We start from the raw sequence: 57,671 nt of genomic DNA, 5'->3' as shown, positions 1-57,671 counted from the left end.
ACCGGATGCCATCGCGGTGCGGCCATCCACACTGCTCGCTAATTTAAGCCGTACAAAAGGGCGTTTTGATTGCATACGTTTTATAAATCCTTGATTTAGTCTTGCCGCTTGCTCGGCTTCAATACCGACCTCCACCGCAACACCTGCGGCTTGCAGGCGTGCTAACCCTTGCCCCGCCACTAAGGGATTAGGGTCTTGCATCGCCACCACCACTTGCTTAACGCCGGCCGCCACTAACGCATCGGCACAAGGTGGTGTTTTACCAAAATGTGAACAGGGTTCTAAGGTGACATAAACCGTTGAACCCTGGGCTTGATTACCCGCAGAAGCTAATGCCACCACTTCTGCGTGCGGCTGGCCAGCTTTAACATGCCAACCCTCGGCAATCAGCTGGTCGTCTTTTACAATCACGCACCCTACGGCCGGATTAGGTCGAGTACTAACTAAGCCCTGCTTGGCCAATTCAATTGCTCGTGTCATCCAGGCCTGGTGGTTCGTTGTCATACGCTCAGCCTATTTATCCGTGCGGCCATATCAAGCAACCTCTAACCACGTTCAGCTTTTGCGGCCGTTGCCTGAACCAACTTTTCGATTTCTTCGCGGAATGCATTCACATCTTGAAAAGAACGATACACTGACGCAAATCGAACGTAAGCCACCTGATCTAATTCACGCAACGCTTGCATCACCCATTCACCAATTTGAGAAGACGGAATCTCACGTGAGCCTTCTGCCATCATCAACTTAGTAATATGATTAACCATTTCATCTATCCGCTCACTGGCGACCGGACGTTTTTCGAGCGCTTTGATTAACCCACGACGGATTTTTTCTTCATCAAAGCGCTCTCGATTGCCGTCTGATTTAACCACTCGAGGCAAAGATAACTCGGCACTCTCAAAGGTGGTGAAACGCTCGCCACACTCCAAACATTCACGACGACGGCGTACTTGTACACCTTCAGTAGCCAAGCGTGAATCGACGACTTTAGTATCTGGGGCGTTACAGAAAGGACAATGCATAGAAGCTCCAACTAACAAGCACCAGGCCTGGTGCTTGTTGTTTCAGGAAAATGAAGTTACTTATAAACCGGATGAGCCGCGCACAAGGTTTTTACCTTCTCACGTACTCCAGCAATCACCGCTTCATCCCACGTTTCATTTGCTTGGTCACAAGCATCAATTACATCACACATCCATCCGGCCAGATCACGACAGTCATGCTCATCAAACCCACGTGTTGTGGCGGCGGCTGTGCCCACACGAATACCGCTGGTCACAAACGGTGACATTGGATCATTCGGTACAGAGTTTTTGTTAATGGTAATGTGAGCCTCGCCTAAAGCCGCATCCGCCAACTTACCGGTTAGTTTCTTATCAATTAAGCTCACTAAAAATAAATGGTTTTTGGTGCCACCAGAAACAACGTCTAAACCACGTTGCATAAATACTTCAGCCATTGCTTGAGCATTTTTAATCACGTTTTGCGCGTAGGTTTTAAACTCTGGTTCCATAGCTTCTTTAAACGCCACCGCTTTAGCCGCGATCACATGCATTAATGGACCACCCTGAGTACCAGGGAAAACAAGTGAGTTCAATTTCTTTTCGATTTCAGGGTTGGCTTTAGCCAAAATCAAACCACCACGAGGGCCACGCAACGTTTTGTGAGTAGTAGTGGTCGTTACGTCTGCGATTTGCACTGGGTTCGGATACACACCTGCCGCGACTAAACCAGCCACGTGCGCCATATCTACTAATAAATAGGCGCCTACACTGTCTGCAATGTCACGGAAACGCTGCCAATCGACGACTTGTGAATAAGCCGAAAAGCCGGCTACGATTAATTTTGGCTTATGCTCTTTCGCTAAAGCTTCAACTTCTGCATAGTCAATTTCACCCGTTTCTGGGTTCAAACCATATTGCACAGCGTTGTAGATTTTGCCAGAGAAATTCACTTTTGAACCGTGGGTTAAATGGCCACCGTGTGCCAAACTCATACCCAGAACGGTATCGCCCGGCTCTAATAACGCCATGTAAACGGGCGCATTCGCTTGTGAACCCGAGTGAGGTTGCACGTTGGCATAGTCCGCACCAAACAATTTCTTAGCCCGCTCAATCGCCAAAGCCTCAATCACATCAACGTGTTCACAACCACCGTAATAACGTTTGTATGGATAGCCCTCTGCATATTTGTTTGTTAAAACAGAACCTTGAGCCTCTAAAATGCGTGGACTGGTGTAGTTTTCAGATGCAATCAATTCAATGTGATCTTCTTGACGCTTCGCTTCTGCCGCGATCGCATTAGCAACATCATCGTCATAGCCAGCAATGGTCATGGTTTTATTAAACATGCAAGGACTCCAAATCGGTAAAAAATAGGGATAGTTTTAGGTAAGGGATGATTTTAACAGCTGTCAAAAAAAATCACCATGCTAAATACGGTGAAGATCTTTATAAAAGCTGCAAATTTCGGTAAAGTGTTGAGCAACTTTATTGATATTGAATGGACACAGAAACCCCTATGGCACAATTTGTTTACACCATGAACCGCGTTGGAAAAGTGGTTCCACCGTCAAAACACATTTTAAAAGACATCTCACTGTCGTTTTTCCCGGGCGCAAAAATTGGCGTTTTGGGTTTAAACGGTTCGGGTAAATCTACTTTATTGAAAATCATGGCTGGATTGGACACGGATATTATCGGCGAAGCACGCCCCCAGCCAGGCATTAAAATCGGTTATCTATCTCAAGAGCCACAACTTGATCCAGCTAAAGATGTGCGTGGCAATGTTGAAGAAGCCGTTGCTGAAGTCAAAGAGGCGATGGCTAAATTAGACGAAATTTATGCCGCTTATGCCGAACCTGATGCCGACTTTGACAAGCTCGCTCAAAAACAAGCTGAAATTGAAGACATTATCCAGGCAATGGATGGTCACAACTTAGATCGAACGCTGGAAATTGCGGCGGATGCATTGCGTTTACCGGCTTGGGATGCGGATGTTACGAAACTATCCGGCGGTGAACGTCGTCGTGTAGCCTTGTGCCGTTTATTACTATCCAAGCCTGACATGCTGCTTTTGGACGAACCGACCAACCATTTGGATGCCGAATCCATTGCTTGGTTAGAACGTTTTCTACTCGAATTCCCCGGCACCGTCGTGGCCATCACGCACGATCGTTATTTCCTCGACAATGCCGCTCAATGGATTCTGGAGCTGGATCGAGGCCAAGGCATTCCTTATGAAGGCAACTATTCTTCTTGGCTAGAGCAAAAAGAAAAACGCTTGGAACAAGAATCCAAACAAGAAGCCGCTCGCTTACGCACCATCAAGCACGAACTTGAATGGGTTCGCTCCAATCCGAAAGGCCGCCACGCCAAGTCAAAAGCGCGTATGGCTCGATTTGATGAGCTTAGTAGCATCGAAACTCAAAAACGTAACGAAACCAATGAAATCTTTATTCCGGTGGCCGAACGTTTAGGTGACAAAGTTATTGAAGTAAACCACATTTCCAAAGGCTTTGGTGACCGCTTACTGATTGACGATTTAAACTTCAAGCTTCCACAAGGTGGCATTGTGGGCATCATCGGGCCAAACGGCGCGGGTAAGTCAACCCTGTTTAAAATGCTCACCGGACAAGAAAAAGCCGACTCAGGCGATATCGTGTTTGGCGAAACCGTTCAACTCTCTTATGTTGATCAAAGCCGCGATGCGCTGGATGACAACAAAACCATCTGGGAAGAAATTTCTGGTGGCGACGAAGTCTTTATGGTGGGTAATTTTGAAGTTAACTCACGCGCTTATTGTTCACGCTTTAACTTTAAAGGTGGCGATCAACAAAAACGCATCGGTGAACTGTCTGGTGGCGAACGCAACCGCGTTCATCTAGCCAAAACCCTGCGTAAAGGTGGCAACGTATTGCTACTTGACGAACCAACTAACGATTTGGATGTTGAAACCTTACGTGCACTTGAAGATGCCCTGCTCGAATTTGCCGGCTGCGCGGTCGTTATCTCGCATGACCGTTGGTTCCTTGATCGTATTGCAACCCACATGCTCGCGTTTGAAGGTGACTCACACGTGGAATGGTTTGAAGGTAACTTCTCAGACTACGAAGCCGACTACAAACGCCGTAAAGGCGCGGACGCCGCACAACCGCACCGTATCAAATATAAGCCGATTACCAAGAATTAATGAATTGGAGCATCCAGTAATGCCGCAAACTGATCAAACATTACACTCACATATTGAAGCGATTGCTAATGCCATGCCTGACCCGATTTTCATTATGGGTGAAGATGGTACTTATTTAGACATTATCGGTGGACAGGAACGCTCGCTCTACGCAGACGGCCATACGTTAATCGGCAAAACCTACGCTGAAGTCTTGCCTGAAAAAATGGCCATGCGCTTTTTAAATGTGGTACAAAAAGCTATTAAAACGCAACGTTTGCAAGAAATCGAGTACCAATTAGCAAACGACGAAGTCCAAGGCATTGATCCAAATGGACCGCAAGGTGGACAATGGTATGAAGCACGCGTTTACCCATTACAAACGGATGTGTACGGACAACCAGCGGTCATTTGGCTGGCGATCAACATCAGTGCACGTAAACACATGGAAGAGCAAATTGAGCATTTGTCTAAAAACGACGCTCTAACCAACTTTTATAACCGTGACTTCTTTTTGGATCTAGCAGACGAATTGATTAACACCGCCCAACTCAACCGCCAGCCGTTATCTTTGATAAAAATTGACTTGGACTGTTTTAAGAATATTACCGATGGTTATGGCCATGAACTGGGTGATAAAGCGATTTTAAATGCCGCCCATGCAATCAAACAAACCGCCGGAAAGCTTGGGCATATTGGTCGTTTAAGCTGCGACCAATTTATGATTGTGCTGCCGGAGGTGAAAGCCGTAGATGCGTTTCGCATCGCCAAACTGGCCCAAGAAAAAATTTCAGGCTACAAAATCCGTTTGGATGAAAATACCGTTACCTGCTTAACCAGCCAAGCCGGTGTGACCGAGCTTCGTCAACCTGACGAGGATAGTCGCACTTTATTTAACCGAGTAAACGATGCGATTCGCGAACTGCGTAGCAGTCGTGAAATTACAAAAATCATCTAAAATTAGATCTTAAGATCAAAGGATACAACATGAAAAAACTTAATATTTTCAGCCTAGTTGCTTTAATGTTTGCCCTATTTGCACTGCCTGTTCAAGCCGCGGATGATGGCGCAAAAGTGGTCTATCATGTCGATTTTAATGATGTCACACGTTATTCAGCCACGCTTACTTCAATTAATAACATTATGACGGCTTATGAAAACCAGTTGATGAATGCGGATGTGCATTTGGTATTTGTTGGTCACGGCCTTCGTTTCACAACCGACGATGCATTAAAAGGCACGGCCTATGAGCACGATAAAGATTTATTAGAACGTCGTGATGAGCTTAAGGGCCGCTTGGATGCTTTGATGAACTCACGTGGCGTTAAAGTTAAGTTATGTGACACGACTCGCGCCGAAGTGGGTTTATCAGAAGACAAACTATATGAAGGCATAGAGTTGGTAGAATCAGGTGTATATGACATCGCGATTTTACAAAGCGAAGGTTATGCCTACCTAAAAATCCAATAAGTTAGCTCTATTGAGATTAGATACAAAAAAGCCGCGAATAAATATCGCGGCTTTTTTATTGAAGCTTGGTGAAACCAAGCATAATTTAATTACTCAATCTCAAGCAATTTAACCTTGGTTAAACCAGTATCGTTAGCATAATGCGTAATTTCAGCCGGTGACGTTGCACCTAACTTTGTCATTAAGTTTTCACGATGCTTAGATACAGTACGATCACTGATTTCTAACATTTCCGCGATATCTTTAGTCTTGTAACCTTCCGCAATCAGCTTAGTAACCTGTTTCTCGCGAACTGAAAGCTTACGCATGCCGCGTTTTTTCTTCATCGACATATCATCGTCTAAGAAATTCGCTACACTTGGTTGAATTTTAGTATGAACAAAACGTTCACCATCCATTACCTTACGTAAACCATCCAACAGTTCTTTTTTACTAACTGATTTAGTGGCAATACCATGAATACCTAATTCCAAAGCTTCTTGCCAAACACTTGGCGTTTCAGCCGCGGTTAGTACCACTATTTTAGTGTCTTGATGGCGACGCTTCAGCTGCGAAATGGTGTTTAAGCCATTCAGTTTTGGCATTGCCAAATCTAACACTACGATATCCGGTGACTTTGCACGCACCTGCTCTAAACAGGTAATACCATCTTCTGCTTCAGCCACGACTTTAAAACCGTCATCGGATTCAATCAGTGACTTTAAGGCCGCACGAACTAAATCGTGATCTTCCGCTAGTAATAAATTGATTTTTTTAGCCATGATAAAACACCCCTAATAATATACTTAATGTTCGCAAGTAGCCTGTAACTCAAGGACGTGCGAACGAATTTTTTGTAACCTTTCTAAAGCGTCTTGTGCCGATTTTAATTGAATCGCCGTTTCCAACACCTCTATATCAGCCAGCCAAGCATTTTGTTGAAACAGCATAAAACTGCCTTTCAACCGATGTATCAAGTCCTGGCAAGGTTCATACTTAGATGCTTGTATGCACTGCTCTACTTCACCCAGTAGGTAATCAACTTCCTTAATAAATTTCGGAAGCATTTCGGTTAAATCGCTAGGTATTTTATCATGTATAAAATTTTTACAACTATCTTTTTTTGGATTATTTGGTTTAGAAAAGTTAGATAATCCGAATAGTTTCATTAATTGCAAAGAATCAACTGGCTTAATTAAACAACAATCAAAACAAGGATTTAGCTGGTCCGCCAAGGCGGGTTCAGCGCTAATTAACAACACACCCTTTAAATTGACTTGCTGTCCGGTCATTTGTAACTGCCTAATCTTTTGACACAATTGTTCGCCATCTAACTTAGGCATAAATCTATCTAAAATCACATAATCAAATGACTGAGTTTGCAAACACTCTAACGCTTGTTCACCATCTTCCGCTTCCACCCATTCGATATCAGGTTGGTTTAATTGATTTATTAATAGGCTTCGACTCAGTTCTGAATCATCGGCCAATAGCACGCGAAGTGGGAAAGAGTTTTTTTCATCGTTTTGTGAAGCGATGCGGGCCGGACTAGGGTTATCTGACAAATCAGTAGCAACCGATAAAAAAGGCAAACGAACCATAAATCGCGCACCCTGTCCAACCTCCGATTCAACTCGAATTTGCCCCTTCATCGCCGTGACCAACGACTGGACAATAAACAATCCCAAACCTGAACCGACCGCTTCACCCGTTTGGACTTGCACCAACTGACTAAAGGGTTGAAACAAGGTATTGATTTCCGATACTGACAAACCTGGACCGGTATCTTCTACTCGAAACTCAGCCCCCTCATCGTCAAGTTGCCAGTTCAAAGAAACACGACCTTGCTGGGTATACTTAATTGCATTGGCAAGCAAGTTAAGCAAAACTTGCTTCAAACGAAACGCGTCCCCCTTTAACCAAACCGAAGAAACGGGGATGTTAAACACCAATTGAATTGGTTTATCCCCTATCAATTTCCCAGACATGGCTTCTAGTTCGCGCAGAATCGTTTGTAAATCAAAAGGCTGAGTTTGAACTGTTAAACGCTGATGCGACACTTGTGCCAACCCTAATAGATCATTCACCGACATCGACATGTGCTGAACAGCCGCGTCTAACAACCACCAGGCCTGGTTGTCGATGACATCTTTGTTCTGTGCTTTTAATTGAGCCAGCGTAGATTCAACCACACTTAAAGGTGAACGCAGTTCATGTGTCCAAATCGCGTAAAACTGATTTAAGGCTTGTGAGTCGGCAAGCTGCTTGGCTAACACTTGGTTTTGTTTGGTTTGTTTCGCCCGTTTTTTTAACAGTTTTTTGCGCTTCACGATTCAACCTATGGGTTTTTGAATGAAAGATGCGTAAAATGATACCAATAATTTAAATCCCCTAGGACGGGATCAACTAAAGTTTGATCCCGCTTTAACTTTATTAATTTAAAAGACCGTCTTTAACCATGTCAAAAACTCGTATAGAACAAGATAGCATGGGAACCCTTGAGGTTCCGGCCAACGCGCTTTATGGCGCACAAACCCAGCGCGCAATCAATAACTTTCCGATTAGCGGGCGCGGACTCACGCCAGCTTTTATTCACGCCCTCGCCTACGTTAAACTGGCCTGTGCGCAAGCCAATTTGGATTTAAACCAAATTGATAAAACCAAGGTTGATGCGATTGATCAAGCCGTCAAACAGATCCTAAACGGCCAGCATGACCATCAGTTCCCAGTCGATGTATTTCAGACTGGGTCGGGCACCAGCACCAATATGAATATGAACGAAGTGATTGCGAATTTAGCCAGTCAGCTTACTCAGGTTCAGATTCACCCGAACGATGATGTCAATATGAGTCAAAGCTCAAACGATGTGATTCCAAGTAGTATCCACGTAAGCGCGGCTTTGGTATTAGAAAAACAATTGATTCCAAGCTTAAAACATTTAGCGGATACCATTAAAGCGCGTGAAACTGAACTTGATGACGTGGTAAAAACGGGACGCACCCATTTAATGGATGCGATGCCAATCCGTTTCAGCCAGGAGTTATCGGCTTGGCGTGCGCAAATATCCGATAATATTGCTCGCCTTGAAAGCACAAAAGCACGTTTATTAATGCTACCTCAAGGTGGCACGGCGGTAGGAACCGGCATTAATGCCCATCCTGAGTTTTCAGCACGCTTTTGCGACAAGCTATCACTTCTAACCCAGCAAAAATTTACACCCATGCCGAACCTGTTCATCGGTCTTAGCTCACAAGACACCGCGCTTGAGCTAAGTGGTCAACTCAATGTACTAGCGGCCAGCTTAATGAAAATCGCCAACGATTTACGCTGGATGAACTCTGGTCCGTTAGCCGGTTTAGGCGAAATTCGACTACCCGCTTTACAGCCGGGCAGTTCGATTATGCCGGGCAAAGTGAATCCCGTTATTCCTGAAGCGGTGGCGATGGTAGCCGCTCAAATCACTGGCAATCATATGGCAATCACAGTGGGAGCACAGTCTGGCAACTTTCAACTCAACGTGATGTTGCCCATGATTGCAGACAACCTGCTAAACAGTCTAAATCTGGCCAGCAATGCGGCCAGACAATTAGCTGATCAAGCCATCGCTGGGTTTGAGGTTAATCAAACTCAGCTTAAAAAAGCCCTAGACGTTAATCCAATCCTGGTCACCGCTTTAAATACTGTGGTAGGCTATGAAAAAGGGGCCGCTATTGCTAAAGAAGCTTACCGCAGCGCTCGCCCTGTGCTTGAGGTCGCTTTGGAAATGACCGATTTGGACGAAACCACCTTATTAGGTTATCTCGATCCGGCTAAGCTTACGCACGGTGGCACACCTTCGGTATAAAACCGAACTCTATTTATAAAACGAAAGAAAGGAAACCTCATGGCCGTAATCAATCTAACCTTAGCTCAATTTGACGAAACCATTAATAATAACGACATGGTTATTTTAGACTTTTGGGCAGAATGGTGTGGTCCGTGCAAACAATTTGGTCCGGTTTTTGAAGAAATATCTGAAAAACACCCGGACATTGTGTTTGCCAAAGTCAATGTGGAAGAAGAGCAAGAGTTAGCCGGTATGTTTCAGGTTCGCTCCATTCCCACCATTGCTTTAATGCGCGAAAAAGTCGTGGTGTATGCCAACCCAGGTGCCATTCCGGGTAGCAACTTGGAAGAAGCGATTGCACAATTGCGCGGTCTAGATATGCAGAAGGTTCATGAAGACGTGGCCAAATCGCAACAAGCTGATAGCGCTGAATAATTAAGCCTGCGCTTGCTTAAGCATAGATTTCAAGCGGCGGAAGTTTAGCCAGCCGCTTGATTAAATCCGAACGCGTAATCATACCAATTATCTGGTGTCCAGTTTCCGACATGACGGGCAAAGACCCAATCCGATATTGACTCATTATAAACGCCACGCGACGTACGTCGACATTCGCCAAAGTGGTCACCACTTCTGGATTGGCTATATCCATAATTGCACGATCAGCTGGTGTTTGAATTTGATTAGATTGATTCACGATCACATGGCGCAACAATTCTTGCGAAGAACAAATTCCAACTAACTTTTGCCCATCCAATACCGGAATATGTTGAATCCGACGCTCTTGCATGATATCCCAAGCCTCGGTTAAGGTAGCCGTTGGCGGTAAACTGATAACAGGGCTCGACATAATCTCGGACACAGTCACTACAACATGTCGGTCAGTCATGGTTTCAAGCTGTTTTTGGTATTGACCTAATGCATAATTGGCACGCTTATGACGCTGATTGTGTTGACCACGTTGAGCTTCGGTAAGGTAATCCTTATCTAATTCCATCATGGTCTCATCAAACTCAACTGGCGTAACCGCATTAATCTTAGTGGCCTTATTGGTTGGCTCTGCGCCAATAAAATTGCGCCCTTCTGGACTGTAAACCACAAACATAATGCCCGCCTTTATTAATCAGTTTTAATAAGTCTTTGCTAGAATAACGGCCAATCAGCGTAAAACCCAAGGAAACAATCATGTTACCCATTATTATTCAATCGAACCCCGCTCAAACTGAGCTTGATAAACTAGGCGTTCGTCACTGGCCAACTTGGCAAAAAGAACCTTCAGAGTTTGATTGGTATTATGACAGCTCTGAAGTTTGCTATCTGCTTCAAGGTGAGGTTTTGGTCACACCTGAACAAGGTGAGCCTGTATTGATTAAAGCGGGTGATTTGGTAACTTTCCCGGCTGGCTTAAGTTGTCAATGGCGGGTCAAACAAGCGGTGCTGAAACATTATCAGTTTTATTAAATCTTGTGACTAATGCACCACGCCAGGAGCTCTGACTTATTCAGCCGCATTAAACAACAAATCATATGGGCGCTCAATTTCATCCAACAAGGCCTGCAGGCTAAAACTGCGCGCCTTTTCAATAAAACGCTGACGATCAAAATACACCTGCACCACCGGTAAACTAAAGACTGACTTTTGCGCGCACAGGGTTTGGCTTTGCTGACAATCAATATAAACGATTTGTAAGCGTGGATAACGCTCCGCCAACATGGTTTCCAGTTTAGGTTTAATGACCTGACAAACCCCACAATGCTCGCCACCAAACAACACCACCAGGCCTGGTTGTTCCGCAATCATTTGGTCTAATTCATTCAAATCAGTCAAGGTTTTCATATTTATTCTCGTCCTTTTCCCCATAACCAAGCGGCACCAATTACGCCACTTGAATCGCCAAACATGGGCGGTTTTAATTCAGTCACGACCTGATCACTAAATACCCACTGCGTCCAACGCTTAGGTACTTCAGTATAAAGCTCGTCAATTTGGCTTAAGCCACCGCCCAACACAACCACCTCCGGATCATACACATTAATCACCGAAGCCAAGCCTTTTGCCATCCAATTATAATATCGATCCATCATCTTCTGTGCAGGTAGATGACCTTGTCGCATTAAGCTCACAATTTTCTGTGCCGAGCCGTCATCGCCAGTTTCAAACCTATAACGCTGAGCTAGGCCACTTCCCGATAAAAAAGTTTCAATGCAGTTTTTTTGGCCACAATAGCAAGCCAGGCTCGCGTCTTCCTCAACAGGCCAAGGCAGTGGATTATGCCCCCACTCTCCTGCGATAGCATTGGCGCCAGCTATAATTTTTCCATCTAATACCAAGCCACCGCCGCAACCTGTTCCAACAATTACACCAAACACACTTCGAGCATGTCGGGCGGCACCTTGGGATGCCTCGGAAAGAGCAAAACAATTCGCGTCGTTGGCAATTCGCACTTCGCGTTTTAGGCGAGCTTGCAAATCGCCTTGGAGGTCTTCGCCAATCAACCAGGTCGAATTCGCATTTTTAACCCGGCCCGTCTTTGCCGAAATCGCACCCGGAATGCCAAGTCCGACGCTTCCGGTTTGACCAATCTTGTGTTCAGCTTGGCGCACTAAGTCCACAATCGCATCCAAGGTTTCCGTGTAAAAACCTATCGGTGATGCCACGCGCTCACGTAACCGAATCGTGTTATCCGCATCTAACGCCACGATTTCAATTTTTGTACCACCTAAATCGATCCCTAAACGCATGCTTTAACATCCCGTTTTTTTAAAAACACACTAAAATCGTTAGGCAGGTAATCCGAGCGCCAATCGACTTTATAGGCAAATCGCTCACAAAAAGCGGCAATAGAGGCGGGATAAAAGCTTTGTAAATCCGGTCTCGATTGAATCCAAGGGTTACGTTTATTTAACAAGTTAAACCCAACGCCCAAACGAGCGATCCGATACAGATCACGAATAACTGATTTGGCATAAGCACCGGTTTCATCCACCACCTCGTTTAAAGCACCCGATAAGAATACAAAATCGAATGATTCATTATCAAATTGCTGATCCACCAGCTCGCCTTCAAACAACTGTATTTCTGGGTGCAAACAACGGGCGCTATAAATCATGTCGGGGGATATATCCACCCCGCTGTAATTTATGTGATAACCGGCTAGCCGTAAATAAGCGTAAAAATCCGCGAATCCACAGCCAACATCCAAGATAGACCAGGCCTGGTGGTTGGGTTTTTCGATATGAGGGATCAACTTCGTTAGTACTTCAAACCGCTGTTTTTGCACGTCTCTATCCGTCCAAAACAAGGCTTGTGGTTGATAACCAAAGCGCTCAATTGAGGCTTTATGGCGAAGTTGAATACGCATGCGCTGCGTTTCCGACAGACGAGTCAACTCTTTGTCAGTCATTGGTTTTCTCAAAGGTTTGCGCTTCCATGGATTTTAACCAAGCTATCTCTTGTTCTGAAAAGCCGGCCTTTTGGCGTGCATCATAGTTAAAAGGCCCGCGAATATCCCCATGGAAGTAAGTCGTTAAAATAGACTGAAACTCATCAAACGGGTTTAAGTCGCGCTCATCACAGACATACCGATACCATCGCGTACCAACCGCAACATGACCGATTTCATCTCGCAATAAAATCTTTAAAATTTCAACGCCACGATGGTCTCCAATCGCGCGCAAACGTTTGATCATATCCGGCGTTACATCCAACCCACGTGCCTCTAATGTGCGCGGCACCATCGCCATCCGTACCAACACATCATGATCGGTTTCGTAAGTGGTTAACCATAGGCCATTATGGGCTGCTAGATCACCATATTCATAGCCCAAAGTAAACAGATGTTCTCGGATCATTTGAAAATGGTAAGCCTCCTCCCCCGCTACGCCAAGCCAATCCGCATAATAATCGCGTGGCATATGTTGGAATCGGTAAACCGCATCTAAAGCTAAGTTAATCGCATTAAATTCGATATGTGCAATCGCATGCATTAAAGCAGCATGACCTTCTGGCGAACCAATACGACGACGCAAGAGTTTTTTGGGTGCGACCAGCTCAGGTTTCGCTGGCCGCCCAGGATCAGCGATTCGCTCAACCTTATCTAAGGGCTCAAAATTAAAGTTCTGCTGCGTCCAGTCAACTAACAGGCCATCCAACAATCGTACTTTTCGATCTAGATCGGCACAGGTCAAACACTCATAAACTTGTACGAATAGGTTTTTAGTCGTCACATAAAATCCAAATTTTAGATTTATTTTTGGCATAAAAAAAGCCGGTTATTAAACCGGCTTTTCGAGATAGCATCACCTATTGTCAATAGAAGGGATTTTATTGACGATAGTAAACAGCCATCAGGTAACGAACGCCCATGAAATTTTTGGTGTCGATCGCGTTGAAAAGGGTTGCCCACATTTCACGATCTTCAGCCGTCATGACTGAATAAGGGGCACGTACGTACTCCTTACCGTCTTTTTCAAATTTAAACTGGCCTTCATACTTAGCTTCGATCTCAGTTAATGCCGCTTTACACTGATCAATAGTAGTAGACTGCTGCACTTCACGTGCCGCTGTGTTACCACCCTCGATACCTGCTGCAATTAGCTTTTGTGCATCGTCAACACACTGATCATAGACAGAAGAAGCATGAACATTCATTGAGAATGCCGCAACACCTGACAGAAACAAAGCTTTAAGAGTTAATTGTTTCATTGAATACTCCAAATAGGTTTTGCCTCTCTAGCGTTGGTAATTCTGACGTGTTTCCAGATAAATTGCAAGCCGATTTTAATAGAATATAACCAAACACTTATAAGAAGATTTTATCTTAAACCCAGCTTATCGTTTTAGGGTGCAAACAGATGTCGTCAATCTCATTAAACGTGCCTAGTTTGTTATTAAGGACTCGTTCGGATTTTGCTTTCAGGTTCAACTGGCCAATCATTTAAATCGTACAACACCCCAATTCTGGCACGTCCCCACTTGCCATTGGCCGTTAAAGTAATCGTTTGATTACCAATACGATGCACTTGAATGCCCTGTTTCAATTCGGATTCTTTATAAATTACACCATTTATCTGGACTCGCTTATCGCCATTATGATTTAAAATCGCACTCACTAATAACGTCTTGTCTTCAATCACCAGGCCTCGTGCTTCTGTTTTGACCGATGCTTTTTCAACAGGTTGAGTTAAATAAGTCTGGCGCGCTCTATCAATTGTTTGGCGCTGTTCAGGCGTCATTAATAGAGCAGGGATTTCCGCCTGAACAAAGGATGCGCCAAGCAGGCTCGCCAGCATAACCAACTGACACATAAAGACTTTAAATATTCGGCTTTTAAAACTCACGGCTGACAGGGTTTGACTCATCATACTTAACGCCACTTCAGTGGATCAAAAGCTGCAGGTTCTGCGCGTAGCAGCTGCAAACCGCAGCGCATCATAATATTCCCCTGCTCTGGTTTGAATGTTAGCTCTACATCAACCCCAGTACGCTGAAGCTGGAGATCACAATGTTCAATCAAAAAAAATGGACTGACGTTCTGACGCAGCCAATCGATTAACTTTAAATAATCCATATCGGATTGCAACCTTAAGTTAAGCATCAATTTATTTCGATAAAAAATAGACTGCGATACCTGAAGCTGTTTAACATCGGAGGCGTTAACTCGCTTTTCAGCTTCAAATTGCACACTCAGACCGCTTAATAACCAGGCCTGGCTGACTTGGTTTAAACGATCGGTCCAGCCTACTCTGTCAACAGGTTGCACAAAGCCTTGCTGATCGAGCATTACAAAATCTTGTTGGTAAGATTCTGTAACAACTTGCTCTTGCTTTAATTGATCAACTTGTTGTACCAATCGATTAACTAATTGCTCTTGACTATAGACCTGCTGAATTTGCTGGCTGACCGGCTTAAGAAATTGATCATAAACAATCCAAGCCAAAACCAAGGCCAAGATTAATCCCATTAACGGCCAAAATATTAAGCGCTGAAAATAACGCGTACTAAAAATTAAGTCTAACTTATTCATGGCTTACCCTTTTGAAAAGAGTTCGAGTTCATGACCCACTCTAAACTAAATGGTAAGGCTCGAATATCTCGTCCAGCCTGGACGCGTTGCCCTTGTGATTGATCCTCACTAAATGGTTTTTGTAAAAATTCAACTTTATCAATACCTGGATGTTGAGTTAAATCGTCCGCAAACGCATTTAAGGCTTGAGTAATCGGTTTATATTGTCCGTCAAACGGATACACCTGGCCTCGAATTGTTACTTTTTGCTGACTATCATCAAACTGATTAAGTGGTTGCCAGCGAAGCTGTTCGACCTTAATTTTGGTATGACGGCTAAATAGTTCGGCTAACGAATCTAAATCTAAACCATAAGGCCGTGTTGTAGATATGTGTTTTAGTTGGTCAGCAAATTGGACCACAGCTTGCATATCCTGGGATATTACTTGTCCATCAAGCTCCTTGATTAAGTGATTTTTTTGAATCTGTAAAGACTGCGCTACTTGATGAAACAAATCTTGTTGATGATCTAAAAAATGATTCTCTAAGCTGGACTTAATAATCACAAACCCCATTGCGATCACGATTAAGCTCGTTAATACTTTAAGTGCCAGTCCTGCATAACGAAACTGGTTAACCTTCTCAATGGCGGGGTTTGAAAAGAAAGACGTTACCCAACCGATTTGCAATGACTGAGCCAGCACGGCATTGCCATAACATAAATCATCCGATGGCATACTAACGCGGTTTACCAAATTGACCACATCAAAGAATTGGCGCTCTTTATCCCAGCTTGGTGATACAACTCCCGCTCGTTCAAATATAGACCAATATTGATCACTCAAAGTCTCATCCACATGATCCACAATTATGTAGTTAAAGGCCGTGCCTTGAGGCAGGATTTTTTGACTGTATATAAAACGGGTTGCTAATTTAGATTCTTGGGCTAAAAAATTAATTTTATCAGAGTCGGTATCTTGATCTTTTTTAAGTTCAACTACCCGTGTCAAACGCAAGTGACCCTTTAGAAAAAAACATTGTCGATAATGACGATCCGACATCCTCACCACTAACAAAATCGGGGCTTTTGTTTGCTTAGTGGTTAACTTCAGTTGATCTTTCATATAGGAACGTAACAAACGTTTTAGCAAAAACGCGGACGAGTGTAAACCCGTCCAAATAAAATGCGATTCGCGTAATTGATCCATCAGCTTTGACACGGCGTTTGAAGGATAAAGTGCGACCGTTAACAACATTTCTTCTTTGCGGTTATCGTCACTTGTTCGGGTATGACCTGTCCAAATAAAGCGTTGTGCAGCAGCGCCCTTTTGACGCATTTTACTAACCAAGCGGGTTTCCAATGCCCATTTTTCCCAAGGCAAAAGCTTGGGCATGAACTCAACTTGCAAATCTTCATCAATCACATCCAGAACAACGCTAACTTCAGCACTTAGCGGTATGCTAGTGACAAAATCTGTCACCTGTGGCCAGTCTAAATAATGGTGAGCAACAATATGTTTTCCACGAAACTGAAACGCTTCTAAGTGATGATCCATCGCATAAAGTACATAATGCATAAACTGACCTTAAAATTGAACCTGTGTAATAGTGTCGTAAACAGGCCCAAGCACAGCCATCATAACCCAACCCACTATCACAGCCATGATGATGGTTAGTAAAGGCTCTATTGCAGGCTCAATTTTTTCGATACTTTCTTTGGCTTCACGGTCATAAAAATAACTCACATTTTTTAAAGACTCGTCCATTTGACCACTACGCTCACCCACCTTTACCATGCGAACCCCAAGAGGTGGAAACACATTGGCCGATGCAAAGGCTTGATGAATTGGCTCACCTTCTTTAATCAGTCGAATCGCCATGATGACATTATTTTCCATATAGGTGTTATCCACTACTTTTGACGCTAGCATCATGCTTTCGGTAAAACTCATACCCGCACTGTACATAACCGCCAGTGAATTGGCTAAACGCGCAACTTTTAATTTATAAAGCACCGACCCAATAATATTAATTTTAAACTTGGCCTTATCAAACTGTATCCGAAATGCTCTAGAACGTTTTAACCAAGCTTTAAAAATTAAAACCACACCAAATGGGGCGGCCAACAAAAACACAATGTTATTTTGAATAAAACTCGACGTCGCTATTAAAGCACGAGTGGAGGCGCCTAATTCACCGCCCATTTGACCAATAAAGCCCAACAATTCAGGAACCACAAATACCATCATCAATAACACCACACCCAGCACCACTAAACTCACAATCGCTGGATAAATCATGACCTTTTTTGCTTTCGCCAACAATTCATCTTCCCATTTCAACATATTGGCCAAGTCAGCCAATATAACTTCCAACTGTCCGGTCTGCTCACCAACCGATACTAATGAAATATACACATCACCAAACACATCACGGTAACTTTGCAACGAGTCTGAAAAGGTTTCGCCACCTTCCATGGACTGATAAATAAAATCGAGCATTTCTTTAACCGCATGGTTTTCGAAAGAGTCTCTTAAGTCCGCCAAAATCTCCATTAATGGCACACCCGCACGCAAAAGCTGTTCAAACTGAAAGGTAATCGCAATGATTTCTTTACGCGTAATTTTTGCGCGTTTGAATAACTTTATGCCGCGACCTTTCGGCTTAAGACTCAAAATATCGATTTTAGAGGCTTGCAGCTTTTGTTCAATTTCGGCTTGGTTCTTACCTTCAATTTGGCCACGAACCCGTTCACCATAGCGATTAATACCGGAAAATTGATAAATCTGCATACAGGCCCTTATACCAACTCGGTTAAGTTAACTACACGACTGATTTCATCGAGCGTGGTGTCTCCACGACGCACCCAGCTAACGGCACTTTCCGACAGAGTACGAAACCCTTGTTTTTTAGCCTGTTTCAGTAAAACATGCGTTGGTGCTTCATCTAACAATAAGTCATCAATTTCATTGGTAAAACGTAAGGTTTCTAATATTGCAAGTCTCCCCTTGTAACCAATGCTGTTGCAGGCCTCGCAGCCAACCGCTTTATATAACACGGCATTATTATTTTCTTCTAGCCCGACCAACTGAGCTTCGAACGCATCTGGGCGATAGGGTTTTTTACAGTGAGGACAAAGTTTTCGCGCCAAGCGCTGAGCTACAATTCCGATAATATTGCCGGCTAATACCGTAGAAGGCACGCCGATATCCAGCAAACGTGGAATTGTGCCCAGCGCGGAGTTTGTATGTAGCGTGGCAAAAACCTGGTGACCAGTCATCGCGGCACGAAAAGCCATTTCAGCCGTCTCGGTATCACGGATTTCACCGATCAGAATAATGTCTGGATCTTGACGCAATAAGGCGCGAATGCCACGCGCAAAGGTTAAACCTATATCGTCATTTACGGCGGTTTGTCGAATTAACGACATCGGATATTCGACAGGATCTTCGAGGGTCATAATATTAACACCCATATCATTCACTTCATTTAAGATCGAATATAAGGTCGTGGTTTTCCCTGAGCCGGTCGGGCCGGTGACTAGAAAAATCCCATTCGGTCGACTCATCATGAGTTTTACTTCTTGATAGGCATCTGGATCCAAACCCAAAGTATCTAACGGCACAATGCCTTTTTCACGATCGAGAATACGCAAAACAAAGTTTTCGCCGTGCGTGCCGGGTAAAGATGACACTCTAAAATCAATTCGACGTCCCATCACAACCAAGTCCATATGACCGTCTTGTGGTAAGCGCTGATCTGTAAGGTCCAAGCTTGATATAACCTTTAAACGCACCACCAGGCCTGACCAAAGCGACTTATGCAATAACCGAACCTCCTGCAGTACTCCATCAATTCGGTAGCGAACACGCACATAGTATTCTTCAGGTTCAAAGTGAATATCTGAGGCTTCACGCTTAACCGCATCAGTGAGCAAGCTATCCACTAAACGCACCATCGGTTGTGAGTATTCATCTGTTTCAGATAGCGCGTGAATGTCTACTTGGCCGGTTTCCAGTTCATTTAGAATGCCATCAATAGAGAGCTCATAGCCATAGTAGTGATCAATCGCGAACTGAATTTCTGACTCCGCTACCAACACCGGTTGCAACCGTAGATCGGAGCGTTTTAAATTGCGCCGAACTTTGTCCAGTAACAAAATATCTTCTGGATTACTCATCGCTAATTTAAGCAGATCATCGCGCAAACTAATCGGCAAAATCTGGTTGGCACGTGCAAAGGTTTCGGTAAGCATTTCTAAAGCCGACAAATCCGGCACAATACCTTTAATGCTCATTGAGTCATAACCGGTTGACTCACCCACCGCTTCACGCGACTGTTCTTCAGTCATAAAGCCAAGATAAACAAAAATCTCACCCAGTTTTTTTCCAGTACGACGCTGTTCCGTTAAGGCGATTCTTAGCTGATCGGCATTGATATAGCCTTCATGAATAAGTTTGTCGCCTAAGCGCATTGGTTGAGCCATGTTTAATTTTGCTCCATGAAAGTCTGTAGCAGGTTAATTCGCTGGTATACAGCGGCTCTGTTAAATTGAGCCGACGGGTGTTTTTCTGCAAACGCCAAGCTAAGCTTGTATTGTTCCAAAGCCTGCTTGAACTGGCCAAGATGATCTAAGCTAACAGCCAAATTTAAACGATAATCTGGGTTACTTTGCTCTAAACGCACACTATCAAAATAATGTTGTTGCGCCTTAAACCAGTCTTGGCGCAATGCATATTGATTGCCCAACGCAAACTGTAAGCCTGCCGAGTCAGGATAACGTCTTGCCAACCGGACCAAATCCTCCATCATGGCTTCCTGATTACCTAATTCAGAAGCAATGGAGGCGATGCCTTGCAACGCATCTTGATCACTCGAGTTTTCTTGAAGGACTCGCTGGTAATAAGACATGGCCTGCTCATAATCTCGACGTTGAGCGGCTACGGCCGCCAATCCAATTTGACTATTTTTGCTGTTGGGATTTTCAGCTAAACCTCTTCGATAATGGTATTCAGCTTTATCAAAGTCTGACTCTAAATAGGCTTGATAAGCCAATTCATTTTCATCAACTCTTGCTACTCGTTTCAACTGTACGATAGAAGCAGGCCTGGTTGTTTGCTGTGGCTCAGAATCTTCTTTAGTCTTAACTGTAGACGCTGTTTTATTGGCTTGAAGGTTTCTTGATTCATCAACCTGATTTTCACGCGGATTTATTGAGCTCTCACTTGATTGATTGACAGACACCTTCTCGGCTTTTTGAGGCTCTATGGTCGCATCAAGTGACTTTTCGCCTTCCAGTTTAACTGGCTCGACAGGTTTCTCAATGCTCGAGGAAAACTGTTGCACTTGCCGATCATATTGTTGTTCAAGATTGTGAAAAATAAAAAGTGCGAAATAAATGAGCACCGCGGTAACAACACCCAACCCCAAAAAACCTAAATAAACTTTACGCCAAATTGATGTCTTAATTGGTTTAAAAGTTGTAGTTAAAGCTGGCGAAAAAAGTTTTTTTACCTGCTTCGATTGCAAGGTCCGTTGTTGTGATGACAAGACATCACCAGGCTTAAATAAAGCTTCCAATTCCGACTTCTTATCAGTCGACTTTTGGTTAAGTTCCGCTATAGACTGCGTTGCCAGGTGCGGTTCGCTACTCTTTGCTCTTTTCTTTTCAACAGCTTGCGTAATATCCTCTATGTCAGATAGGGTATCCATAAGCTTGGATGAGCTTGCAGGCATATCTAGGTCAGCCAGTTTAAACTTAGCGTCTAGTTGTGGATTTTTTTGAGCGTTATCCAGCAAAGGTTGTGAACCAGGTATTGAAGTCAGCCCTTCCCTTTTAGGCTCGATTGGTGCTTGGTTTTGTAAGGGACTTAGAACATTTGACTTGCTTTCTTCTTCAGCGTGAACGGCTTCGGTTGATAAAGTCTTCTCAGCGATTGATTTTACTTCATCCAATAGAGGTGGATCTTTTGGTTCTGAGTATTTAATATCCGACAAGCTCGCGTCGCGGCTTGGTTCAACGGCTTTTTCAAATTGACTTTTTCCCACTTGCTTCGCTTTTTTTTCGGCAGCCGCTTTTTTTAGTGCGTCTAACAAGACACTCATTCAAACGCTCCCGTGCGTTTATCAAGTAGGCTACGGAATGATTGTAAATCACCCGACTCAATATCTGGCCGATCAACAATTATTGGACGAATAAAAATAACCAATTCGGTTTTGGTTGTGCTACGTTCAGAATAACCAAATAATGTTTTGCCTAAAATAGGAATTCGAGATAACCAAGGCAATCCTGATTCCAAATCATCTTGACGATCTTCTATCAGACCACCAATTACAGCGGTTTGGTTGTCTCGTAGTTTTAATACGGTTTCCATCTCGCGCTCCTGAACGATTGGAATTGAGCTTTCCGCACCAACCTCAATTAAATCAGGATTAGGATCATTTACACTGCCAATAATACGTGAAATGGTAGGACGAATATTTAACGAAACTTCTCTTTGATCACTAACAAACGGCGTCATACTCATCATAAAACCCACCGGAACGGTATGAACACTCGTTGAGTAGGTTACATCTGTACCAGCCGTACTGGTAGATCGAGACACATCAATCGTGAAATAAACTTGGTTATCGACCACTTTTAGCAAAGCCGTTTGGTTATTTACGGCCATTATTTTGGGGCTGGACAAGACCTGAACATCCCCATATTCCTCCAGTGCTTTTAGACCCGCATTCAAATCTAAACCAATATCATTACCCAAAGTCGCGGTAAAAACGTTATCCGCCATAGGTTCTGCATCTGGAAGGGCCATTAAGGCTCTTCGGTTGGAGAGGTTTCTAAACCCGTTAGCGGACCAATCAATACCAGATTGATGGTTTTCTGATAACACCACTTCAACGACTGAAGCCTCAATCATCACCTGACGTTCTGAACGTTGAGTAATGGAGTCTAGATAATGTTGCACCTCTTGATGTCGTTTGTTGTCGGCATAAACGAGAACTAAGCCAGCCTCCGGGTTAATCACAACGGTACTCGCATTATTATGTAAGGCACGAGTGCTAGTATTACTGTTTGGAGTTATTGATGCGTTAGAGGCAGTGTTATCAGTCATATTTAATGTACTAGGTACTGGCACAGAAGCACCAGGGCTGGTGCTTCTGTCATAGGTCATACTTAATAAACTCGAACGCAACGTAGACCAAAAGTCATGCACAGAAGCCACTTCAACGCTCGAGCGACTCCCCGTGGACTGCCCGCCTTCGGTTGGGTTAACTGAGCCACCCACTGTCATATTCATGACAATAGAATCTCGACTTGAGCGCTTTATATTTACATAATCAATTCGATAATGTTTCCAATAAGCTTTATCAGGCCTAATCTGAATAAGCTCTTGCTCTACATTAACAATCAAATCAAGCTGATCGGAGATTCTTTTTAAGATCGAATTTAATGGTTGGTTAATCGCATTAATGGTTAACTTACCCTCGACACCCGGCCAAATATCGACTTCGTGTCCAGACATCTCTGCGAGACGATAAATAATTTCATCAACTGGTGCATCAAACGCTGTTAATGTATAGCCAGGCTTTAAAGTTTCAGGTTTTGGCGGGATGTTATAGGGTCGAGCACTAACAATATTAGGAACCTCTGAAGCTTCGCTTACTTCACTTGGGCGTGCCTGTGTTGTTAGGTGCCCTTCCGTAACAGCAGGGGCTTTAACTTGTGATAAGCCACCCTCATTTTTATTAATTGGCTGACTGGAACACGAAAATACACCAAACAACAAACTTAACAGAATGGCTAAATTGACTCGAAAGTTTTTCACACTCACCTCTAAAAGCTAATTATTTGGTTTCTGATTATTTTGTAATGACTCGGATAAATAACTCAGCACCTGTGATTTTGAAACGATAAAAGGTTGTCCTGCCAAAATAAAATTTGGCAAAGAATCAACAAAGTTTATCGCTTTGCTATAACCACTAAAATAGCCATAGTATAGTGTGAACTGGTTACGCTTAGAATTAATTGAATAAAAGAGTTGTTGAGGATCAATCCAACCATGGGACTGGAGCGATTTAAGAGCCATCTCTAAATTAGACAGGTCAGAAGTCATAAGTTGAACACTATAAAGCATGCTTGAATCCAATTGAATGGTATCAATTCTTGATTTAACGGCTTTACTGTATTCAGAAAATAATTCATCCGGTTGCACTTTAGATTCAATTGAGCTTTTCAACTTCAACTCATCTAAATCAGACTCAACGGCGTCTGTTTGAATGTGCTCATTTGAAACCGTTTCGTAGTTAAAATGGATAGCTATCCATGAGATTATAGAAATAACCATTATTAGAACAAACCATTTGAATAGGCTAATCATGAAAAAATTAGTTTCAACAATATGTCTAGGTTTTATAAGTTTAGTACCTTCAGAATAAGCCGCCAGTAGAGCACGGTCAGCCAAAACATGAATATCTCTAGGTAAACCCTTAGACAACTTAGAAATAAGTTTAGCAACTTTTGTCCCGAACAGATCTTGTCCCTGGTAACCCGCTTTACGCATGCGAAAATTTAAATAGGATTTAACATCATCAACGCTAAACGCAGGCAAAAAAATTGCATGAGAGATTCTACTTTGGAATTGCCGAATCTCGGGTTTAGAAAGAATCGAATCTAATTCTGGTTGACCAAATAAAACAACCTGCACTAGCTTATGCTGATCGGTTTCCAAATTAAGCAACAATCTAATTTCTTCTAACGTTTCTATTGGCATAGCTTGGGCTTCATCTATTAAAATCAAAGGTTGACGGCCCAAAGCATGTTGCTGAATAAAAAAATCCCTCAATTTAGAAACTAGAAAAAACTTTTGCTCTTGTGGATCTACCGGAATACCAAACTCATGGCAAATAAAAAACAAAATATCATGTGAGGAAAGGTTAGGAGAATTAATATAAACAACCTGATAATCTAAAGACAGCTTCTGACTAATCCGACGTAGAAGCGTCGTTTTTCCACTACCTACCTCACCAACCACCTTAATAATGCCATCACCTCTATCTAACGAATATAAAATCGCAGACACTAATTCTTCACGGTCAGCATCTTTATAAAAGTAATCCAAGTCTGGGGTGGAGCGAAATGGTAAATCAGACAAATCAAAAAAAGGTCTATACATTTCTTTTATCCAAATTATTCTTTTTATATTTTAAAGAAGTTATAGCCCAAAAGCCAGAGAACTCTAACCATAAGTTAGAAGATAGTGACAGAGTACAGAAATGAAAAAGAATAGGCAAAAAAAAACCCCTCTTACGAGGGGTTTGATGTATGGAGCTTGGCGATGACCTACTCTCGCATGGGGAAACCCCACACTACCATTGGCGCTGGAACGTTTCACTTCTGAGTTCGAGATGGGATCAGGTGGTTCCATTCCGCTATGGTCGCCAAGCAATTCGGTTTTGCTCGATGTGATTACACACCTCGCTAAAATTCTTTGCTTTAGGAATCGATCTCTTCCTTAGGATTACATATATCTTGACTATCTCAAGCTCACATGCCAGTTAAGTCACTTTTGAGTTGTATAGTTAAGCCTCACGAGTAATTAGTACAAGTTAGCTTCACACATTACTGCGCTTCCACACCTTGCCTATCAACGTCCTGGTCTTGAACGGCTCTTTAGAAGACTTATAGTCTAGGGAGAACTCATCTTGGGGCAAGTTTCCCGCTTAGATGCTTTCAGCGGTTATCTTTTCCGAACGTAGCTACCCAGCAGTGCCATTGGCATGACAACTGGAACACCAGCGGTTCGTCCACTCCGGTCCTCTCGTACTAGGAGCAGCCCCCCTCAATTCTCCAACGCCCACGGCAGATAGGGACCGAACTGTCTCACGACGTTCTAAACCCAGCTCGCGTACCACTTTAAATGGCGAACAGCCATACCCTTGGGACCGACTTCAGCCCCAGGATGTGATGAGCCGACATCGAGGTGCCAAACACCGCCGTCGATATGAACTCTTGGGCGGTATCAGCCTGTTATCCCCGGAGTACCTTTTATCCGTTGAGCGATGGCCCTTCCACACAGAACCACCGGATCACTAGAACCTGCTTTCGCACCTGCTCGACGTGTCAGTCTCGCAGTCAAGCACCCTTTTACTCTTGCGCTCATTGCACGATGTCCGACCGTGCTGAGGGTACCTTCGCGCTCCTCCGTTACTCTTTAGGAGGAGACCGCCCCAGTCAAACTACCCACCATACACTGTCCCTGGCCAGGATTCACTGACCGAGGTTAGAACCTCAATAATATCAGGGTGGTATTTCAAGGATGGCTCCACCCGAACTAGCGTCCGGGTTTCAAAGCCTCCCACCTATCCTACACAGATAGTATCAAAGTCCAGTGCAAAGCTGTAGTAAAGGTTCACGGGGTCTTTCCGTCTAGCCGCGGGTACACGGCATCTTGACCGCGATTTCAATTTCGCTGAGTCTCGGGTGGAGACAGTGTGGCCATCGTTACGCCATTCGTGCAGGTCGGAACTTACCCGACAAGGAATTTCGCTACCTTAGGACCGTTATAGTTACGGCCGCCGTTTACCGGGGCTTCGATCAAGAGCTTCGCTTACGCTAACCCCATCAATTAACCTTCCGGCACCGGGCAGGCGTCACACCGTATACGTCATCTTTCGATTTTGCACAGTGCTGTGTTTTTAATAAACAGTCGCAGCCACCTGGTCTCTGCAACCCTCAATAGCTTACGGAGCAAGTCCTTCACCATCAAGGGCACACCTTCTCCCGAAGTTACGGTGTTATTTTGCCTAGTTCCTTCACCCGAGTTCTCTCAAGCGCCTTGGAATTCTCATCCTGCCCACCTGTGTCGGTTTGGGGTACGGTTTCTTATTACCTGAAGCTTAGAAGATTTTCTTGGAAGCATGGCATCAACCACTTCGTCCTATTGGACTCGTCATCAGTTCTCGGCATTAAAGACCCGGATTTACCTAAGTCTTCTGCCTACCACCTTAAACTTGGACAACCATCGCCAAGCTGGCCTAGCCTTCTCCGTCCCTCCATCGCAGTAATAAAAAGTACAGGAATATTAACCTGTTTCCCATCGACTACGCCTTTCGGCCTCGCCTTAGGAGCCGACTAACCCTACGTCGATTAACGTTGCGTAGGAAACCTTGGGCTTTCGGCGAGGGAGCTTTTCACTCCCTTTATCGCTACTTATGTCAGCATACGCACTTCTGATACCTCCAGCATGCCTTACAGCACACCTTCGCAGGCTTACAGAACGCTCCCCTACCATGTTAAAAACATCCGCAATTTCGGTACTATGCTTAGCCCCGTTAAATCTTCGGCGCAGGCCGACTCGATCAGTGAGCTATTACGCTTTCTTTAAAGGATGGCTGCTTCTAAGCCAACCTCCTGACTGTCTAAGCCTTCCCACATCCTTTCCCACTGAGCATAGTTTAGGGACCTTAATTGGCGGTCTGGGTTGTTTCCCTCTTGACAACGGACGTTAGCACCCGCTGTCTGTCTCCCATGATTGCACTTCTTGGTATTCGGAGTTTGCAATGGGCTGCTAAGCCTTGACGGCCCGCTAGACCATAACAGTGCTCTACCCCCAAGAGTGAGACATGAGGCACTACCTAAATAGTTTTCGGGGAGAACCAGCTATCTCCGAGCTTGATTAGCCTTTCACTCCGATCCACAGCTCATCCCCTAATTTTTCAACATTAGTGGGTTCGGACCTCCAGTTGATGTTACTCAACCTTCATCCTGGCCATGGATAGATCGCCCGGTTTCGGGTCTACTGCATGCTACTAAACGCCCATTTAAGACTCGGTTTCCCTACGGCTCCCCTATTCGGTTAACCTCGCAACACACAGTAAGTCGCTGACCCATTATACAAAAGGTACGCAGTCACAGAACAAGTCTGCTCCCACTGCTTGTACGTACACGGTTTCAGGTTCTATTTCACTCCCCTTCTGGGGTTCTTTTCGCCTTTCCCTCACGGTACTGGTTCACTATCGGTCGGTAGAGAGTATTTAGCCTTGGAGGGTGGTCCCCCCGTGTTCAAACAGAATTTCACGTGTTCCGTCCTACTCGATTTCACAATAAAAAAGTTTTGATATACGGGACTATCACCCTGTATCGTCAGACTTTCCAGACTGTTCTACTAACTTTATTATTGCTTAAGGGCTGGTCCCCGTTCGCTCGCCGCTACTTAGGGAATCTCGGTTGATTTCTTTTCCTCCGGGTACTTAGATGTTTCAGTTCCCCGGGTTAGCCTCCCATATAGGGATATCCTCGAAAGGATGGGTTTTCCCATTCAGAAATCTCCGGGTCAAAGGTTATTTGCCACCTCACCGAAGCTTATCGCAGGCTATCACGTCTTTCATCGCCTTCTACCGCCTAGGCATCCACCGTGTACGCTTAATCACTTAACTATACAACTCAAAAGCAACCTACGTTCGTTTTGACCTTTTGTATTGAACTTGCATTCAATCAAAACTTAACTTTTGAGCATACAACGTAACTAAGATTCTTCGCTGACATGTTCGCTTGAGATTACTCATCAAGATACATGTATACCTATTACTACAATAATGATTGGAGATCATTATTGCTGGTTATAAATCCGTCTCATCAACGTTTTATAACCTTCTCTTTAGAAGAGATCTATTCCTAATTGTTAAAGAACTTCGGCTTACTACCGAGAAGCGGAATATTATCATTCGCTTCCCTTTCTGGCAATAAGAACCGCTCATATATTCTCAGTTAATTTAGACTTAATCTTGATTAACTAAAACCACATGAGCGGTTGTTATTTGGTGGAGTTAGGCGGGATCGAACCGCCGACCTCCTGCGTGCAAGGCAGGCGCTCTCCCAGCTGAGCTATAACCCCTAATAATTACTCAATCAGTTGTGTTTCACAACCCCTGATTTTTTTGCTGCGGGTAATTTGGTGGGTCTGGGTGGATTCGAACCACCGACCTCACCCTTATCAGGGGTGCGCTCTAACCAACTGAGCTACAGACCCAGGTCTTGTGTCCTGAGCTGCACCCAGGCGTGTTCTTTTTATCTGTAATTCAGAGACAATTTATGTGAAAGCTCAAAGAGTTCGCTTTAGCTTTTCTTAAAGGAGGTGATCCAGCCCCAGCTTCCGCTAGGGCTACCTTGTTACGACTTCACCCCAGTCATGAATCACAAAGTGGTGAGCGTCCCCCCGAAGGTTAGACTACCCACTTCTTTTGCAACCCACTCCCATGGTGTGACGGGCGGTGTGTACAAGGCCCGGGAACGTATTCACCGTGACATTCTGATTCACGATTACTAGCGATTCCGACTTCACGGAGTCGAGTTGCAGACTCCGATCCGGACTACGATCGGTTTTTTCAGATTAGCACCACCTCGCGGCTTCGCAACTGTTTGTACCGACCATTGTAGCACGTGTGTAGCCCATCCCATAAGGGCCATGATGACTTGACGTCGTCCCCGCCTTCCTCCGGTTTATCACCGGCAGTCTCATTAGAGTTCTCAACTAAATGGTAGCAACTAATGATAAGGGTTGCGCTCGTTGCGGGACTTAACCCAACATCTCACGACACGAGCTGACGACAGCCATGCAGCACCTGTCACTGCGCTCCCGAAGGCACCAATCTATCTCTAGAAAGTTCGCAGGATGTCAAGGGATGGTAAGGTTCTTCGCGTTGCATCGAATTAAACCACATGCTCCACCGCTTGTGCGGGCCCCCGTCAATTCCTTTGAGTTTTAATCTTGCGACCGTACTCCCCAGGCGGTCAACTTATCGCGTTAGCTGCGCTACTAATCTTTTTAATAAGACCAACAGCTAGTTGACATCGTTTAGGGCGTGGACTACCGGGGTATCTAATCCCGTTTGCTCCCCACGCTTTCGCACCTCAGCGTCAGTTTTAGTCCAGGAAGGCGCCTTCGCCACTGATGTTCCTTCTGATATCTACGCATTTCACTGCTACTCCAGAAATTCCCCTTCCCTCTACTAAACTCTAGACTGCCAGTTTCAATCGCCGTTCCTAGGTTGAGCCCAGGGCTTTCACAACTGACTTAACAATCCGCCTACGCGCGCTTTACGCCCAGTAATTCCGAATAACGCTTGCACCCTCTGTATTACCGCGGCTGCTGGCACAGAGTTAGCCGGTGCTTTTTCTGTGAGTAACGTCACAGCTAGCAGGTATTAACTACTAACCTTTCCTCCTCACTAAAAGTGCTTTACAACCCTCGGGCCTTCTTCACACACGCGGCATGGCTGCATCAGAGTTTCCTCCATTGTGCAATATTCCCCACTGCTGCCTCCCGTAGGAGTCTGGGCCGTGTCTCAGTCCCAGTGTGGCTGATCATCCTCTCAAACCAGCTATAGATCGATGCCTTGGTGAGCCATTACCTCACCAACTAGCTAATCTAACATGGGCTCATCCTTTAGCGATACCTTTCAAGAAGAGGGCACCTTTCATCCGTAGATCTCATTCGGTATTAACGTACGTTTCCATACGGTATCCCCAACTAAAGGGCAGATTCCCATGCATTACTCACCCGTCCGCCACTCGACGCCTAGGAGCAAGCTCCTATCGTTTCCGTCCGACTTGCATGTGTTAGGCCTGCCGCCAGCGTTCATTCTGAGCCAGGATCAAACTCTTCAGTTTAATCTTGAACATTTTTATAACACTCGGAATTGACAAAGTTAACATGGAAGAATTTCTTCTACCTATACTTCATTTGTCGTTTCGAGTTAATTTTTGCTTCCGCTCACTCAGTGAACTTCCACATAAATTATCTCTGAATTACCTGATTTTTAAAGAACTTCTTAATTCGTTTTGCTTGTCGCTTTCGCTCTTAGCAAGCCGGCTATTCTAGCCATCTCAGCGAGATGTGTCAATCAAATTTTTCAATTTATTTTTCACTTCTCAACTGCGTTTTTTTCTCCTTCACAACCCTTGGCTGCGAAGTGAGGCGTATTCTACAGACTCCCCGCTTGCTTGCAACTGTTTTTTTAAACTTTTATGACAATAATTTAAGGTCGCTATTAGATTCAAGCACTTAGCTTATTTGAATAGTACACTACTGCCCTTACTTTTGATTTCAGGTTGCTTCCAAGGACCTGTGATTTTATATTTATAGGTAACTATATCTTCATTTATAAAAGATATGTTTTTAGCTAACAGATAGGCTAGCACCCCCGTCACTGGATTGGCTAAACCTAAGAGAGTAGCCACGGTAGGTAAAGCAGCCCCCATAGCGGGCGTGACTTGTGCATCTAAGTCAAACAACTGTTCTTTTAGTATTATCTGTCCATTCATGTCGACCTGAGCACCTGGAGAGGATACATTAAAGCGCTGAAGATCAATTTTTCCACTCGCGATTGTTCCATTTGCTCTAATTTTGTCGTATTCCATTCCTTCATTGGTAACGTCTTTTAAATCCAGTTTTAATCGTCGAAGAAAAGAGTCCACACTTAGCAAACCGATCAGTCGAGCCAAGCCTGGCTCAACTTGCTCTATCACGCCATCATTAAAGGCTAATTCAAAATCTCCTTCAACTTTATTAAGGCTAAAACACGGTATTCCTTCAGACCAAATTAGCTTTGTTTTAAACTGACCCTCTTTCCCAGTAAAGCCCTTTTTGAATCCAATAAAATCACTTAAGTCGGCTACCCGCTTACTTTGAAGCGTTAACGCCAAGTCACTTTTATTCAATGGTTTATGCCAGTAATAATTAGCCGTACCTTCACCCAATTGGTTTGCAAAACTAAACTTAATATCGGATAAAGTCCGCACTGATTGACGGTCCTCCACCTTAAAGGATAAAGAATCAATCAATTTATCCGCTAAGATTATATGACGTGCCCGCAGTCTAATATCGGGCCAAAGTGCTTTTGAAACAGTGGTTTTACAAGTTTTAGGCTGTGTATTCGTTACTTGGTTTTGTGCTTTGGGCCATTTTATTTGAGCGTGCTCTATCGAGACATCCACCCCGCTTGCTTTTAAATATTCAATCTGGCCTTGTAAATAGGCCGCTTTAACGTCTGCTTTAATTTGTTGAGTTACGGGGTCTGACTGCCAAGTTAAACTTAAATCGTCATACTCCTGATTTAAAAAATGAAGACGCGGGGTTTGAATCTGAGATTCAGCCCAAACAAACCCTGTCATGCCTTGTTCTGACTTTTTTTGGCTATTAAATAAAGTGCTTAATACCGGCGCCATTGCTAACCAAGCATCCACATCAAGTTCACCTAAGATCGCATTAAAGTGCACGCCTTTAGAGCCAGGCTTCAAGGGTCCATCCCCTCCCAAACCTATCCTTGCAAACTCAAGTGCAGGGGGTTCATTAGCTTGAAAGACTATTTGGCTAAGCATATGCAGTTGATCCGACAAGCTGGATTCTAAATACATTTGCCCATCGAGCATTCTAATCTGAGCCTGCCAATCTTGTAGGTTAATCTGATCCGTTTTAAATGGGGAAGGCCAGCGACTGATAATGGCGGCTGAATCCGCGACCAGATTGACTTCAAGGGGGGCTGGGCGATCCGTTTTATAAGGCACATTGATCTGCCCTCTAAATGGCAAGCGTCCTTGAAGTCCGTAGTTGTCATTTAGCTTTGATTCACCTTTAACATTTAAACTCACGCGTTTTTTTTCAGAATCAGTTTGGATATCTAGCCGGATGTTTTCGGCCCCTAAACCCTTTGCTTGAATTGACCGAGACGTTGAGACACCTTGATTATCAAATGAAAATTGGCCGGATAACTGACTGAAATCCAGTCGATTAAACAGTACTAAATTTGAATCATCAAAACCCACTTTGCCAGAGAAACGAGCGCGTTGATCATGAAAACCTTTGACCGGCACCCAAAGTTTATTTAGCTCGACCAACCATTTCCCATCGGCTTGAACTTGCCTATCCAGAAAGGATCTCATCCGCAATCTATCCGCCAGAGGAGACGCCAGCAAAAAGTTAATACCATTTTGTGCCTGCGTCGTTACGACACCACTTAATTCAACCGCAATATCAGGCTTATTAAGATTGGCGATATTAACCTTAATATCTTCCACTAACGCATCATAAATAGACGCTTTAGCAGAAGCTATGCTTAAATTAAAAGGGGTAAACTCAAGCATCGCATCAAAGTCATACAACATGGGCCAATTTGGGTTAAATTCCATGCGACTATTCTCAATTTGAGCCAAGACCCTAAACTCGCCCGGCCCCGTGTCAAATGGAAAATCCGATAAACGACCTTTTAACCAAGCTTCAACCTCAACCTCACCACCACTGATTAAGGCTGTTTTTAACCAACCTTTCAACTTAGACTTCATCAGCCCAAATGGCAACCACGAGCTTTTAACTTGTTCTAATGTTGAAGCCTTTGCATACACATTAAGATCGACAAATCCTTTAAAGTCGCCTTGCGCTTTCAAGCTAATTGGGAACTCATTTAACCAGAGCGGATGCTCTCTCAATAACCAGGCCTGGTGGTTATCTTGGTAATCAAGCACCAGGCCTGATCCAAAATCTAGCAAATAATTTTGTTGCTCCGTATGATGCGTACTGAGCGCAACGGGTTCGGCAAAAGTGAAGCGAACCTGATTCTTATCATGCTGAATTTCAAAACCTTGCACACCAACACTTAATGCCGGATTTTGCCAAGAAAACTCATCCACTTTTGCGCTCAAAGAATCAAATCGAGCTTGTGTCAAATTAAAAGCAGCATCAACCTCACGTAATTCAAATGACTGCAAGGAATCTACATAGTCTCCTGCAATCGAATGCAGGATAGGTTTAAAAGGAATTAAAGACGCCTGAGATAACTGTAATCGAATACGTTCATCTTGTTTAGTTAAGACAACGGCTGACCAATCTGGCACGGCCGTTTGATCCAGGCGCAAGTTAGATAAACTAGCTTGCATTAAATCGTTCTTTACTGCGCTCTGATCCCAGTTCAACTGAGCTGAAGCAGACCTGGGTAAACCAGGGCTGGCATGAGCCCAATTTAATTTTTCAAGATTCAAATTAACTAACAGATTATTAAGCTTGCGCTTTTTGACGACAGCCGACCCATCAAATTGAAATTCACCTCTAGGCAAACGATCAATAGTTGGTTTAATAGACGGCCAAAGGTGACTTACAACATCAAAATCTAAACCACTTGTCTGGCGCACACTTATTTCACCTGAAGACAGCAAACCGAACACATCCTCAATCAAACGTGCACGCACTTGAAAATTGGCTGACCGCGGTTTATCACCATAAATTAAATCGATATCTGCCAACGCATTCCAGCGTTCAGCTCGACTCACTTGCAACGAGCCGATTTGAAGCGCGGCACGGGGCTCAAACTCGATGCGTAAATCGGTAATATTGGCGCGGCGCCAGAACTTTGAAGCTCGATATAACGAAGACTCAACTTCAAAGACACCTGAAGCCGTATCGGTTTTAGACAATTGAACTAAACCGCGCTGAATCTCAAGACGTTCACCATAAGGTAGGCTCGGCCAAATGGGTGATAGCAGGTGATAATCAACCAACAGCTTTTGCATGTTTAAGTGCATCGATGGTTGATCAATATGAAGGTTTTGGACTTGTAACTTAAACCCTGTCCAAGTCTGCTCGAGCTTTAGACTGTCGAAATCAATTTGAACGCCGCTTAAATTATAGGTTAAATCCGCTACCTGATTTGGTGCCAGCTGAACCCAAGTTACCAGAGCACGAGTGATAACAAAATAAACAGCCAACAAAAGGATCAAACCCTCTAAAAAAAGGCGTATCGACTTAAAAAACATGACTACATCATCACCACATCAAAATACTCAGGCGGGTAACTGCTTTCAGCTTGAAAGCGGATAGATTTATTTAAAAAAGCTTCTAACGAGGCCACCGCATCGGATTCTTCATCCATAATTCTTGCCACGACTGACTCAGCCGCAATCACGCGGTATTTATCGGCATTAAACGATTTATCCATACGCGTAATTTCTCGAAAAATTTCATAAGCGACCGTTTCAGCCGTGCGCACGACACCCCGCCCATTACACATTGGACAAGGCTGACACAAAATCCGCTCTAAACTCTCACGTGTGCGTTTACGCGTCATCTCAATCAAACCTAAGCGTGATATCTCACTAATGGATGTTTTTACCCGATCACGCGCTAAAGCTTTACTCAAAGCTTCATAAACATGGGCTCGATGTTCTTTATCGTCCATATCAATTAAATCTAAAATAATGATGCCGCCCAGATTGCGCAAACGCAACTGGCGAGCAATCGCTTGAGTCGCTTCCAGATTGGTACGGTAAATGGTTTCCTCTAAATTTTTGTGCCCCACAAACCCGCCGGTATTCACATCAATGGTGGTCATGGCTTCAGTTTGATCAATAATTAAATACCCGCCAGACTTCAACATCACGCGTTTTTCTAACGCAGATTGAATTTCATCTTCAATATTGTAAAGATCAAAAATCGGGCGATCTCCTTTGTAATGCCCGAGCTTATCTGTGACTTCAAGCACATACATCTTGGCAAAGGCCTGCATCTTTTGAAAAGTCTCAGCCGAGTCGACTCGAATTTTTTCAATGCCTTCGTTCGGAATATCACGCAAAATTCTTAAGTAGAGAGGTAAATCCTCATAAATCAGTTTAGGTTTTTTAGCTTGAGTTGACTTAGATACAATTCCCTGCCATAAGCGCTGCAAATAAGTTAAATCCGCTCGAATTTCATGAAAATCCGCACCTTCAGCGACTGTACGTAAAATAAAGCCCCCCTCAACCTCTTGAGTTTCCTGAATTTGACGGATAACATCTTTAAGGCGATCACGCTCTTCAGGTTGATCAATTTTCTGAGACACACCCAAGGTTGTTTCGGCCGGCATATAAACTAACAAGCGAGATGGCAAAGAAATTTGCATCGTTACTCGAGCCCCCTTGGTTCCAAGGGGGTCTTTCACCACTTGAACCATGAGCTTTTGTCCTTCATAGAGCAACTTACTGATGTCCTCTGGATCATTCGGTGCACGTTGTTCGATTAAGGCCTGTGATAAATCCGAGACATGCAAAAATGCAGCACGATCTAACCCAATATCAACAAACGCCGCTTGCATACCGGGCAACACACGATCGACGCGACCCCAATAAATATTACCAACCAGGCCACGCTTTTTGGTGCGTTCCACCCAAACCTCTTGAAGCACACCATTTTCTACCCAAGCCACGCGGGTTTCATTAGGTGTGATATTTACCAGTACCTTTTCTTCATTACTCATTGAAACGCCTCATAGTAATGAGCCTGTGTTAGCAACTGACTCAGTTCAAATAAAGGCAACCCCATTACGGCTGAATAACTGCCATCAATACGCTCTATAAACTGTGCGCCTAAGCCTTGAATGGCATAAGAACCGGCTTTATCAATCGGCTCACCGGTTTGCCAATAATCCTGCATTTCTTGCTCATTTATTTCTCTAAAATACACCCAGGTTCGGTTCAGTGCACAAAAAGCCTCACCATCATTGACCACCGCGACAGCCGATAAAACTTCATGTGCTCGCCCAGACAGCTTTCGCCACATCCGCATCGCATCGGCCTGGCTTTTGGGTTTGCCCAGTACAAGGTTATCAACCTTAACTAGCGTATCCCCGCCAATTACCCAAATATGCGCGCCCGCTAATTTATTGAAACCATCCAATGCTTTTTCTATCGCCATCCGCTTAACAAAGGATTCCGCATCTTCATTCGGCAAAGCCACCTCTTCAATTGGGGCATTCACGGTTTTGAAACTCACACCCAGCTGACCTAACAATTCTGCCCGGCGCGGTGACATCGAAGCCAGATATAAAGGTTTAAACATCACGCATCTCCAGTTCAGGCAATACATGGTCAAAAATTTGCGCGACATGCTGTGCTTTACGCTCGGTTAAATCGGCAACCTGAGTTCGACAACTAATACCGGTCGCCACTACCCAATCTTCTGCTTGAGCTTCAGCCAAGGCTGGCAACAAGGCTTGTTCGGCGATTTTCACCGACAAATCATATTGGCGATAACCAAAATCTCCAGCCATGCCGCAACAACCACTTTGAATAGTTTTAACCACCAGGCCTGGTACTTGAGCTAATGCTTGTTCTACGTGTTCGGGTTTGGCCAAAGCTTTTTGATGGCAATGCACATGCAACCACAACTTACGATTCACACTCGCTAACTTGGGCAAGCGTTTTTGCGCCACTAAGTCCACAATTAACTCTTCATATAAACGAACCTGTCGATAATCAAATGCATCGGCTGTCTTAGGTAATAAATCTTTGGCTTCGTCGCGCCAAGTAATGACTTCGGAAGGTTCAACCCCAATAATATAATCATCCAGCTCAACCTGATTCAGCATTTGAATTAAACGCGCCAGCTCTTCACTGGCTTGCGGCAATAACCCTTGGCTGATTAAGGTTCGGGGCGAAGCTTTCATAAACACTGGTTTAACATCGAAACCCAGTTTAATCAGACTGCTTAATGTTGCTTTACCCACTTCTGGCTCTTGGAATTGGCTAAATAAATCACACAATACCCATACTTTTTGGCGAACATCGCCTTCAGCCATTGGATCTAGCTGCTGACTGCTTAAACTATTCCACCAAGCTTCTAAACTAAACGCACCCGCACCAGGTAACCGACGACGGCGATCAACCCCCAACGCACGTTTAGACAAACCAAAGTTTTGCCACCACTTAAACCACTTAGGATGTCGCACCCCCCAACTCATTAATTTATGCTGACGCTTTAAAGCCCAAGCCACCGACTTTTTAATGCCTAGTTGATAAGTAACTTCGGCCTTTAAACGCGACAAATCAACACTGGCTGGACACTCAGTCTTACAGGCTTTGCAGGACAAACAATGACTCAACGCGTCCTGCAATTCATTGCCACTTAAAGCTACTTTCGGGTTTGGTTCTGTTAAAGCACGACGCAATAAATTACTGCGTCCGCGAGTCGAATAAGCCTCTTCACGAGTCGCTTGGTAAGACGGGCACATTAAACCGTTTGATTTACGGCAAGTGCCCGCACCATTACATTTTTCAACCGCATCCATCAAGCTAATATCGGCACGCCAATCAAAGCCGGTTTCAAGTTTATGGCTGGGCTGCCGGTCAGCACGCTGGTTTTGCGTAATTGGTGTTTCACCTAAAATAACGCCTGGATTAAACAAGCCTTTCGGATCAAATGTTTGCTTAAGGGTTTGCCAGGTTGCATAAACCTCTTCACCAACTTGTTCTTTTAAGTAAGGAGCACGAATTCGTCCATCCCCGTGTTCAGCGGATAACGCGCCGCGAAAGCGTTTAACCAAGCTTGAAAAACGCGCCGCCAATTTCGCAAACACTTCGCGATCAGAAGGCTTGGCCAAATCCAACTCAGGTCGAATATGAATTAAACCGACTGAAGCATGCCCATAATAAACGGCATTCAAATTAAACTCAGTCATTAATGCTTGCGCCGCTTGATAAAAAGCGGGCAAGTTCGATACGGGTACGGCCGCATCCTCAATCACCGCGACGGCTTTTTTGCGTGAACGTTTGCCCATTAACAAGCCCAAACCAGATTTACGCAATGACCATACTCTTGACGCATCCGCCGGATCAATAATCGGCGCAGCATAGGCGCCCTGCTCTAACAACCAGGCCTGGTACTCGGCTAGACGCTTGGTTAATGTCGCTTTGGTTTGATAAAATAACTCAACCACCAAAACTGCTTTCGGATCGCCCTGAATCCAAAAACGATTCGCTTGTTGTTCGCTATTCGTTTGAGTGGCATCCAAGGTGGCTTTATCAATCAACTCAATCGCGGCTGGTTTAAACTTCAACAAGCCTTCCACCTGATTTAAAGCCGCGTCAATTGAATCAAAATGTGCGCAAATTAACTGGCGAAACTTTGGCCTCTCTACCAAGTTCAAAGTGGCCGCGGTCACCGTACATAATGTGCCTTCGCTACCACAAATTAACGGTACTAGGCTGAAAGGCTTACCTTTCGAATTAAATGGTTGATGCTCACGCAACATCACATCCAGCGCGTAGCCGGTATTACGTCGAATAATCGACGAATCGGGCGACTGCACCAAAATTTCGGCTTGGTGGGTTTCAAGCAACTGCATGGTTTCGCGATAAATCTCGCCCTCCAGATCCGTCTGCTGCATTTTTTGCACCAACTGATCCGCCGACAAATCTTCAAACACAACTTCCGCACCATCCGCCAACACTGCATCCAGCGACACCACATGTTCTCGCGTGGTACCGTAATAAACCGAATAAGCACCCGCCGAATTATTCCCCACCATACCGCCAATCATGGCACGATTAGAGGTTGAAGTATCAGGCGCAAACATCAAACCGTCTGCTTTCAGGTAATCATTCAAATCATCCTGGATCACACCCGGCTCGACTTTGATTTGTTTTTGTTGCGGACGGTACTCAATAATTTGATTCAGATACTTAGATACATCAACGATTACGCCCGAACCTATGGCCTGACCGCCCAGTGATGTGCCGCCCGCGCGCAACGTAATCGGATAATCTTGCTCAACCAAATCGCGGATACAGTGAACTAATCCATTACGGTCTTTAGGTGTTAGGACTCTAATTGGGGTGATTTCAAAAACAGACGCGTCCGTGGTGTATAACATGTTTTTCCTGGCTCCAAACTCAAGCTGTTAAATATTGAGACTATTCTACTGTAAACCCAAGTCCACGAGGACAAAGAATCCGTTTTGAACTCGCCAAAACAAAGCATCCACATGCTAAAATACGCACTTAATTTGAATAATACGCTGAACAACAAGGCCTAACACACATGAAAACATCGCAATTCCTGCTCGCTACCACTCGTGAAACGCCAGCCGAAGCCGAGATCATCAGCCACCAGCTAATGATTCGTGCGGGCTTAATCCGCCGCTTAGCCGGTGGCTTATACACCTGGCTACCTTTAGGCTTAAGAGTGTTACGTAAGGTAGAAAACATTATTCGTCAAGAGATGGATAAAGCTGGCGCACAGGAGGTACTGATGCCGGTGGTTCAACCGGCCGAACTTTGGCAAGAATCAGGTCGTTGGCAACAATATGGGGCTGAATTGCTTCGGATTAATGATCGCCACAATCGTGAGTTTTGTTTAGGCCCAACCCACGAAGAAGTGATTACCGATTTAATCCGTAAAGAAATCCGCAGCTACAAACAACTGCCGGCTAATTTTTACCAAATTCAAACCAAATTTCGTGACGAAATTCGTCCACGCTTTGGTGTGATGCGTTCACGTGAATTCATAATGAAGGATGCCTACTCTTTTCATATAGATCGCGCCAGCTTAGAAGCAACCTATCAAGTTATGTATGACACTTACCACCGCATTTTTAGCCGCATGGGCTTGAACTTCCGTGCGGTGCAAGCCGACACAGGTTCCATCGGTGGCGACGGCTCACATGAATTCCATGTACTAGCGGATTCAGGTGAAGATGCGATTGCCTTTTCAACCCAAAGCGACTTTGCCGCCAACGTAGAGCTGGCCGAAGCGCTGGCACCCAGCGGCGAGCGTCCGGTGGCATCACAAGCCTTAAGCGAAGTAGCGACACCAAAAGCGCATACAATTGATGAAGTCTGTGCGCTCCTAAATATACCGCCAACCCAAACGGTCAAAACGCTACTGGTCGAAGGGGCAGATGAAGCCAATCCAGTGATTGCCTTGGTATTACGCGGCGACCATGAGATCAACGACATCAAGGTCGAAAAAATAGCACAGGTCGCCTCACCGATGACCTTCGCGAGCGCAGACCAAATTAAACAAGTGGCCGGCTGCGATGCTGGTTCCATTGGACCAATTGGTTTAAACATTCCGGTCATCGTTGATCGCGCGGCCGCTTATTTAAGTGACTTTGTATGCGGCGCCAACAAAACTGGCTATCACGTAACGGGGGTCAACTGGGAGCGTGATGTAACACCAGGCCTGGTGGCTGACATTCGTAATGTAGTTGAAGGTGACCCAAGCCCAGATGGACAAGGCACCATTCAAATTCGACGCGGGATTGAAGTCGGCCACATTTTTCAGCTGGGCGATAAATATTCAAGCGCGTTAAATGCGAATGTACTCAACGAAAACAGTCGCGCCCAAACGTTAGAAATGGGTTGTTATGGCATTGGTGTAACTCGTGTAGTAGCGGCCGCAATTGAGCAGAACCATGATGAAAAAGGCGTTATCTGGCCAGATTCTCTTGCGCCTTTCCAGGTATGTATCGTACCGATGCAAATGCACAAATCACCACGTGTTAAAGAAGTCGTCGAACAGCTCTATCAACAATTAACCGCTAAAGGTATTGAAGTGCTGTTTGATGATCGCAACGAACGTCCCGGTGTCATGTTTAATGACATGGAGCTTATTGGTATTCCACACCGTATTGTGGTGGGTGAGCGCGGTTTGGATGAAGGCATGATTGAATACAAACATCGTCGTGATGAAACCAGCCAGAATGTTCCGCAAGCTGACTTTATGACATTCTTGATGGATAAATTAGCGAGATAATCTGCAATAGGTCTGAAACGCTTTAGCTCAGATATTAATAACTGGGCTTAAGGCTTCTTGCTGAAGATTCTTCAATTTGTAAGCGTTTATTTAAAAGACGTATTCTTCACTTTAACACTCAGTCACCACCGATGACTAAACAGGTTCTTTCTCCAAGGCCAATTGATCCGAGGCTCTCTGCAAAGCATCGCCAGCTTCTAGCCCTTGATGCATCAAATCATACGCCAACAATAAACGCTCATCTAAAAAGCGGGTTTCAAAATCACGTAACAAGGTTTGCCAAGACAAGCGATCAGCTTCCGTCTCTGGGGTGTGAACCAACATCTTAGCCAATAAACTCAGCGCCAACACCTGTTCATTTCGCGACTCTTGGGACTGATGAAAACGTTTAAACCCAGCAATTAAAGATAAAACACGTTGCTGCTGATCCTTATCCACTTCGCTCAGTAAATCTTCCAATCCATGATTAAGGGTTTCCCAACTGGTTTCATCCGACTGTACACCACCAGTGAGCTCCTCTACCGCTAAATTAAGCGCGAAACTAGCTTGCTGATAATCGTCCGGCTGAAAAGACAGACTTGAGCCGGTTTGATTAAAATCAAATTCACGTAATTCAGAATCAGACATGGACTGACTAGCAGCGGCTTCGTTCAACATAACTAAACGATGGTGGGCTAATAATTGGTCACTCGTGACTTGCGCAATATGGCAACCACACAGAACCAATCCGTCACGTTCTTGCAGGTGGACCACTTCGACGCTATCCAACGCGTAAAATTCAGCCGTGTCTTCAGATTTAACGCGCAACGCCAGAACTTGACCGGGCATGAATAAGTCCGGGTCATTCACCCAGAAACTCAAGCCAGTTAAATTGACATCCCAACCCTCAAAAGCCAGTTCAAAGTGTTCATCCTGATAGTCGGTGACTAAAAACTGGCGGGCAAATCGAGAGGATTGTCTCTGTTCTGACATAAGGCGCCTTTGTAGATTGGATTATTTGAAAATTAGCTTTTGCTAGATAATTTGCCCATTCTAGTCTTTTTGACGTGAAAATCCCAGTGCCTCGCAGTCAGACTGCGGAATCCAACCAATGCAACTGCGCACCTTCATAGATTGCACATTGCGTACAATCGGCATCACGGTCACAATACCCCATAAAATTTGATACCACTCCCAGCCAATCACCGACGGCTGACGTGCCCACCATTGATTATTTACCCCAAAGCGGCGGGTTTTAAAGGTTAGGTGAATCGCTAAACGCCAATATTTTACGCCATACTGAAGTTGATTTTTTAACGCTGACATTATTTGATCTCCAAACTAAATAGCGCATCATTTTCTTTAAACACGGTCGACCCTTTCGTAATAACCGTCTTCACTTCACCCGAAACGGGGGCTTTCACCTGAAAGTAATCCAACCAGGCCTGATGCATTTCCAGCTCAGCTTGGGCTTTATTCAACGCATTTTGGGCTAGTTCAAAATCCGTTTTTGCACGTTCATAAGGACGCCGCGCAATCACTGTACGGTCATACAAATCCTGAGTTTGATCAAACTCAATTTGCATATCCGCCAAAGCCGTTGCTCGATAAGCTACTTCCGCTTGCAAGGCTTTCAATTTAGCTTGATAACGACGATCATCAATTTTTAAAACCAAATCCCCTGCGCTCACTTTTTGACCGGTTTTCACCAAAACCTGCGTCACTTGGCCTGTCACCAACGCGCCTACTTTAACCTCGGCGGCTTGAGTTTGAATGCTCAAAGCCATCATTGAACTGGCCAGCACTAATAAAATAAGTTTTATCATGTCTTTACTCCGAATCTGTACCTGTTTGCTGAACAACCTTCGCCTGCGACAAATCATCCTGTCCGGTTAACGCTTGCATTTTTGCCCATAATAAAGCGCGCTTTAAATCAAAGGCCAAAGCGTCATATTGCGCTTGCGAAATTCTGACCATCGCATCGCCTAAATCGGTCTGCAACTCATTTTCATAGATCGCGCGTTTGTAATCTATATTGTAATCCGCGAAGGTTTGACCGGCTTGCACCGCCTGCTTTTCAACCTCCAGCAAACTTAATTGGAAGTATAAATTTGTAACCTGATCACGAACCTGTTGCTGGGCTTGATACATATTTGCTTGAGCTTCTTGTTGCTGCGCACGTTCTCGATCAATGCGTGACTTGGTTAAGCCGCCATCATATAAAGGCATCTTGATCGACAATTCAGCATGGTAATGACCTTCACGCTGTTCTGGATAACTCGATAACTGACCTACCCAAGCATCCGCGCGAATTTCCGGACGCTTGCCAGCACGTGCACTCTCCACTCTATAACCGCTGGCTTCATATGCCTGCTTCATCGCCAATATTTGCGGATTATTATCCATCGCCAATGCTAAATAATCTTCCACTTTTAACAGATTTTCAGGCAACTTCGATAAGTCCGGCAAGCTGACTCGCGAAATAATCGCATCCGAATGCCCCATCGCATTGGCTAATAACATCCTAGAGCGACGCAAATCAGCTTGGGCTTGTTGGCGTTTTACAAATACTTTTTGGTATTGTTCTTCAGCCTCATACAAAGTGGTATCCGATTCACGTCCGAGTTCATAGTTTTCCTGGATTTTATCAAGGGTGACATAGGCGATCGCCATGGCTTCATTTTCAACTCGGTAGTTTAAGTCGGCCAACAATACATTGAAAAAAGCCTGCATTAAATCCAGACGGTATTGTTTTTCAATGGTTTCCAACTGATATTGGTTGGCTTTGGTGTCATACAACCAGGCCTGGTCTTGATTCGCAGTACGACCAAAATCATACAACGGCAGACCCATATGCAGTGCCGCCATATTGTAATCTTGATCCTCACCTAAGAATTCACGCTTACCCAATCGAGCTTGCAAATTAAATTTCACCCGATCTTGTGCATTGACTTCGAATTGTTGCGCTTGACTCTGAAGCAGGCGTGCTTTTTGTCTCATTACTTCAGGGCTCATTGTCGCCGGTAATTCAAGCACATATTCCAAGGTTAGCGGTATTGGCAAAGGTTCCTGTTGAGCATAACTGCTGCCACATACACTCAAAAAAACCAAGCTCAAAATATTAAGTCGCTTCATACTCAACTCGCTACTTTTGTGCTTGTGCACGTTTGTAACGTGTAAATGGCATGTTTTTGTATTCGCCACTCACCACAAACTCACCCCACATCAAAAACTCTTCTTTAGTCGTTGTTGGTCCAGTATAGCGCGCCATGACCTTACCATCGTTATCAAACATAATCATGACAGGCGTAGCACGCACTCGATACTTTTTCTCCGCCATTTCCTGGCCGGAGGCAAACTCGGTGCCGTCAAAATCAACAACCGGACTTGCCCCTTCTATATCGAAACGATAGGCTTTGAAGTGTTGATTAAAATACTCTATAACATCCGGCTCAATCAAAATCGTTTCTTTCATACGGTGACAGAAAGGGCAATCATCCATTTCAAAAAATACAAATACGCCCAGCTTGCCTTCATCGCGCGCCATCGCCGCTTCTTCTTTAAAGTCGCCGAAACTCTGATCAAAAAAATCGGCGGCCCAGCTAGGCACCGATAATCCACCCAGCAAAAAAGCTAAACTCAATACAATAATCTTCATACCTCTCTCCTTAAGGTGTATCCACCACTTAGGCTTCAAACCGTCTTTTATTGCGGGTTTTTAGCCTCATATTCTTGTATAAATGCTTCCAGCGTTTCTTGATCCACCATACCAGCACGCCCCGCCACGATATGTCCACTTGGCGCCACCATGTAAGTACTTGGCAAGCCTCGCAACGGCCCAAACGGGGTTTTGTTGGCATTTAAGTCAATATCTTTGAAACGCACAATCGGAAACGTAACCATGAGCTCTTCAGTAAAACTACGCACCTTCTCTACCGGAATATTTTCATAATTGACACCCAATACAATTGCGCCATCGTCTTTATATTTTTCATGGAAAAACGTTAAGTCCGGCATTTCTTTAATGCATGGTGGACACCAAGTTGCCCAAATATTTACAACCACCCACTGACCTTTAAAGTCAGATAAGGTCACGTTTTTACCTTCTAAATCCACAAACTCAATTTCTTTAGTCTCGGCCTGCACCATAGTGGCCAACAAACTCAGAGCTATCATAATTAAAAAACCCATAACTCTGGTATTGTTTTTACGACATTCCATATTTATTCCCTTATTAATTTTTTAACTGGTTTGGTTTAAAGCGCCCAATTTATCTCGCCAAAACATCTTTGACAAACGGCAAGGTTAAGCGCCGCTTTTCGGCCAGCGTAGCTTGTTCCAATAGACCTAGTACAACTAATAGTTCTTGCAAATCGTGCGAAAAACGCTTGAGGAGAAAATTACCCACTTCGATCGGTAACTCAAACCCCTTGTATAACGCATGGCGTTGTAAGGCTAAAACCAGCTCTCTTGAACCCTGCAAAGCAAACAAATGCACTGGCATAATTGATACTAGCTCGCGTCTTAACTCATCTGTCACCACCGGCCAATGAATTAAATCGGCCGAACCTGTTAACAATACACGATGGCCTAACACGCGCGACTTAGCTAAAAAGTTTGCTAAAGCCCTTTCCCAGTCTGTCTGGCCGATAATTTGATCCACATCGTCCAAACAAACCAAGTCAGTAATTTCTAAACCATTCAATACGTCAGGGATCAGAGGCAAGGCACTATTAGATAGTGGGAAATACACACTTTGACGTTGCCTTTGGGTATAAAAGCGACAAGATGCCTGTAACAGGTGCGTTTTACCTGCGCCACTTTCACCAAAAAAATAATAACAACCAGCATAACGAGCATTATCATGCTGTTGTAAATGGCTTAAAACCAAAGCAATTGATTCTTGCTCAGCTACAAACGTCTCAAAACTAGCGTCTTCTCGCAGGTTAATTTTAAGCGGCAATTGCACCGACATGGTTTTATGACTCATGGCTCAAAACGCCCTTTTAACTGACTGCCAAAAAGCGACTCTTCAATTAAACGTAAATTTGGCACGCCTTCCATTAACTTGACCACGTTCGAATAACGCCCTTGGTAAAAAATATCAAAACGAACTTGTTGGCCATCCACCTCAACCATACTTACCTCGTTCAGCGCCGGACGCAATTGTTTTAAAAACCTTTCCATTTCAATCAAGGCTTCATAAGATGGAATCGCTTCCACCGTCAAACTCATCAAACCATAACTGTCAGCCCCTTCACGATATGGACGCGAATAAAGCTCAAGCAAACTATCAAAAGTGCCTTGCAACAAACTTAAAAAGTCCTCGCCAGTTTCATCCGATTGCAAAACGCGCTCACCGCTTTCACGCTCATACAAAGACCAAACCAAACTTGAAACATCACCAATAACGTCGGCCTTAAATACCAAAACATAATCCGCCCCAGCAGCACTCGCCATCGAAACCAGTTCGTTATTTAACTTGTTTCGAGACACCAAACGCTCTGGGTTAATACCGTTAAAATCTGCTTCTTTCTCCGGCTCTGTCATAAATAAAGCTAAAAGATTAGCGTAATCGCGATAATCTAAATCAACACGATACTGCAAACTTTCATCACTCAAATTCACTTTTAAACCCTGTTGTTCCCACTGCCCAATCAACAAAGTTCTAGGACGTTCGCTTAATGGCCAAACTTGAATCCCGTCGCGCTGAAAATCACGTAACAAACGGTTTTGATCAAACTGCACCACCAGCTTTTGCCCCACTACCACGCCGTCTACCTCTCGATTTTCAACCTGATAACTCTTGACCCATCGACGCGCTTGTTCTATATAAGTTTCGGCTTGTGGATGGTTTAACGCCGCCTCCCCACCCACGACGCGAATCAATAAATCCCTCATTGACGAGGTCAGTAAATCGTTTAGCTGGCTTGAATGATATTTTTCAACTGGTTTCTCAACCACAAACAGATTCAGGTCTGACTGTGCTTGAACGCTTTGTGCCGCAAAAAAAATGCTCAATATTATTGGAATTAGAAAAGTTCTCATACCCGCCTCGGTGATTTTTAGTTACAATATCATAATATTTTTTAACCCTTGGGGCTTGGTTGTTTTCAATCGAACTCCTATTCAATCTAAGAACTGACCCGAATCCTTATGACAAGCAAACCTTCCTTAAGCTACAAAGACGCTGGTGTTGACATCGATGCTGGCGACGCACTTGTTGATGCCATTAAACCTATAGCCAAAGCCACTCGCCGCCCAGAAGTGATGGCCTCGCTAGGTGGATTTGGTGCACTATTTGAACTTCCTATCAATAAATACAAAAACCCCGTACTAGTCTCTGGTACGGACGGCGTAGGCACAAAACTGCGTTTAGCGATTGATAGCGGTAAACACGATCAAGTCGGCATCGACTTAGTGGCTATGTGTGTTAATGACTTGATTGTTCAAGGTGCCGAACCACTATTCTTCTTGGACTACTACGCCACTGGCAAACTTGATTTATATGTTGCCAAAGACGTTATCCAAGGCATTGGCGAAGGTTGCCAGCAAGCAGGTTGCGCACTCATCGGTGGCGAAACCGCTGAAATGCCGGGCATGTATCCAGTGGGGGATTATGATCTAGCTGGTTTTTGTGTTGGTATTGTCGAAAAAGAAGATTTAATTGATGGCTCGGCTGTCAAAAGTGGTGATGTTCTAATTGGTTTAGCCTCTTCCGGCCCTCACTCAAACGGTTACTCGTTAATTCGCAAAATTATCGAGGTCAGCGGTGAAAACCTAAATACCGATTTGAACGGTCAGCCCTTAATTGACGCCTTAATGGCGCCTACTCGTATTTATGTTAAGCCGTTGCTTGAGCTAATGAAGCAAATCAAAGTGCACGCTTTATCGCATATTACTGGTGGTGGCTTGGTGGAAAATATTCCACGCGTATTACCAGATAACACCTGTGCAAAAATTCGCACTCAAGCTTGGCAAAGACCAGCCGTATTTGACTGGCTACAAGAAGCCGGCAATGTTGAATATGTAGAAATGCACCGTACCTTTAACTGCGGCATCGGCATGGTGATCGCAGTGGATGCAAAAAACCAAGACAAAACACTGGAGTTACTTGCCCAACTCGGCGAAACCGCCAATGTTATTGGTGAGATTGTCTCTAGTGATCAAACTGAACCGCATGTTCAGTTAATTGCCGATTAATTGTTATTCAACGCCGAGCTTCCCCACTCGGCGCTAAGGTTAAGCATGCAACAAAGTCCGCTTCGCGTTGTGGTTTTAATATCAGGTAACGGTTCGAACCTACAAGCCCTGATTGACCGACAAAACCAAGCTGATTGCGCTTATCAAATCGTCAAGGTCATTTCAAACAAGGCGGACGCCTTTGGTTTAGAACGCGCCAAACAACATCTGATTGAAGTCGACACGGTTCCCCACCAAAGCTTTGATGACCGCGAAACGTTCGAGCAGGCTTTAATCCACTCCATTGATCAAGCCCAACCAGGCCTGGTGGTCTTGGCTGGCTTTATGCGTATTCTAACCCCTTTATTTACCCAGCATTACGTTGGGCGCATGCTCAATATCCACCCTTCTTTACTACCCAAATACCCAGGTTTACAAACCCACCAACGCGCACTCGACGCTGGCGATAAACAACATGGCCTAAGCATTCACTTTGTCACCGATGAGCTCGATGGCGGACCCGTGGTTTTACAAGCTACCACCAATATTCAAGCGAATGATTCCGTCGAAACCCTAAAAGCTAAAGTCCATGAATTAGAACATCAAGCTTATCCTTTGGTGGTTAATCTATTTGCACAAGGTAAGCTCAACTATCAAAACCACCAGGCCTGGTGGTCAGGACAAGCTTTGACCACTCCGCTACAAATCGAAGATTTGTAGCATGCAAACCTTTCGTCAAACCATCACCCTCTTAGCTTTTGTGGGACTCATCATAACGAGTCAAGCACAGGCTAACCCTAGCCAAAATTTTGATGCTGAATTTGCAGTACGCTTAATGGGTTTTAATGTTGGTACCGTACAACAAAAAATGCGCTGTCAAACTGATACCTGTACATTAACCAGTGAAGCCGAGCCACCTTGGTGGGCGAAGCGGTTTATAAATGAATCCACCTACGAAACCACTAAAATACTGACTAAGAACAATCAGTTCCTTTGGTTAAGCTACCACAAAGACTTGACGCAGCGGCATGACGATTACACCAAGCACATTAAGGTGGATTTGATCGCAAACTTGGAAAACAATATTATTACGTTCCCACAGAAAGACCGCAGCTGGCCTGGTTCGCCCTACGCATATGACATTATGTCGATTGCTTATGCCCTGCAGTTCTACACATTAAACGGGAACGCGATACCGCCGCTTGTGCTGCAAGAAGAAAAACAACAAACACTCGTAAAATTTAATGTAGCCAACCAAGCTACAAAAGCCCATCTTAATTACAAAAGCAACCTTAAGGCGCGCTACTATGAGTGGACAACTGACACGCAAGAAATTAAAATCTGGCTGATTGAAGACTTAAACTTTTTCCCTGGCCGTATTGAAGTAAATAACACCAAACACAAGCGCCGTGTTGTATTAGCACTTGATAAGCCGCCCCATTTCCCATAGAACTCAACTTAAGAATCGAAGCTATGAAACTCAGTGATAAAGATATTTCCGCCGCATTAAGATCTGGCCGCATTGTGATCGAACCTGAACCAAATGCCAGCAAAATTAAAGGGATCAGCGTCGACTTAAGACTCGATAACCGCTTTCGTGTTTTTAACGACCATACAGCACCATTTATAGATCTAAGTGGACCAAGCGAAGAAGTCCAAACCCTGCTCGACAAGGTAATGGGCAATGAAATCGTAATCGAAGAAAACCAAGCCTTCTTCTTGCATCCAGGTGAGCTGGCTTTAGCTTCGACGCTTGAATCCATTACGGTACCGGATGACTTAGTTGGCTGGCTAGATGGCCGTTCAAGCTTAGCGCGCCTAGGTTTAATGGTGCACGTCACCGCACACCGCATTGATCCAGGCTGGCAAGGTCAAATTGTGTTAGAAATTTTCAATAGTGGCAAATTACCGCTGGCCTTGCGTCCAGGCATGGATATTTGCGCCATCAACTTTGAAACCCTATCCAGTCCGGCTGAAAAACCATACAACAAACGCAAAGATGCCAAATACCGCAATCAATCTGGTCCAACATCCAGCCGCATCAACCAAGATCAAACCGACGAACGTCAGCTAGCGCTATTAGATTAAAAAGTTAAACAACACGCGCTGTTAACGAGCAAGCACCTGGCCTGGTGCTTGGTTCACGCATCAATTCCTGATAAGATTAGTCAAGTATTTAAAAAAACAGGATCAACAACAAACATGGGTTTATTCAATCAACTGTTCGGTGACGGCTTAAATGATCAACTGAAAAGCCAAATCCACTCGATTTTCGAGCAAACCACACTGCCCTTAACGCAGCAAAATCTATCCAATACTAATCTGGTGTCCGAGCTTAGTTATAAAAATAAGCTATTAAGCTTTACAATTAACTGGCCATTTGCAGCGGAAAGCTTGCACAAGCAAGTTGAAACCGATCTAACGCAAAAATTAACCGCACTGGACGGCATTGATCAAGTCAAGGTTCAACACACCACTCAAATCAAAGCCCATCAAACCCAGCCCAATGTAACCGCGCTAGCGAACATCAAGAACATTATTGCTGTCGCATCAGGCAAAGGCGGGGTCGGCAAATCGACTACCAGCGTGAACCTTGCTTTAGCGCTGCAACAAGAAGGCGCAAAAGTGGGCATCTTGGATGCCGATATTTACGGGCCGAGCATTCCGACGCTACTCAACTTATCTGGCAAACCCAGCACATTAGATGGCAAAAGCATGCAGCCCATGCGCGCTTATGACTTACAAGCCATGTCAATTGGTTGTTTAATCGAAGAAGATACGCCCATGATTTGGCGTGGCCCAATTGTCACCCAGACCCTCACTCAACTCTTAAAAGAAACCGACTGGCAAAACTTGGACTTTTTAATCATTGACTTGCCACCAGGAACTGGCGACGTGCAACTAACCTTAGCCCAACAAATCCCCGTCACTGGTGCAGTCATTGTCACCACACCGCAGGACTTGGCTTTATTGGATGCCAAAAAAGCCGTCAAAATGTTTGAAAAGGTTAACATCCCGATATTGGGCGTAATTGAAAACATGAGCACGCATATATGCAGCCAATGCGGTCATGAAGAGGCGATATTTGGCGAACACGGTGGCGAAACCTTAGCTCACAACTATGAGATTCCATTTTTAGGCGCGATGCCGTTAAGTATGAGTATTCGAGAACAAGCCGACGCTGGTAAACCAACTGTTGCGGCGGAACCTAATGGCGTATTAGCCGAAAAATATCGTACTATGGCACACAGAATTGGATCCGGCATTGCTGAATCCAAACGCAACTATGCATCCGCTTTCCCCAAAATTGTGATTGAAAACAACTAGTCTTGTTGATTCAACATTGGTGTCAAATGCCAGCGATAAATAGCGGTAACAATATTACCGCGTCCCTCATAGGTAAGGCTTGAACATAAAGAACGCGTTAATAAAACCCCGCGCCCAGAAAACATAGACTGGCTCGGGGAAGGATCCTTATCCAGCGCCGCATAATCAAACCCTTCACCGCTGTCCTCAATCCGAATGGTCATCTCACCCTGAAAATCACCTAATGGCTTGTGCGTCACCTGAACATCAATAAACCCATCATTTAACTGATCTATTGCCTCTTCACGTGCATCCAAAAATTTTAAAAACCCTTCCTCCTCCTGCTTTAAGGAAGAATCCAGTCTTAATAAGCCATGCTCTAAAGAATTGGTATACAACTCATCCAAAATAATAAAAAGGCGCTCTTTATGACTGGGGATAGGCTGAACATGCATAATCATGTCAACTAAACCTTCCATAGGGTTAGCCATCTGTTTAAGTGCGACAAAATCAAACCGGAAATTCAAGTTCCAACTTGAAGCTTTAGTAAGCTGACCAAGGGAATCAATATAATTAAAATTCAAAATCGGGCCAGTTTTCAGCTCAGCAATGCTCGCGTCATCTTCTGTAAAACAATTCGCACAGAAGGTATCAACTTCCTTAATCAAAGCTTTAATACCCTGCTTGCCAGCCTTTAACAAAGTTTGTTCAACCCGCTCATCACCGAACATTTCTCCTTCTGAATTTCGTGATTCGGTGAAACCATCTGTCAGCATGTAAAACACTTCATCTCCACACAAGTCAATAGCCTGTGGATACAAATCCAATCGCTGACTACTTACTACCCCTAATGGCAAATTACGCGAACTAAAGCGAGTTAACTTATCAGACTTAACCATCAAAACATCTGGCATACCAAAATTATAAATACGCGCTTTTTTTTGTACGGGTGACACCTGTAAAACAGCACAGCCAAAAAACAGATGCGCTGGTAAAATGTTATGCAACTTAGTATTAATCTCACTAATAATTTCTGGAACACTGCGAGCTTTCACCACCATCCCATTAAACATTTCCGCCACAGGAATTACGCCAATCGCGGCCCTTAATCCATGCCCAGTAAAGTCCCCCAATAAAACGAGAACATCTCCAGATGGTTGCACCTTAGCTATTAACAAATCACCGTTAAAAATCGAAGCTGACGAGATATAACTGTCAAAACCGGCAATTTTTTGTGATGAAGGGCGCAAAAACTTCTCATAAATACGCTCTGCGTCTTTATGCTCTTGCTCAAGTGTATGATGCAATTGATAAATTTGATCACTGGTTGATTTCAAAGCAACATATAAGCTTCGGATACGTAACAGAGACTGGACTTTCGCCAACAATACTTTGTCTGAAAAGGGGAACTGCAAAAAACCATCCGCTTTTTTGGCGACGGCATGTTGCAAAAGTGTATTTTCATCTTGGTTGCTTGCCAATACAACCGGAAGAAAAGGACAATGAGCATCACAAGAATTTTTAATACCTTCAATTAGGTCATTTCGATCTTCAGAACAAATCGCTAGATCAACAATTACTAAGCTGGGTTGCGTCTGTTGAACCGTCTCTAAAATTTTATCATTTCGATCGACGTGCAAAACTTCAAAGCCTTGTTGAGATAAAACACGCTCATAAAACGCATAAGCTTCATCACTTGGGTCAGCGATTAAAATACGATTCGTTAACAACTCTAGGCTAGAAAAAAGGGGGGTCATCGGATTGTAAACAACTGGTGAAATTGTGCAATTTGTAAAATCTTGGCCACTTCATCATCGGCGTTAATTAATTCAATGTGTGTTGAATCTCCGGCCTTTTCTCGTAACAATAAAAGCATCCCTAACGCAGAACTATCCATGAAACTAGTGGTCGACAAGTCAACTTTAAACTGTTCTGCACGCCCTAATAAACTGGAATAAGCTCGATTAAATTCCTCATAACAGGCTATATCAAAGCGACCTTTAACAAACAGAACCGCAGTATTCCCTACCAACTGACCTTCAACTGACATTTTCAAAATCTCCGATTCATCTTACCCTAACGCCAAAACTGACCAATAACGTCCTAGCGAAAGTAAATTTTACCCAATCATAAACTATTCAACGACTCATATCCAACACTTTATCCCTACACATATCATGGGTTTTATACTTAGTTGTTAATCAGCTAACCTACTGGGCTTTAAACATCAATTATCCTTAGTCAGATGAGGCTAAAGCCGTTATAATATCAGGCTTTCAACCCGCAATAAGATGGATGCCTCTATGACCTCGGTCAGAAAAATTTTAATCACCAGCGCGCTCCCCTATGCCAACGGTCCAATTCACCTTGGACACCTTGTTGAATACATTCAAACAGATATCTGGTCACGATTCCAAAAGCAACGTGGTCACAACTGCCTATACGTTTGCGCGGATGATGCGCACGGCACACCGATCATGCTCCGCGCACAATCGGAAGGCATTACACCCGAAGCCTTGATCGCACGTGTATCGCAAGAACACCAACAGGATTTTGCCGGGTTCAATATTGCATTTGATCAGTATCACAGCACACACTCAGAAGAAAACCGCCATTATTCGAGCTATATATACAATCAACTAAAAGCCAATAATCACATCAGTCGCAAAACCATCAAACAATTTTACGACCCTGAAAAAAACATGTTTTTGCCGGATCGCTTTATTAAAGGCACTTGTCCCAAGTGTGGCGCTCACGACCAATACGGCGACAACTGTGAAGCTTGCGGGGCTACCTACGCACCCACCGAACTGGTCGATCCTAAATCTGTAATTTCAGGTGCTACACCAATTCAAAAAGATTCTGAGCATTTATTTTTTGAATTGAGTCACTTTGAACCCATGCTTAAAGAATGGACACAAGGCGGCCATTTACAAAGCCAAATTTCTAATAAGTTAAATGAATGGTTTGAATCCGGCTTGCAAAACTGGGATATCAGCCGTGACGCGCCCTATTTTGGTTTTGAAATCCCCGGCGAAGACAATAAGTTTTTCTATGTCTGGTTAGACGCACCCATAGGTTACCTTGCGTCTTTCAAAAAATACTGCGATGAAAATGGTCTGGACTTTGACGAATACTGGCGTGAAGACAGCCAAACTGAGCTCTATCATTTCATCGGTAAAGACATCGTCTATTTCCACGCCCTATTCTTCCCAGCGATGTTAACCGGCGCAGGCTTTAGAAAACCTAATGCCATCTTTGCCCACGGTTTCTTAACAGTGGATGGCGCGAAAATGTCGAAGTCTCGCGGCACCTTTATTATGGCCAGCACCTACCTAAAACACCTTGAGCCTGAGTATTTACGTTATTACTTCGCAACCAAACTCAATAGCCGCATTGATGATTTGGACCTAAACCTTGACGACTTTGTGCAACGTGTTAACTCAGACTTAATCGGCAAAGTGGTTAATATCGCGAGTCGTTGTGCTGGGTTTGTTACCAAGCGTTTTGATGGCAAACTCAACCAGGCCTGGTCATCAGAAGCGCAAGCCTTGTTTCAACAGTTTGCTGACAAAGCCGAGCCGATAGCCGAGCTTTACGAAAAACGCGAATATGCTCAAGCGATGCGTGACATTATGGCGCTGGCAGACAAAGCCAACGAATACATTGCCGAAACCGCACCTTGGGTATTAGCCAAACAAGAAGGCAAAGACGCCGAACTGCATGAATCAGTCAGTGTCGGTTTAAATCTATTCCGTAGCTTAATGATTTACTTAGCGCCGGTTTTACCGAAAACCAGTATTAAAGCTCGTGAATTCTTTAATGAAACCGACTGGAGCTGGAACCAGGCTAAAACCCCGTTAATGAACCATGAAATTCAAGCTTATAAAGCTCTATTAACTCGCTTAGATATGGCACAGGTAGAAAAAATGTTAGAAGATTCAAAACAAACCTTACAAGCAAATCAACCAGCGAAAGCCGAGCCAGCCGCATCGGCCGAAACCAGCCAGTTTGATCCAATTGCGCCAGAAATCACGATTGACGACTTTGCTAAAATTGATTTACGCATTGCTAAAATCGTTAACGCCGAAGCCGTGCCGGAAGCCAATAAGTTATTAAAATTAACCCTAGATATCGGTTTAGGCGAACGCCAAGTATTTGCTGGCATCAAATCGGCCTATGAACCAGAACAGCTAATTGGTAAGCTAACCGTGATGGTCGCCAACCTAGCACCGCGTAAAATGCGTTTTGGTTTATCCGAAGGCATGGTGTTAGCCGCCGGTCCGGGTGGCAAAGACTTGTTTATCTTGTCACCAGACGAGGGTGCTCAACCCGGCATGCGCGTAAAATAGTTTTTAATTAACCACTGAGGCACAAACACACAGAGTTTTAGTAAATGTTGTTAAACACAAGATTACACTCTTTTGTGGCTTCGCGGCTCGGTGGTAAAACAAATTCAAAAGAGCCGTTATGACCGATTATGTCATTATTTTAATTAGCACCGTTTTGGTGAATAATTTTGTGCTGGTCAAATTTTTAGGCCTGTGCCCATTCATGGGTGTGTCCAAAAAACTTGATGCCGCACTTGGCATGGGCTTAGCCACCACGTTTGTGCTCACGCTATCCTCGGTCATGAGTTATCTGCTTTACACCTACCTGCTCGCCCCGTTTGAATTGGAATACCTTAAAACCATCGGCTTTATTCTGTCGATCGCCGCTGTGGTCGGTTTTACTGAAATGGCCATTCACAAAACCAGCCCCGCACTCTATCAAGTACTGGGTATTTACCTTCCCCTAATCACCACCAACTGCGCCGTACTGGGTGTAGCCTTACTTAATATTGGTGAAGATCACAACTTTATCGAATCCGCCTTTTATGGATTTGGTGCGGCCGTTGGCTTTACGCTCGTCATGGTTTTATTTGCCTCGATTCGTGAACGGGTCGATGCCGGTGATGTGCCGACCCCATTTAAAGGTGCGCCCATCGCCTTAATCACGGCAGGACTTATGTCGTTAGCCTTTATGGGCTTTGGTGGGCTGGTATAAATGAGTATGCTCGCCGGAATTCTCATCTTTTTAGGCTTAGCCCTCGTTTTTGGCTTACTACTCGGCTATGCCGCGGTGCGCTTTAAGGTCGAAGGTGATCCACTCGCCGATATCATTGACCAAAAACTGCCGCAAACTCAGTGCGGCCAATGTGGCTATCCGGGTTGCCGACCTTACGCCGAAGCCCTCGCCAAAGGCGAAGCCGAAGTCAACTTATGCATTCCGGGTGGCGAACCTACTATGATCGAAATCGCCGAGATTTTAAAAGTTGAACCAAAACCAATGGAAGCCGAAGCCACCGAACCCAAACCTAAAATGGTGGCCGTGATTGATGAAGACATTTGCATAGGTTGCGTGCTCTGTATTAAAGCCTGCCCGGTGGATGCGATTGTCGGCACCACCAAAATGATGCACACCGTGATCGAAAAAGAATGCACTGGTTGCGAGCTTTGTGTGCCAGTTTGCCCGGTGGATTGCATTGATATGGTGATGGAAAAACCCAGCTTAACAAACTGGAAGTGGCCAGAACCTAAAGTAGCGGCGGAGCGCACCGAATGAAACCGAGCTTACGCCAAAAAATCATAAACTTAATTGCGCCGATTTACCCTATGGCGAAACGCTGGCTGTATCACTTTCACGGCGGTGTCTTTCCTAAATACAACAAAAGCCTATCCTTACGCCAACCATTGCGAAGCGGCTATGTGCCCAAACAACTCATTTTGCCTCTGCAACAGCATATGGGCGGCGCCGCGTTACCCTGCGTTGAGATCGGTGAACAGGTCAAAAAGTTCCAAATGATTGCACAAGCCGCCAAAGGTTTGAGTGCACCGGTTCACGCCCCCGCTTCCGGTAAAATTATCGCGATTGAACAGCGCATTTTGCCGCATGCCTCCGGTTTAGCCGAACCCTGTATTGTGATTGAACCAGACGCGAAACAAGACGCTGTAGAAAATGCGCTAGGCATCGTTGAAAAACCTAAAAATATTGCCGAGTTTAAACAACTTCTGCTTAATGCCGGTATTGTCGGCATGGGCGGCGCGGGCTTTCCGACCTTTGCCAAACTTCCCGATCAACCCGGTAAAATTAAACATTTAATTATCAATGGTGCCGAGTGCGAACCTTTTATTACCTGTGATGACTTGTTAATGCAAACGCACGC

The 57,671-nt window shown here is 44.4% G+C and carries 49 protein-coding genes, 2 tRNA genes and 3 rRNA genes (2 of these 54 only partly in view); 16 read left to right on the top strand and 38 right to left on the bottom strand.

From position 1 onward, the window contains the following. The 3 genes in view from ribD to glyA are tightly spaced (at most 56 nt apart) and all read right to left on the bottom strand, a layout consistent with a single transcriptional unit that may run on beyond the window. Positions 1-504, bottom strand: partial view of a bifunctional diaminohydroxyphosphoribosylaminopyrimidine deaminase/5-amino-6-(5-phosphoribosylamino)uracil reductase RibD gene (gene ribD, locus N746_RS0104690; protein ID WP_029934348.1) — the 5' end (the start) only. Its footprint begins 633 nt before the window's first position; only the first 504 of its 1,137 coding nucleotides appear in the window; it begins with the start codon at positions 502-504; the stop codon falls past the left edge of the window. Between the two features lie 41 nt (positions 505-545). Continuing rightward, the gene (gene nrdR, locus N746_RS0104685) at positions 546-1,022 is read right to left on the bottom strand and encodes a transcriptional regulator NrdR (RefSeq protein ID WP_029934347.1); all 477 of its coding nucleotides are present in this window, start codon (positions 1,020-1,022) and stop codon (positions 546-548) included. Between the two features lie 56 nt (positions 1,023-1,078). After that, positions 1,079-2,350, bottom strand: coding sequence for a serine hydroxymethyltransferase (glyA, locus tag N746_RS0104680; RefSeq protein ID WP_029934339.1), 1,272 nt, complete (start codon positions 2,348-2,350; stop codon positions 1,079-1,081). Positions 2,351-2,520: 170 nt separating this feature from the next. Between glyA and ettA the strand changes: the two genes are divergently transcribed. Genes ettA through N746_RS0104665 form a run of 3 tightly spaced genes read left to right on the top strand, consistent with a single transcriptional unit; the run spans position 2,521 to position 5,640 of the window. After that, complete coding sequence (ettA, locus tag N746_RS0104675) at positions 2,521-4,191, top strand: energy-dependent translational throttle protein EttA (protein WP_029934338.1); 1,671 nt, start codon at positions 2,521-2,523, stop codon at positions 4,189-4,191. 19 nt (positions 4,192-4,210) lie between these two features. Further along, a complete protein-coding gene (locus N746_RS0104670) occupies positions 4,211-5,128 on the top strand; it encodes a sensor domain-containing diguanylate cyclase (RefSeq protein WP_029934337.1) in 918 nt (305 codons plus the stop codon). A 29-nt stretch (positions 5,129-5,157) separates the two neighbouring features. After that, positions 5,158-5,640, top strand: coding sequence for a DsrE family protein (locus tag N746_RS0104665; protein WP_029934336.1), 483 nt, complete (start codon positions 5,158-5,160; stop codon positions 5,638-5,640). Between the two features lie 89 nt (positions 5,641-5,729). Here the strand turns inward: N746_RS0104665 and N746_RS0104660 are convergent, their stop codons facing one another. Further along, entirely contained in the window at positions 5,730-6,401 is a 672-nt protein-coding gene (locus N746_RS0104660; RefSeq protein WP_029934335.1) for a response regulator, read from the bottom strand. 24 nt (positions 6,402-6,425) lie between these two features. After that, the gene (locus tag N746_RS0104655) at positions 6,426-7,949 is read right to left on the bottom strand and encodes a hybrid sensor histidine kinase/response regulator (RefSeq protein WP_029934334.1); all 1,524 of its coding nucleotides are present in this window, start codon (positions 7,947-7,949) and stop codon (positions 6,426-6,428) included. Between the two features lie 128 nt (positions 7,950-8,077). On the opposite strand from N746_RS0104655, the gene N746_RS0104650 reads away from it, so the two are divergent. Together N746_RS0104650 and trxA are read left to right on the top strand one after the other, a co-directional pair. After that, positions 8,078-9,463, top strand: coding sequence for a class II fumarate hydratase (locus tag N746_RS0104650; protein WP_029934333.1), 1,386 nt, complete (start codon positions 8,078-8,080; stop codon positions 9,461-9,463). A 39-nt stretch (positions 9,464-9,502) separates the two neighbouring features. After that, positions 9,503-9,880, top strand: a complete 378-nt coding sequence (gene trxA, locus N746_RS0104645) for a thioredoxin (RefSeq protein ID WP_029934330.1) — start codon at positions 9,503-9,505, stop codon at positions 9,878-9,880. Positions 9,881-9,896: 16 nt separating this feature from the next. On the opposite strand, the gene N746_RS0104640 is transcribed toward trxA, so the two are convergent. Then, positions 9,897-10,547 carry a CBS domain-containing protein gene (locus N746_RS0104640; protein ID WP_029934329.1) on the bottom strand — a complete coding sequence of 217 codons (651 nt, stop codon included), beginning with the start codon at positions 10,545-10,547 and terminating at the stop codon, positions 9,897-9,899. An 80-nt stretch (positions 10,548-10,627) separates the two neighbouring features. On the opposite strand from N746_RS0104640, the gene N746_RS0104635 reads away from it, so the two are divergent. Beyond that, positions 10,628-10,903 carry a cupin domain-containing protein gene (locus tag N746_RS0104635; protein WP_029934328.1) on the top strand — a complete coding sequence of 92 codons (276 nt, stop codon included), beginning with the start codon at positions 10,628-10,630 and terminating at the stop codon, positions 10,901-10,903. Positions 10,904-10,939: 36 nt separating this feature from the next. On the opposite strand, the gene N746_RS0104630 is transcribed toward N746_RS0104635, so the two are convergent. The 22 genes from N746_RS0104630 to N746_RS0104525 all read right to left on the bottom strand — a co-directional run bounded on the left by N746_RS0104630 (position 10,940) and on the right by N746_RS0104525 (position 39,116). Beyond that, positions 10,940-11,278, bottom strand: coding sequence for a thioredoxin family protein (locus tag N746_RS0104630; protein WP_029934327.1), 339 nt, complete (start codon positions 11,276-11,278; stop codon positions 10,940-10,942). Between the two features lie 2 nt (positions 11,279-11,280). Then, entirely contained in the window at positions 11,281-12,183 is a 903-nt protein-coding gene (locus N746_RS0104625; protein WP_029934325.1) for an ROK family protein, read from the bottom strand. Further along, positions 12,174-12,845 (bottom strand): class I SAM-dependent methyltransferase, encoded by a 672-nt coding sequence (locus tag N746_RS0104620; protein WP_051678514.1) that lies wholly within the window; start codon positions 12,843-12,845, stop codon positions 12,174-12,176. Before N746_RS0104620 ends, N746_RS0104625 begins: the two co-directional genes overlap by 10 nt. Beyond that, a complete protein-coding gene (locus tag N746_RS0104615; RefSeq protein ID WP_029934323.1) occupies positions 12,838-13,668 on the bottom strand; it encodes a ferritin-like domain-containing protein in 831 nt (276 codons plus the stop codon). Before N746_RS0104615 ends, N746_RS0104620 begins: the two co-directional genes overlap by 8 nt. A 97-nt stretch (positions 13,669-13,765) precedes the next feature. Further along, entirely contained in the window at positions 13,766-14,146 is a 381-nt protein-coding gene (locus tag N746_RS0104610; protein WP_029934322.1) for a hypothetical protein, read from the bottom strand. A gap of 185 nt (positions 14,147-14,331) precedes the next feature. Next, the gene (locus tag N746_RS0104605) at positions 14,332-14,805 is read right to left on the bottom strand and encodes a hypothetical protein (RefSeq protein ID WP_029934320.1); all 474 of its coding nucleotides are present in this window, start codon (positions 14,803-14,805) and stop codon (positions 14,332-14,334) included. A gap of 2 nt (positions 14,806-14,807) precedes the next feature. Further along, on the bottom strand, positions 14,808-15,467 hold the full coding sequence (locus N746_RS0104600) for a hypothetical protein (protein WP_029934317.1): 660 nt from the start codon (positions 15,465-15,467) through the stop codon (positions 14,808-14,810). Continuing rightward, positions 15,464-17,023, bottom strand: a complete 1,560-nt coding sequence (locus N746_RS0104595; RefSeq protein ID WP_029934316.1) for a hypothetical protein — start codon at positions 17,021-17,023, stop codon at positions 15,464-15,466. Before N746_RS0104595 ends, N746_RS0104600 begins: the two co-directional genes overlap by 4 nt. A gap of 9 nt (positions 17,024-17,032) precedes the next feature. After that, the gene (locus N746_RS0104590) at positions 17,033-18,238 is read right to left on the bottom strand and encodes a type II secretion system F family protein (RefSeq protein WP_029934314.1); all 1,206 of its coding nucleotides are present in this window, start codon (positions 18,236-18,238) and stop codon (positions 17,033-17,035) included. Positions 18,239-18,246: 8 nt separating this feature from the next. Then, positions 18,247-19,932 carry a GspE/PulE family protein gene (locus tag N746_RS0104585; RefSeq protein WP_029934312.1) on the bottom strand — a complete coding sequence of 562 codons (1,686 nt, stop codon included), beginning with the start codon at positions 19,930-19,932 and terminating at the stop codon, positions 18,247-18,249. A gap of 2 nt (positions 19,933-19,934) precedes the next feature. After that, positions 19,935-21,551, bottom strand: a complete 1,617-nt coding sequence (locus N746_RS0104580) for a tetratricopeptide repeat protein (protein WP_029934310.1) — start codon at positions 21,549-21,551, stop codon at positions 19,935-19,937. Further along, positions 21,548-23,272 (bottom strand): type II secretion system protein GspD, encoded by a 1,725-nt coding sequence (locus N746_RS0104575; RefSeq protein ID WP_051678512.1) that lies wholly within the window; start codon positions 23,270-23,272, stop codon positions 21,548-21,550. Before N746_RS0104575 ends, N746_RS0104580 begins: the two co-directional genes overlap by 4 nt. A gap of 15 nt (positions 23,273-23,287) precedes the next feature. Further along, entirely contained in the window at positions 23,288-24,619 is a 1,332-nt protein-coding gene (locus tag N746_RS10635; RefSeq protein WP_051678511.1) for an ExeA family protein, read from the bottom strand. A gap of 154 nt (positions 24,620-24,773) precedes the next feature. Further along, a 5S ribosomal RNA gene (gene rrf, locus N746_RS0104565) occupies positions 24,774-24,889 on the bottom strand. A gap of 132 nt (positions 24,890-25,021) precedes the next feature. Beyond that, a 23S ribosomal RNA gene (locus N746_RS0104560) occupies positions 25,022-27,881 on the bottom strand. A gap of 382 nt (positions 27,882-28,263) precedes the next feature. Continuing rightward, positions 28,264-28,339: transfer RNA gene (locus N746_RS0104555), tRNA-Ala, on the bottom strand. Positions 28,340-28,397: 58 nt separating this feature from the next. After that, positions 28,398-28,474: transfer RNA gene (locus N746_RS0104550), tRNA-Ile, on the bottom strand. A gap of 98 nt (positions 28,475-28,572) precedes the next feature. Then, positions 28,573-30,114: ribosomal RNA gene (locus N746_RS10405) — 16S ribosomal RNA — on the bottom strand. The 16S, 23S and 5S rRNA genes sit together here with 2 tRNA genes alongside, the layout of an rRNA operon. Before the next feature lie 399 nt (positions 30,115-30,513). Then, the gene (locus N746_RS0104540; RefSeq protein ID WP_029934301.1) at positions 30,514-34,248 is read right to left on the bottom strand and encodes a YhdP family phospholipid transporter; all 3,735 of its coding nucleotides are present in this window, start codon (positions 34,246-34,248) and stop codon (positions 30,514-30,516) included. A gap of 2 nt (positions 34,249-34,250) precedes the next feature. Beyond that, positions 34,251-35,723, bottom strand: a complete 1,473-nt coding sequence (gene rng / locus N746_RS0104535) for a ribonuclease G (protein ID WP_029934300.1) — start codon at positions 35,721-35,723, stop codon at positions 34,251-34,253. Further along, a complete protein-coding gene (locus N746_RS0104530) occupies positions 35,720-36,304 on the bottom strand; it encodes a Maf family protein (RefSeq protein ID WP_029934299.1) in 585 nt (194 codons plus the stop codon). Before N746_RS0104530 ends, rng begins: the two co-directional genes overlap by 4 nt. Then, positions 36,297-39,116: an FAD-binding and (Fe-S)-binding domain-containing protein gene (locus tag N746_RS0104525; RefSeq protein WP_051678510.1), complete on the bottom strand. Its 2,820-nt coding sequence runs from the start codon at positions 39,114-39,116 to the stop codon at positions 36,297-36,299. The genes N746_RS0104530 and N746_RS0104525 overlap by 8 nt, the downstream gene beginning before the upstream one ends. A gap of 167 nt (positions 39,117-39,283) precedes the next feature. Between N746_RS0104525 and N746_RS0104520 the strand changes: the two genes are divergently transcribed. Next, on the top strand, positions 39,284-40,999 hold the full coding sequence (locus tag N746_RS0104520; RefSeq protein ID WP_029934297.1) for a proline--tRNA ligase: 1,716 nt from the start codon (positions 39,284-39,286) through the stop codon (positions 40,997-40,999). 135 nt (positions 41,000-41,134) lie between these two features. On the opposite strand, the gene N746_RS0104515 is transcribed toward N746_RS0104520, so the two are convergent. Genes N746_RS0104515 through N746_RS0104480 form a run of 8 tightly spaced genes read right to left on the bottom strand, consistent with a single transcriptional unit; the run spans position 41,135 to position 47,026 of the window. Continuing rightward, entirely contained in the window at positions 41,135-41,971 is an 837-nt protein-coding gene (locus N746_RS0104515; RefSeq protein WP_029934296.1) for a hypothetical protein, read from the bottom strand. 60 nt (positions 41,972-42,031) lie between these two features. Beyond that, the gene (locus tag N746_RS0104510; RefSeq protein WP_029934295.1) at positions 42,032-42,304 is read right to left on the bottom strand and encodes a hypothetical protein; all 273 of its coding nucleotides are present in this window, start codon (positions 42,302-42,304) and stop codon (positions 42,032-42,034) included. Then, entirely contained in the window at positions 42,304-42,804 is a 501-nt protein-coding gene (locus N746_RS0104505) for an efflux RND transporter periplasmic adaptor subunit (protein ID WP_029934294.1), read from the bottom strand. Before N746_RS0104505 ends, N746_RS0104510 begins: the two co-directional genes overlap by 1 nt. A 4-nt stretch (positions 42,805-42,808) precedes the next feature. Beyond that, positions 42,809-44,113, bottom strand: coding sequence for a TolC family protein (locus N746_RS0104500; protein ID WP_051678509.1), 1,305 nt, complete (start codon positions 44,111-44,113; stop codon positions 42,809-42,811). Positions 44,114-44,123: 10 nt separating this feature from the next. Next, complete coding sequence (locus N746_RS0104495; RefSeq protein ID WP_029934292.1) at positions 44,124-44,636, bottom strand: thioredoxin family protein; 513 nt, start codon at positions 44,634-44,636, stop codon at positions 44,124-44,126. A gap of 47 nt (positions 44,637-44,683) precedes the next feature. Beyond that, a complete protein-coding gene (locus N746_RS0104490; protein WP_029934291.1) occupies positions 44,684-45,199 on the bottom strand; it encodes a TlpA disulfide reductase family protein in 516 nt (171 codons plus the stop codon). A gap of 49 nt (positions 45,200-45,248) precedes the next feature. Continuing rightward, on the bottom strand, positions 45,249-45,968 hold the full coding sequence (gene hda, locus N746_RS0104485; RefSeq protein WP_245603338.1) for a DnaA regulatory inactivator Hda: 720 nt from the start codon (positions 45,966-45,968) through the stop codon (positions 45,249-45,251). Then, complete coding sequence (locus tag N746_RS0104480; RefSeq protein ID WP_081835982.1) at positions 45,965-47,026, bottom strand: DUF2066 domain-containing protein; 1,062 nt, start codon at positions 47,024-47,026, stop codon at positions 45,965-45,967. The genes hda and N746_RS0104480 overlap by 4 nt, the downstream gene beginning before the upstream one ends. Before the next feature lie 108 nt (positions 47,027-47,134). Here N746_RS0104480 and purM point away from each other — a divergent pair, with 108 nt between their 5' ends. The 5 genes from purM to apbC all read left to right on the top strand — a co-directional run bounded on the left by purM (position 47,135) and on the right by apbC (position 51,487). Then, entirely contained in the window at positions 47,135-48,181 is a 1,047-nt protein-coding gene (purM, locus tag N746_RS0104475; protein WP_029934283.1) for a phosphoribosylformylglycinamidine cyclo-ligase, read from the top strand. A 45-nt stretch (positions 48,182-48,226) separates the two neighbouring features. Continuing rightward, a complete protein-coding gene (gene purN, locus N746_RS0104470; protein WP_029934282.1) occupies positions 48,227-48,880 on the top strand; it encodes a phosphoribosylglycinamide formyltransferase in 654 nt (217 codons plus the stop codon). Position 48,881: 1 nt separating this feature from the next. Continuing rightward, entirely contained in the window at positions 48,882-49,610 is a 729-nt protein-coding gene (locus tag N746_RS0104465; protein WP_029934281.1) for a DUF3108 domain-containing protein, read from the top strand. Between the two features lie 23 nt (positions 49,611-49,633). Further along, positions 49,634-50,248, top strand: a complete 615-nt coding sequence (dcd, locus tag N746_RS0104460) for a dCTP deaminase (RefSeq protein WP_029934280.1) — start codon at positions 49,634-49,636, stop codon at positions 50,246-50,248. A 114-nt stretch (positions 50,249-50,362) separates the two neighbouring features. Beyond that, on the top strand, positions 50,363-51,487 hold the full coding sequence (apbC, locus tag N746_RS0104455) for an iron-sulfur cluster carrier protein ApbC (RefSeq protein WP_029934279.1): 1,125 nt from the start codon (positions 50,363-50,365) through the stop codon (positions 51,485-51,487). Here apbC and N746_RS0104450 read toward each other — a convergent pair. After that, positions 51,484-53,223, bottom strand: coding sequence for an ATP-binding SpoIIE family protein phosphatase (locus N746_RS0104450; protein WP_029934278.1), 1,740 nt, complete (start codon positions 53,221-53,223; stop codon positions 51,484-51,486). The genes apbC and N746_RS0104450 overlap by 4 nt on opposite strands. Then, a complete protein-coding gene (locus N746_RS0104445; RefSeq protein ID WP_029934277.1) occupies positions 53,220-53,516 on the bottom strand; it encodes an STAS domain-containing protein in 297 nt (98 codons plus the stop codon). The genes N746_RS0104450 and N746_RS0104445 overlap by 4 nt, the downstream gene beginning before the upstream one ends. A 253-nt stretch (positions 53,517-53,769) precedes the next feature. Between N746_RS0104445 and metG the strand changes: the two genes are divergently transcribed. The 4 genes from metG to rsxC form a co-directional block, all read left to right on the top strand. Continuing rightward, positions 53,770-55,818 carry a methionine--tRNA ligase gene (gene metG / locus N746_RS0104440; RefSeq protein WP_029934276.1) on the top strand — a complete coding sequence of 683 codons (2,049 nt, stop codon included), beginning with the start codon at positions 53,770-53,772 and terminating at the stop codon, positions 55,816-55,818. Between the two features lie 118 nt (positions 55,819-55,936). Then, positions 55,937-56,512, top strand: a complete 576-nt coding sequence (gene rsxA / locus N746_RS0104435) for an electron transport complex subunit RsxA (RefSeq protein WP_029934275.1) — start codon at positions 55,937-55,939, stop codon at positions 56,510-56,512. Between the two features lie 6 nt (positions 56,513-56,518). Continuing rightward, a complete protein-coding gene (gene rsxB / locus N746_RS0104430; RefSeq protein WP_029934274.1) occupies positions 56,519-57,070 on the top strand; it encodes an electron transport complex subunit RsxB in 552 nt (183 codons plus the stop codon). After that, positions 57,067-57,671 carry the beginning of an electron transport complex subunit RsxC gene (rsxC, locus tag N746_RS0104425; RefSeq protein WP_029934272.1) on the top strand. It continues 1,393 nt past the right edge of the window, so 605 of the gene's 1,998 nt are visible here — the first part of the coding sequence; its start codon is at positions 57,067-57,069; its stop codon lies off the right edge, out of view. The genes rsxB and rsxC overlap by 4 nt, the downstream gene beginning before the upstream one ends.

The sequence above is a fragment of the Thiomicrospira pelophila DSM 1534 genome, assembly GCF_000711195.1.
GTDB lineage: Bacteria > Pseudomonadota > Gammaproteobacteria > Thiomicrospirales > Thiomicrospiraceae > Thiomicrospira > Thiomicrospira pelophila.
This window is presented reverse-complemented; position numbering and strand designations above follow the sequence as displayed.

Excerpts from the sequence above, each read along its gene's own strand:
- N746_RS0104445 (WP_029934277.1), bottom strand. The coding sequence starts at position 53,516 with ATGTCAGTTGAAGGTCAGTTGGTAGGGAATACTGCGGTTCTGTTTGTT.
- N746_RS0104450 (WP_029934278.1), bottom strand. The coding sequence starts at position 53,223 with ATGACCCCCCTTTTTTCTAGCCTAGAGTTGTTAACGAATCGTATTTTA.
- N746_RS0104465 (WP_029934281.1), top strand. The coding sequence starts at position 48,882 with ATGCAAACCTTTCGTCAAACCATCACCCTCTTAGCTTTTGTGGGACTC.
- N746_RS0104500 (WP_051678509.1), bottom strand. The coding sequence starts at position 44,113 with ATGAAGCGACTTAATATTTTGAGCTTGGTTTTTTTGAGTGTATGTGGC.
- N746_RS0104590 (WP_029934314.1), bottom strand. The coding sequence starts at position 18,238 with ATGCAGATTTATCAATTTTCCGGTATTAATCGCTATGGTGAACGGGTT.
- N746_RS0104635 (WP_029934328.1), top strand. The coding sequence starts at position 10,628 with ATGTTACCCATTATTATTCAATCGAACCCCGCTCAAACTGAGCTTGAT.
- N746_RS0104540 (WP_029934301.1), bottom strand. The coding sequence starts at position 34,248 with ATGTTTTTTAAGTCGATACGCCTTTTTTTAGAGGGTTTGATCCTTTTG.
- rsxA (WP_029934275.1), top strand. The coding sequence starts at position 55,937 with ATGACCGATTATGTCATTATTTTAATTAGCACCGTTTTGGTGAATAAT.
- ettA (WP_029934338.1), top strand. The coding sequence starts at position 2,521 with ATGGCACAATTTGTTTACACCATGAACCGCGTTGGAAAAGTGGTTCCA.
- trxA (WP_029934330.1), top strand. The coding sequence starts at position 9,503 with ATGGCCGTAATCAATCTAACCTTAGCTCAATTTGACGAAACCATTAAT.
- N746_RS0104530 (WP_029934299.1), bottom strand. The coding sequence starts at position 36,304 with ATGTTTAAACCTTTATATCTGGCTTCGATGTCACCGCGCCGGGCAGAA.
- purN (WP_029934282.1), top strand. The coding sequence starts at position 48,227 with ATGCAACAAAGTCCGCTTCGCGTTGTGGTTTTAATATCAGGTAACGGT.
- purM (WP_029934283.1), top strand. The coding sequence starts at position 47,135 with ATGACAAGCAAACCTTCCTTAAGCTACAAAGACGCTGGTGTTGACATC.
- hda (WP_245603338.1), bottom strand. The coding sequence starts at position 45,968 with ATGAGTCATAAAACCATGTCGGTGCAATTGCCGCTTAAAATTAACCTG.
- N746_RS0104495 (WP_029934292.1), bottom strand. The coding sequence starts at position 44,636 with ATGAAGATTATTGTATTGAGTTTAGCTTTTTTGCTGGGTGGATTATCG.
- nrdR (WP_029934347.1), bottom strand. The coding sequence starts at position 1,022 with ATGCATTGTCCTTTCTGTAACGCCCCAGATACTAAAGTCGTCGATTCA.
- N746_RS0104670 (WP_029934337.1), top strand. The coding sequence starts at position 4,211 with ATGCCGCAAACTGATCAAACATTACACTCACATATTGAAGCGATTGCT.
- N746_RS0104520 (WP_029934297.1), top strand. The coding sequence starts at position 39,284 with ATGAAAACATCGCAATTCCTGCTCGCTACCACTCGTGAAACGCCAGCC.
- N746_RS0104600 (WP_029934317.1), bottom strand. The coding sequence starts at position 15,467 with ATGAATAAGTTAGACTTAATTTTTAGTACGCGTTATTTTCAGCGCTTA.
- N746_RS0104605 (WP_029934320.1), bottom strand. The coding sequence starts at position 14,805 with ATGATGAGTCAAACCCTGTCAGCCGTGAGTTTTAAAAGCCGAATATTT.
- dcd (WP_029934280.1), top strand. The coding sequence starts at position 49,634 with ATGAAACTCAGTGATAAAGATATTTCCGCCGCATTAAGATCTGGCCGC.
- N746_RS0104665 (WP_029934336.1), top strand. The coding sequence starts at position 5,158 with ATGAAAAAACTTAATATTTTCAGCCTAGTTGCTTTAATGTTTGCCCTA.
- rng (WP_029934300.1), bottom strand. The coding sequence starts at position 35,723 with ATGAGTAATGAAGAAAAGGTACTGGTAAATATCACACCTAATGAAACC.
- N746_RS0104505 (WP_029934294.1), bottom strand. The coding sequence starts at position 42,804 with ATGATAAAACTTATTTTATTAGTGCTGGCCAGTTCAATGATGGCTTTG.
- N746_RS0104650 (WP_029934333.1), top strand. The coding sequence starts at position 8,078 with ATGTCAAAAACTCGTATAGAACAAGATAGCATGGGAACCCTTGAGGTT.
- N746_RS0104480 (WP_081835982.1), bottom strand. The coding sequence starts at position 47,026 with ATGAGAACTTTTCTAATTCCAATAATATTGAGCATTTTTTTTGCGGCA.
- N746_RS0104620 (WP_051678514.1), bottom strand. The coding sequence starts at position 12,845 with ATGACTGACAAAGAGTTGACTCGTCTGTCGGAAACGCAGCGCATGCGT.
- N746_RS0104525 (WP_051678510.1), bottom strand. The coding sequence starts at position 39,116 with ATGTTATACACCACGGACGCGTCTGTTTTTGAAATCACCCCAATTAGA.
- N746_RS0104630 (WP_029934327.1), bottom strand. The coding sequence starts at position 11,278 with ATGAAAACCTTGACTGATTTGAATGAATTAGACCAAATGATTGCGGAA.
- N746_RS0104610 (WP_029934322.1), bottom strand. The coding sequence starts at position 14,146 with ATGAAACAATTAACTCTTAAAGCTTTGTTTCTGTCAGGTGTTGCGGCA.
- N746_RS0104585 (WP_029934312.1), bottom strand. The coding sequence starts at position 19,932 with ATGGCTCAACCAATGCGCTTAGGCGACAAACTTATTCATGAAGGCTAT.
- rsxB (WP_029934274.1), top strand. The coding sequence starts at position 56,519 with ATGCTCGCCGGAATTCTCATCTTTTTAGGCTTAGCCCTCGTTTTTGGC.
- N746_RS0104660 (WP_029934335.1), bottom strand. The coding sequence starts at position 6,401 with ATGGCTAAAAAAATCAATTTATTACTAGCGGAAGATCACGATTTAGTT.
- N746_RS0104510 (WP_029934295.1), bottom strand. The coding sequence starts at position 42,304 with ATGTCAGCGTTAAAAAATCAACTTCAGTATGGCGTAAAATATTGGCGT.
- N746_RS0104640 (WP_029934329.1), bottom strand. The coding sequence starts at position 10,547 with ATGTTTGTGGTTTACAGTCCAGAAGGGCGCAATTTTATTGGCGCAGAG.
- N746_RS0104625 (WP_029934325.1), bottom strand. The coding sequence starts at position 12,183 with ATGCGTTTAGGGATCGATTTAGGTGGTACAAAAATTGAAATCGTGGCG.
- N746_RS0104515 (WP_029934296.1), bottom strand. The coding sequence starts at position 41,971 with ATGTCAGAACAGAGACAATCCTCTCGATTTGCCCGCCAGTTTTTAGTC.
- N746_RS0104580 (WP_029934310.1), bottom strand. The coding sequence starts at position 21,551 with ATGAGTGTCTTGTTAGACGCACTAAAAAAAGCGGCTGCCGAAAAAAAA.
- metG (WP_029934276.1), top strand. The coding sequence starts at position 53,770 with ATGACCTCGGTCAGAAAAATTTTAATCACCAGCGCGCTCCCCTATGCC.
- glyA (WP_029934339.1), bottom strand. The coding sequence starts at position 2,350 with ATGTTTAATAAAACCATGACCATTGCTGGCTATGACGATGATGTTGCT.
- apbC (WP_029934279.1), top strand. The coding sequence starts at position 50,363 with ATGGGTTTATTCAATCAACTGTTCGGTGACGGCTTAAATGATCAACTG.
- N746_RS0104490 (WP_029934291.1), bottom strand. The coding sequence starts at position 45,199 with ATGGAATGTCGTAAAAACAATACCAGAGTTATGGGTTTTTTAATTATG.
- N746_RS0104595 (WP_029934316.1), bottom strand. The coding sequence starts at position 17,023 with ATGCATTATGTACTTTATGCGATGGATCATCACTTAGAAGCGTTTCAG.
- N746_RS10635 (WP_051678511.1), bottom strand. The coding sequence starts at position 24,619 with ATGTATAGACCTTTTTTTGATTTGTCTGATTTACCATTTCGCTCCACC.